This is a genomic window from Paenibacillus plantiphilus, from assembly GCF_927798095.1.
Lineage (GTDB): Bacteria > Bacillota > Bacilli > Paenibacillales > Paenibacillaceae > Paenibacillus_Z > Paenibacillus_Z plantiphilus.
This window is the reverse complement of record NZ_CAKMMF010000027.1, coordinates 1-57671: the sequence shown is the minus strand read 5'-3', so window position 1 is coordinate 57671 and position 57671 is coordinate 1. Positions and strand designations below refer to the sequence as shown.

General features: G+C 49.4%; 51 protein-coding genes (1 of these 51 running past the window's edge). 41 read left to right on the top strand and 10 right to left on the bottom strand.

The genetic code is table 11. From position 1 onward, the window contains the following. Both abc-f and L6H65_RS20540 read left to right on the top strand, forming a co-directional pair. Positions 1–198, top strand: the final stretch of a protein-coding gene (gene abc-f / locus L6H65_RS20545; protein WP_236344563.1) for a ribosomal protection-like ABC-F family protein. The gene continues 1725 nt to the left of window position 1, outside the view; the window shows 198 of its 1923 coding nt (coding positions 1726–1923); its start codon lies off the left edge, out of view; its stop codon occupies positions 196–198. An 82-nt stretch (positions 199–280) separates the two neighbouring features. Next, positions 281–964 carry an HAD family hydrolase gene (locus L6H65_RS20540; protein ID WP_307728380.1) on the top strand — a complete coding sequence of 228 codons (684 nt, stop codon included), beginning with the start codon at positions 281–283 and terminating at the stop codon, positions 962–964. A gap of 45 nt (positions 965–1009) precedes the next feature. Here L6H65_RS20540 and L6H65_RS20535 read toward each other — a convergent pair whose 3' ends face one another. Beyond that, positions 1010–2740: a M28 family peptidase gene (locus L6H65_RS20535; protein WP_236344559.1), complete on the bottom strand. Its 1731-nt coding sequence runs from the start codon at positions 2738–2740 to the stop codon at positions 1010–1012. Between the two features lie 169 nt (positions 2741–2909). After that, positions 2910–3719, bottom strand: a complete 810-nt coding sequence (locus L6H65_RS20530; protein ID WP_236344557.1) for a hypothetical protein — start codon at positions 3717–3719, stop codon at positions 2910–2912. A gap of 289 nt (positions 3720–4008) precedes the next feature. On the opposite strand from L6H65_RS20530, the gene L6H65_RS20525 reads away from it, so the two are divergent. The 7 genes from L6H65_RS20525 (at position 4009) to L6H65_RS20495 (ending at position 11900) form a co-directional block, all read left to right on the top strand. Then, a complete protein-coding gene (locus tag L6H65_RS20525) occupies positions 4009–6102 on the top strand; it encodes a zinc ribbon domain-containing protein YvbJ (RefSeq protein WP_236344555.1) in 2094 nt (697 codons plus the stop codon). 41 nt (positions 6103–6143) lie between these two features. After that, positions 6144–6797 carry a zinc-ribbon domain-containing protein gene (locus L6H65_RS20520; RefSeq protein ID WP_236344554.1) on the top strand — a complete coding sequence of 218 codons (654 nt, stop codon included), beginning with the start codon at positions 6144–6146 and terminating at the stop codon, positions 6795–6797. A gap of 275 nt (positions 6798–7072) precedes the next feature. Next, positions 7073–7483 (top strand): hypothetical protein, encoded by a 411-nt coding sequence (locus L6H65_RS20515; RefSeq protein ID WP_236344553.1) that lies wholly within the window; start codon positions 7073–7075, stop codon positions 7481–7483. 183 nt (positions 7484–7666) lie between these two features. After that, positions 7667–8467 (top strand): HAD family hydrolase, encoded by an 801-nt coding sequence (locus L6H65_RS20510; protein ID WP_236344552.1) that lies wholly within the window; start codon positions 7667–7669, stop codon positions 8465–8467. A 77-nt stretch (positions 8468–8544) separates the two neighbouring features. Next, complete coding sequence (locus L6H65_RS20505) at positions 8545–9192, top strand: SLOG family protein (protein WP_236344551.1); 648 nt, start codon at positions 8545–8547, stop codon at positions 9190–9192. 533 nt (positions 9193–9725) lie between these two features. Beyond that, positions 9726–10907 carry a stalk domain-containing protein gene (locus tag L6H65_RS20500; protein ID WP_236344550.1) on the top strand — a complete coding sequence of 394 codons (1182 nt, stop codon included), beginning with the start codon at positions 9726–9728 and terminating at the stop codon, positions 10905–10907. A gap of 210 nt (positions 10908–11117) precedes the next feature. Beyond that, positions 11118–11900, top strand: a complete 783-nt coding sequence (locus L6H65_RS20495) for a nucleotidyltransferase domain-containing protein (RefSeq protein ID WP_236344549.1) — start codon at positions 11118–11120, stop codon at positions 11898–11900. 12 nt (positions 11901–11912) lie between these two features. On the opposite strand, the gene L6H65_RS20490 is transcribed toward L6H65_RS20495, so the two are convergent. Continuing rightward, a complete protein-coding gene (locus L6H65_RS20490; protein ID WP_236344547.1) occupies positions 11913–13439 on the bottom strand; it encodes an Eco57I restriction-modification methylase domain-containing protein in 1527 nt (508 codons plus the stop codon). A 194-nt stretch (positions 13440–13633) separates the two neighbouring features. On the opposite strand from L6H65_RS20490, the gene L6H65_RS20485 reads away from it, so the two are divergent. The 4 genes from L6H65_RS20485 to L6H65_RS20470 all read left to right on the top strand — a co-directional run bounded on the left by L6H65_RS20485 (position 13634) and on the right by L6H65_RS20470 (position 19514). Beyond that, positions 13634–15070, top strand: coding sequence for an ABC transporter substrate-binding protein (locus L6H65_RS20485; protein ID WP_236344546.1), 1437 nt, complete (start codon positions 13634–13636; stop codon positions 15068–15070). Continuing rightward, positions 15067–16413, top strand: coding sequence for an ABC transporter substrate-binding protein (locus L6H65_RS20480; RefSeq protein ID WP_236344544.1), 1347 nt, complete (start codon positions 15067–15069; stop codon positions 16411–16413). Before L6H65_RS20485 ends, L6H65_RS20480 begins: the two co-directional genes overlap by 4 nt. A gap of 321 nt (positions 16414–16734) precedes the next feature. Then, the gene (locus tag L6H65_RS20475) at positions 16735–18171 is read left to right on the top strand and encodes an ABC transporter substrate-binding protein (protein ID WP_236344542.1); all 1437 of its coding nucleotides are present in this window, start codon (positions 16735–16737) and stop codon (positions 18169–18171) included. Continuing rightward, complete coding sequence (locus L6H65_RS20470; protein WP_236344539.1) at positions 18168–19514, top strand: ABC transporter substrate-binding protein; 1347 nt, start codon at positions 18168–18170, stop codon at positions 19512–19514. The genes L6H65_RS20475 and L6H65_RS20470 overlap by 4 nt, the downstream gene beginning before the upstream one ends. A gap of 141 nt (positions 19515–19655) precedes the next feature. Here L6H65_RS20470 and L6H65_RS20465 read toward each other — a convergent pair whose 3' ends face one another. Continuing rightward, positions 19656–20825 carry an ROK family transcriptional regulator gene (locus L6H65_RS20465; protein ID WP_236344537.1) on the bottom strand — a complete coding sequence of 390 codons (1170 nt, stop codon included), beginning with the start codon at positions 20823–20825 and terminating at the stop codon, positions 19656–19658. 256 nt (positions 20826–21081) lie between these two features. Here L6H65_RS20465 and xylA point away from each other — a divergent pair, with 256 nt between their 5' ends. From xylA to L6H65_RS20435, 6 genes are all read left to right on the top strand, one after another. After that, on the top strand, positions 21082–22395 hold the full coding sequence (gene xylA, locus L6H65_RS20460; protein WP_236344535.1) for a xylose isomerase: 1314 nt from the start codon (positions 21082–21084) through the stop codon (positions 22393–22395). Between the two features lie 13 nt (positions 22396–22408). Further along, positions 22409–23905 (top strand): xylulokinase, encoded by a 1497-nt coding sequence (xylB, locus tag L6H65_RS20455; protein ID WP_236344533.1) that lies wholly within the window; start codon positions 22409–22411, stop codon positions 23903–23905. A gap of 501 nt (positions 23906–24406) precedes the next feature. Further along, the gene (locus L6H65_RS20450; protein WP_236344530.1) at positions 24407–25108 is read left to right on the top strand and encodes an ABC transporter ATP-binding protein; all 702 of its coding nucleotides are present in this window, start codon (positions 24407–24409) and stop codon (positions 25106–25108) included. A gap of 14 nt (positions 25109–25122) precedes the next feature. Beyond that, positions 25123–26403 carry an ABC transporter permease gene (locus L6H65_RS20445; RefSeq protein WP_236344529.1) on the top strand — a complete coding sequence of 427 codons (1281 nt, stop codon included), beginning with the start codon at positions 25123–25125 and terminating at the stop codon, positions 26401–26403. A gap of 80 nt (positions 26404–26483) precedes the next feature. Further along, entirely contained in the window at positions 26484–26888 is a 405-nt protein-coding gene (locus L6H65_RS20440; protein ID WP_236344528.1) for a hypothetical protein, read from the top strand. 307 nt (positions 26889–27195) lie between these two features. Then, positions 27196–27819, top strand: a complete 624-nt coding sequence (locus L6H65_RS20435; RefSeq protein ID WP_236344527.1) for a hypothetical protein — start codon at positions 27196–27198, stop codon at positions 27817–27819. Between the two features lie 76 nt (positions 27820–27895). Here L6H65_RS20435 and L6H65_RS20430 read toward each other — a convergent pair whose 3' ends face one another. Then, positions 27896–29167 carry a BaiN/RdsA family NAD(P)/FAD-dependent oxidoreductase gene (locus L6H65_RS20430; protein ID WP_236344526.1) on the bottom strand — a complete coding sequence of 424 codons (1272 nt, stop codon included), beginning with the start codon at positions 29165–29167 and terminating at the stop codon, positions 27896–27898. Positions 29168–29449: 282 nt separating this feature from the next. Here L6H65_RS20430 and L6H65_RS20425 point away from each other — a divergent pair, with 282 nt between their 5' ends. From L6H65_RS20425 to L6H65_RS20380, 10 genes are all read left to right on the top strand, one after another. Continuing rightward, positions 29450–31099 carry a two-component system sensor histidine kinase NtrB gene (locus L6H65_RS20425; protein WP_236344525.1) on the top strand — a complete coding sequence of 550 codons (1650 nt, stop codon included), beginning with the start codon at positions 29450–29452 and terminating at the stop codon, positions 31097–31099. Positions 31100–31117: 18 nt separating this feature from the next. Beyond that, entirely contained in the window at positions 31118–31783 is a 666-nt protein-coding gene (locus tag L6H65_RS20420) for a hypothetical protein (RefSeq protein WP_236344524.1), read from the top strand. Positions 31784–31917: 134 nt separating this feature from the next. Next, positions 31918–32067: a hypothetical protein gene (locus tag L6H65_RS20415; protein ID WP_236344523.1), complete on the top strand. Its 150-nt coding sequence runs from the start codon at positions 31918–31920 to the stop codon at positions 32065–32067. A gap of 15 nt (positions 32068–32082) precedes the next feature. Further along, a complete protein-coding gene (locus L6H65_RS20410; RefSeq protein WP_236344522.1) occupies positions 32083–32502 on the top strand; it encodes a DUF3905 domain-containing protein in 420 nt (139 codons plus the stop codon). Positions 32503–32602: 100 nt separating this feature from the next. After that, on the top strand, positions 32603–33037 hold the full coding sequence (locus L6H65_RS20405; protein ID WP_236344520.1) for a BrxA/BrxB family bacilliredoxin: 435 nt from the start codon (positions 32603–32605) through the stop codon (positions 33035–33037). Between the two features lie 11 nt (positions 33038–33048). Then, positions 33049–33858, top strand: coding sequence for an NAD(+) synthase (gene nadE, locus L6H65_RS20400; RefSeq protein WP_236344518.1), 810 nt, complete (start codon positions 33049–33051; stop codon positions 33856–33858). A 48-nt stretch (positions 33859–33906) separates the two neighbouring features. Further along, a complete protein-coding gene (locus tag L6H65_RS20395; protein ID WP_236344516.1) occupies positions 33907–34425 on the top strand; it encodes a GNAT family N-acetyltransferase in 519 nt (172 codons plus the stop codon). A 26-nt stretch (positions 34426–34451) separates the two neighbouring features. Further along, on the top strand, positions 34452–35114 hold the full coding sequence (gene modB, locus L6H65_RS20390) for a molybdate ABC transporter permease subunit (protein ID WP_236344617.1): 663 nt from the start codon (positions 34452–34454) through the stop codon (positions 35112–35114). A gap of 28 nt (positions 35115–35142) precedes the next feature. Continuing rightward, positions 35143–35541 carry a holo-ACP synthase gene (acpS, locus tag L6H65_RS20385; protein ID WP_236344514.1) on the top strand — a complete coding sequence of 133 codons (399 nt, stop codon included), beginning with the start codon at positions 35143–35145 and terminating at the stop codon, positions 35539–35541. Between the two features lie 65 nt (positions 35542–35606). After that, entirely contained in the window at positions 35607–35882 is a 276-nt protein-coding gene (locus tag L6H65_RS20380; RefSeq protein ID WP_236344513.1) for a hypothetical protein, read from the top strand. Positions 35883–35929: 47 nt separating this feature from the next. Here the strand turns inward: L6H65_RS20380 and L6H65_RS20375 are convergent, their stop codons facing one another. Further along, on the bottom strand, positions 35930–36307 hold the full coding sequence (locus tag L6H65_RS20375; RefSeq protein WP_236344512.1) for a c-type cytochrome: 378 nt from the start codon (positions 36305–36307) through the stop codon (positions 35930–35932). A gap of 197 nt (positions 36308–36504) precedes the next feature. Here L6H65_RS20375 and L6H65_RS20370 point away from each other — a divergent pair, with 197 nt between their 5' ends. The 8 genes from L6H65_RS20370 to L6H65_RS20335 all read left to right on the top strand — a co-directional run bounded on the left by L6H65_RS20370 (position 36505) and on the right by L6H65_RS20335 (position 45920). Continuing rightward, entirely contained in the window at positions 36505–37377 is an 873-nt protein-coding gene (locus L6H65_RS20370; protein ID WP_236344511.1) for an AraC family transcriptional regulator, read from the top strand. Next, a complete protein-coding gene (mutY, locus tag L6H65_RS20365; protein WP_236344510.1) occupies positions 37374–38639 on the top strand; it encodes an A/G-specific adenine glycosylase in 1266 nt (421 codons plus the stop codon). Before L6H65_RS20370 ends, mutY begins: the two co-directional genes overlap by 4 nt. Positions 38640–38663: 24 nt before the next feature. After that, entirely contained in the window at positions 38664–39296 is a 633-nt protein-coding gene (locus tag L6H65_RS20360; RefSeq protein WP_236344509.1) for a bifunctional 4-hydroxy-2-oxoglutarate aldolase/2-dehydro-3-deoxy-phosphogluconate aldolase, read from the top strand. 17 nt (positions 39297–39313) lie between these two features. Next, positions 39314–40312 (top strand): alpha/beta hydrolase, encoded by a 999-nt coding sequence (locus tag L6H65_RS20355; RefSeq protein ID WP_236344508.1) that lies wholly within the window; start codon positions 39314–39316, stop codon positions 40310–40312. A 259-nt stretch (positions 40313–40571) separates the two neighbouring features. Next, positions 40572–40964, top strand: a complete 393-nt coding sequence (locus tag L6H65_RS20350) for a RidA family protein (RefSeq protein WP_236344507.1) — start codon at positions 40572–40574, stop codon at positions 40962–40964. A 56-nt stretch (positions 40965–41020) separates the two neighbouring features. Then, positions 41021–41320: a dihydrofolate reductase family protein gene (locus tag L6H65_RS20345; protein WP_236344505.1), complete on the top strand. Its 300-nt coding sequence runs from the start codon at positions 41021–41023 to the stop codon at positions 41318–41320. Positions 41321–41902: 582 nt separating this feature from the next. Beyond that, positions 41903–44320, top strand: coding sequence for an RNA polymerase recycling motor HelD (gene helD, locus L6H65_RS20340; RefSeq protein WP_236344504.1), 2418 nt, complete (start codon positions 41903–41905; stop codon positions 44318–44320). A gap of 103 nt (positions 44321–44423) precedes the next feature. Then, the gene (locus L6H65_RS20335; protein WP_236344616.1) at positions 44424–45920 is read left to right on the top strand and encodes an MDR family MFS transporter; all 1497 of its coding nucleotides are present in this window, start codon (positions 44424–44426) and stop codon (positions 45918–45920) included. Positions 45921–46132: 212 nt separating this feature from the next. Here L6H65_RS20335 and L6H65_RS20330 read toward each other — a convergent pair whose 3' ends face one another. Both L6H65_RS20330 and L6H65_RS20325 read right to left on the bottom strand, forming a co-directional pair. Beyond that, entirely contained in the window at positions 46133–47704 is a 1572-nt protein-coding gene (locus L6H65_RS20330) for a sensor histidine kinase (protein WP_236344502.1), read from the bottom strand. Further along, positions 47698–48387, bottom strand: coding sequence for a response regulator transcription factor (locus L6H65_RS20325; protein ID WP_236344614.1), 690 nt, complete (start codon positions 48385–48387; stop codon positions 47698–47700). Before L6H65_RS20325 ends, L6H65_RS20330 begins: the two co-directional genes overlap by 7 nt. 187 nt (positions 48388–48574) lie before the next feature. On the opposite strand from L6H65_RS20325, the gene L6H65_RS20320 reads away from it, so the two are divergent. Beyond that, on the top strand, positions 48575–49354 hold the full coding sequence (locus L6H65_RS20320) for a transglutaminase domain-containing protein (RefSeq protein ID WP_236344500.1): 780 nt from the start codon (positions 48575–48577) through the stop codon (positions 49352–49354). A gap of 21 nt (positions 49355–49375) precedes the next feature. Here the strand turns inward: L6H65_RS20320 and L6H65_RS20315 are convergent, their stop codons facing one another. Continuing rightward, positions 49376–50530 carry a virulence factor gene (locus L6H65_RS20315; RefSeq protein WP_236344498.1) on the bottom strand — a complete coding sequence of 385 codons (1155 nt, stop codon included), beginning with the start codon at positions 50528–50530 and terminating at the stop codon, positions 49376–49378. Between the two features lie 321 nt (positions 50531–50851). Here L6H65_RS20315 and L6H65_RS20310 point away from each other — a divergent pair, with 321 nt between their 5' ends. From L6H65_RS20310 to L6H65_RS20300, 3 genes are all read left to right on the top strand, one after another. Beyond that, positions 50852–51874 carry an MBL fold metallo-hydrolase gene (locus tag L6H65_RS20310; protein ID WP_236344497.1) on the top strand — a complete coding sequence of 341 codons (1023 nt, stop codon included), beginning with the start codon at positions 50852–50854 and terminating at the stop codon, positions 51872–51874. Positions 51875–52043: 169 nt separating this feature from the next. Then, positions 52044–53108, top strand: coding sequence for a Gfo/Idh/MocA family protein (locus tag L6H65_RS20305; protein WP_236344496.1), 1065 nt, complete (start codon positions 52044–52046; stop codon positions 53106–53108). A gap of 66 nt (positions 53109–53174) precedes the next feature. Further along, a complete protein-coding gene (locus L6H65_RS20300; protein ID WP_236344495.1) occupies positions 53175–54797 on the top strand; it encodes an ABC-F family ATP-binding cassette domain-containing protein in 1623 nt (540 codons plus the stop codon). Between the two features lie 949 nt (positions 54798–55746). Here the strand turns inward: L6H65_RS20300 and L6H65_RS20295 are convergent. Then, positions 55747–57453: a glycosyl hydrolase family 28-related protein gene (locus tag L6H65_RS20295; protein ID WP_290370461.1), complete on the bottom strand. Its 1707-nt coding sequence runs from the start codon at positions 57451–57453 to the stop codon at positions 55747–55749. Positions 57454–57671 lie beyond the last annotated feature (218 nt).

Sequence of the window (57671 nt, the reverse complement as noted above, 5' to 3'; positions counted from 1 at the left end):
TCAAGCCTGGACCAGCGCAAGGCAGGTATAGAACGGGAAATATCCATTGCAGAGCAAGCGATTGCGGAATGCGATGTTGAGCTGGCTCAGATTCAGTTAAGTACGGATGCAGAGAGGCTCGTACAGATTTATGAGCGAAGAGAGCAATTGCAGGCTGCTTTGGATGAATCCTATAAGGAATGGTTAGCGCTTGATTGATAATCGAATGGATTGGAATGGCCCGGGTTCGAAAAAGTGAATCCGGGCTTAAACGTAAACGCCGCAGCAGCAAGAAAGGGTGATGATAGTGATCAGAGCTGTTTTATTTGATCTGGATTTAACACTGTTAAATAGAGATGCATCGATAGAGCAATTCGCCAAACGGCAGTATGAGCGTTTCTCCACCGGCACTTGCATGTCACACTTCTCCCAGGAACACTATGTTTCCCGGTTTATCGCGCTGGACAATCGGGGTTATGTGTGGAAAGACAAAGTATACCAACAATTAATCAATGAGCTGGGCATAGACGGCATAACATGGGAGGAGCTGCTGGATGATTATGTGGCAGAGTTTCACCATAGCTGCATGCCATACCCTAATCTGGTGGAGATGCTGGAGCAATTGAAGAATGAAGGGCTGCTGCTTGGTTTGATTACGAATGCGCATGGAGATTTCCAGTACCGCAACATTCAAGCGCTGGGAATCGAACCGTATTTTTCAGCTCTGCTCATCTCAGGCTGGGAGGGGATCAAGAAGCCAGACCCGGAAATTTTCCGAAGGGCATTGGATAAGCTGGGGGTGAAGGCGGAGGATAGTGTCTATATTGGCGACCATCCCGTTAATGATGTGCAGGCAGCGCGAAGTGCGGGAATGAAGGGCGTGTGGAAGAGATACCCTCATTGGGCTACCCCGACAGAGCATGATGGCATTATTGATGATTTATTGGAGGTTCCTGCATTCATCAAGAAGCTGGACGGGCGCTGATTTCAATCAGGGGCATAGCAGGGGCAGCAGGGGCATAGCCGCCCCTTACAGTATTCTGAGCAGACTGGTCGCGATGAGCAGGATGCCAGCTGTGAATGATATAACAGGAATGGCCTTTTTGTGAATCGTCCCCCACAAGGAGAAGTACGGCAGCAGCAAGCTGAGTGGGAACAAACAGGCCAGAAAGAAAACGAACCATAGTGAAAAGGGCAGCAGCATGAACAAGATTGCAACGAACGGTATGGAGACAAGCAGCCCAGGAATCGCGAATACGATTAGAATCGACTGCATGATAGATGGCCTGATGCTGTTGAGCCGGAATACGAGGGACAATCCCGCCAGCATGCCAATGGTCGACCATAGGAACATATACATTCCGCCTGGAAAAATGAAATACGAGATGATGACAAAGGTAAGCTGCAGAACCGCTACGCCAAAGTATAAATTGTATAGTGAGGTCCGTTTCTCGAAGGAAGGATACCTTCTGGCCAAGAGCGCAATTGCAAGAAGCAGCATTCCAGCACCAAGGTATATGCTGACGTCAGGATCGTTGAAGAGCTGCCGGTTATGGGCAAAAGCAAGCTGAAGCAGCCAGCCCAAAACAGCGATTGCGAGCATAATGATGAAGGAAATGAACAAGAAGGTGTAGCTCGCTTTAAGCGTTGCTGGCAGGGAGAGCTTTCCCTTCCTCAAGCCGGTATGCATAGTCCAATAGAACAAAATGAGCGTGACAATCATCAGATACAGGTTCCACTTTTGCGGATAGACAACCACGTTATGGCCTGCGAGATTGAAATAGGTTGCCTTCTCCTCGTCTGTCGCTTCATGCAGATTCTGATTGCCCATATATTGAACCATGGATGCTGCATGAGAGCCATGATGCTGAAGGCTTCCTTCATGGATGTTGTCGATATTGTCAGCTTCCGTATGATAGGCATCCAGCCCATAGGTGTATGCGAAATTCAACCCTTGAATGCCCATTTTCTTGAAAATGGTCATATCTGTACTGTTGGGCATATAGGTATACAGATTGAATACAAAGGAATAGGCGATTGGATACGGGGCTGCCTGGACGAAATCGCGCATCAAGCTGTAATTATGCGTCTGCCCTGTCTCGAACAAGACGGAGGGGCCGCCTTTGCCGCGGGCTTCGAAGTTGAGCACAATTCCGATATCGGACGGATTCGAATAGTGGCTTGCAAATGCTTTGGCCCCCAGCAGATCAAGCTCCTCGCCATCGGTGAACAGCAGGATGACATCATTCTTCAAGGCTGGTCCTGACGTTATAAGCCTCGCTGTTTCCAGTAAGGTAACTACACCTGAACCATCGTCGCTTGCGCCATTGCTTTCCGGCACGGAGTCATAATGAGCGCTGAGCATGACGGCTTTGGTGCTGTCCGTACCCTTAATAGTGGCGATCACATTGAAGACATCAACAGATTGTCCGTTGATGGGATACGTTGACTTCTGAATGCCGGGTTCAAGGCCAAGCTCCTCCAATTGGCTGAGTAAATAATTCCTTACTCGTTCGAGCTCGGCAGAGCCTGTTGGATGCGGCTTTTGCGCGATTTGCTCCAGATGCTTCATAGCCCGCTCGGATGAAAAGACATTGTGTGGAGCTGAACTGGGCACTGCTTTCGGCGGGAGAAAAGGAGTCAGGGACAGATACAGCGCGAGAGCAATGAGCAACGATTGGACAATGATGTGCATCATTCTCGTCCATATCGTGCCATTATTAGAAGCTGCTGAATCGTTCATGATTGGACTCGGACGCATAGGCAGGAACCTCTTTTCGCTTAGAAGAAATGGGTTGTTATGAGAGAGTTACACCACCGTATGCGGCGCTGAAACAGGAATTTATGGATAATAATACTATTTCCAATTAGAAGTATATGATTCGACAGATTTCGCTGTCAATCTTTTGCAACAAATAATTTTTAGGGTGTTATTGCGGATTCATCGTTTTTTGCGGCAGGAGATGCAGCGTGCTGGCTGTCATCTTCCACTGCGTGAACGTCTCGCCTGCACCTTCGGCATAAGCCTGGAACAGGTTGACACTGGAATCATAAACAACAATCTGCGCGCCTAGAGCTTCATTCACATTAGCGGCTTCGATGCGATCACCGGTCTGCTGATAGATTGTCGTGTCTGCGGCAGTGCCGACAGTCGAAATAATTTCAAGGCTGCCATCGTTATTGGCATCTGCCTCCAGTGTATGTCCGTCAATTCGGACAAGCAGGAAGGGGGCGGATTCGTCTAATCCGATGTAATAAGCAATTGGCGCATTCGCACCGATCGCACCGGTCACCTTCATATCATCCTCAGAGAATGCTGCTGTGTCAGAGGCTTCATACAAATCCACGGCAGATACAGCATTTCCAATTTCCCCGATTTCGTATACCTTGGAACCGATGTGAAGCGCAGCATAGACCTGCTCCTCATCGCTTGCTTTTCTAAATATTTCGATTTCCCCATTCTTGAGCTTCATCCTCATCATTGCCGTGTACCTGTCTGCCTTGCTGTCCCGCAAGGACAACGGCTTCCTTGGCGCCTCAATGTCCTTAAAGCTTAATGCGATTGATTGCTTATGATTATTCGTATCCGAATCGCTCGCATCATTCGTCATTTCCTGTTGGCTTGGGGACTCATTCTTCACGGGAGAATTGTCGGGCAAGGCGTGCTCCTTCGTATTGCCGTTGCAGCCTGCTAATATCGCCATAGCTCCACCAATTATAATCAGTCGAAACAGCTTCATCTCATCTTCAACTTCCTTTCCTCGTCAGTAGCTTGTACGAATAATAGACGTTGGTCAGCGTGTATTTGTTTGAGAAACGAGGAGCTATTTTCAATCTTTGATCATACAAAATAACCGCTTTCCTATTCGGTTTTTACAATGATACTTTTATCCTAAAAGAAGACTCGCAAACCGAAACTAATTGACTATTAAGTGGCATTAAATTACTTTTAAAAGTAGTATTATTTTACTATAATGACTTGAAGGTTAATAGGGTGCAGAAGTGCAACAGCTAACAGGGGGAATAGAAATGGCAACATGTCAAAGCTGTGGAGCAGCAATAGAAAGCGATTATCGATTTTGCAGAGGCTGTGGAGCTTCATTAGCACCAGCACCGCAAGGGCAATTGCCCCCAAACCCGCAAGGCATTCAATTGGACAAAAGCTCGCAAGCACCGCAGTCAGCGGAAAAAGCGCAGCCAGAAATATCGCAGCCAGAAATACCGCGGGACGCTGCTTCCCAGCACGCAGAGCCGCCAACGTCATCGCAGCCACCAAAAGTACAGGCGAATACGCCAGCGGCGTCGCAGCCTGCGACGGTACAGGCGAATGCGCCAGCGCAGCCTGCGACGATACAACCTGCTCCTCCTGCTAGTAACGGCAGGCCGCCTGCCGGGACTCGCGGAATATCCAGAAGAAATGTGCTGCTGCTTGCTGCAGTCGTGCTTCTGGCTGGAATCTTGTACGGCGCCTACGAGTTTGGAGCTTACTGGACGTCTAAGGAGCGGCTGATTGATAATTTTGAAACGGCGCTTCAAGATCAGGATGGCAAGGCTCTTGCGGGATTGCTGGCCTCTGATGATGAGAAGCTTGTCATTAATGAGGAAACGATTAGCGGTTATATGAAATTCATGAAGGAAAATTCAACATATGTGAATAAAACAATCCGGGCACTGACCAAGGAATCCTTCCTGCTGGAGGATGATTGGGCGGCTGAAGGGGATGAGAATGAAGTCATCCATCTGAGGAAGTCGGGCAAGTTCTTATTCTACGACCAGTATGAGCTGGTAGTTTCGCCTGTTTTTATAACAATTTCTACGAATTATAAGGATGCCGCATTAACGATTAACGGCAAGGAGGTAGCCAAGTCGGACAAACCGGATTACTCGCAGCGCTTCGGCCCGTATTTCCCGGGGATTTACAAGCTGGAGGCTAAGCTGAAGACGGATTTCGTCGCATTGGAGAAGCAAGAGGAGGCTATCGTCATGACTGCGGGGGAGGAGTTCTCCGCTTCGCTATATTTGGACGGACAAGAGGTTTCCTTCGATACGAATACGAATGGGGTTAGCGATCTGAAGGGAAAGCTACTCATTAATGGCAAGGATACCGGCATCAATCCGTTCGAGACTCAGACCTTCGGACCCGTTACGACCGATGGCGCTATGAAGCTGGCCATTGAAGCCGAATACCCGTGGGGCACGATGAAGACCGCTGAAATTCCGATCAATGGAAGCCATGTTGAAATCAATTTGGCCGAAAACAGCCCCATACAGGATGAAATTGTGGATGCTGTCGTGAAGTACAACAAGGAAGAGCTGGAGGCTTTCACCTCAGGCGAGGTCCAGAAGATTACACAAGGTACAGATAATATTAAGTCATCCCTCCAGGAAAGAATCGACTACGAGAAGCAGCAGCAGAGTTCCTATACCGGCAAATATACGGGAGCGAGCATCGATATGGAATCCTTTGCGCTTACTTATGATGAAGGGAAATGGAAGGTCAGCGTTCTCACCATTGCCAAGTATATGAGTGCGTATTATTACACTGCGGATGTAGTGCCGGACCTCGGCGAGGATGGGCAAGGGCGTTATTTTGTGCTGATATATGATGAGGCGAGCAAAAAATGGCAGGTTGATGTTATTCAAACCTTCTATGACGGTTATGACATGAGCGACAATATGAAGGAGATCGAGGAGAAGGACCCGGCATTGTTCACCTCTGCTTGGAAGCCAACTGTTAGCGCAGCCAGCTCTGAGATCAGTCAATTGACAATTGAGAATTTTATGGTTGACTATCTTTCAACCTCGGTGCGAGCTATCAATGAACGCAATTTTGATATTGTCGCTCCTTTAATGGACCCTGCTGGACCCGTCTACAACGAATCCTATGAATATATTAATTATTTGGAGACGAAGGGCATTACAGAGGAGCTTGTCCATGCTTCGGTTGATGATGTGCAGGCGATGGAGGACTCGCAGAGCTATAAAGTGACAACGAGCGAAACGTACAATATTTCCTACAGCGATGGCTCCGTCAAGACCAAAAGCTATAAGTCTGTGTTTCAATTAGTCGTCATCGATAGCGAATTGCGGACCTATAAGCTGATTAGCACCAAGGAGCAATAATCGAATGTACGCGTTCCTATTATGAAAGGCAGGGAATAGACATGTATTGCGGAAAATGTGGCAACAAACTAGAAGAGCATGTGGCATATTGCAGCAATTGCGGCTCAGCAGTTATTCAGCAATCAACACCAATGCAAGCTCCAGCCTCGATACCGAGTCCCGTATCAGCTCCCGTACCGGGTCCCATATCAGTTCCCGTACCGACTCCCGTACCGGGTCCCATATCAGCTCCCGTACCGACTCCCGTACCGGGTCCCGGTCCCGTTCCGATTCGAAGCGGTTCTGATAATAAGAAGCTTATCATTATTGCGGTTATAGCCATTGTTGTCATATTTGGCGCATACAAGCTGTTCAGCGGCGGCGGAAGCCAGTCGGATCCGGGCTCTGCTGTGGAAGGATTTATTGAAGCGGCAAATGATCAAGATATCGACGAGATGATGAAATATTTTCTGCCGAATCCCGATCTGACAGGAAGGGAGCTTCAGCGGGCGAAGATAGAGCTGGAGCGGAACGTTTACGATTTTGAAGCCAAGAAGTATAAGATTCTTCATGTAGAAGAGTACGGCAATCAAGCAGTGGTTGAGTATATGATCGGAATTGAACGAGATGGTGAGCTGGTCACAAGGGATGATGAATTTGAGCTTGTCAGAATAGATGGCAAATGGTACATCGATGGGGATATTTTTGACCTGTAATTGAATAACGGGCGCACCGCGCACAGCTTTAAGCTCGGTGTGGCGTTATATGACGGTGCTGGACTACATGGATGGATAGTATCTAGTAATAAAGTCTCATTCTGTGGAAATTGTATAAGCTGATTTATTTGTTTTAATATAGTTTAGAGCGAAAAATAAGTAAAATGATGTAGGAAAAAGGAATTTGATAGGGGCATGTTGAATACAACATTTGGATAAGTATGGATCATGCTTATACCAATAATGACACTCATCAAGAGTAGGAGGAATTTAAAGTGGAAGGCAACAAAATTGTACTGCCCTTGCTGGGAGCTCTAGTGGCATCAATAATCGGGGGAGCGATATGGGCGTTAATTGGAGTTTGGACTGAATCAGAGCTTGGTGTGATCGCTTGGGCAATCGGGGGATTGACAGGTTTTACGGTGGCATTGTTAGCTAACAAGCAGGTTGCTGTCGCGCATCAGGTTGTGGCAGTCATTGCCAGCCTGCTCGGTATCTTATTGGGCAAATATTTCATGTTCGGATACTTGCTTGGTGAGTTTGAAGGCATATTCAACAGTGAAATCTTCACCTTGTTCACCGAGAACATTCGAGAGTTTTTCCAAGGCATGGATATCCTGTTTATCGCTCTTGCAGTTATTACAGCTTGGCAATTGCCGAAACAACTATCCCGTAACAACGGGTAGTAATAGTAATATGGAGAATGCCCCGAACTCGGGGCATTCTTTTGTATACATTTGTTTTGCGAGCCTCGAAGTTCGAAGCGAAGTGAAGTCGTGAAAGTTGAAGTATTGAAATGAACGAGGGGCTGCTGCGCAGGGGAATATTTTTGCGACCGCTGACACCTACATAACTAGGAGGAGATGCCAATGAAATTCGCTGCTGTCGTTCTGGATTTGGATGGAACCTATTTGAATGCGAAGAAAGAAGTGACCCCGAGGAATCTGGCTGCTGTTCTGGAGTGCCATCGAAGAGGGATGAGAATCATTTTTGCAACAGCGCGTCCTCCGCGAGCGGTACAAGAGTTTCTGCCTGAGGAGCTTCTAGCGATGGGCAGCTTTGTTTACTACAATGGGGCTCAAGTCATTTGCAGGCAATCTCGAACGGAATACAATGAATCCATCCCGAGCTCATTGACAGCAGAGATTATAGCGTATTGTACAGGGCTTCATCCTGACAGTGAATTGACGATGGAGGTAAGGGATCAATGGTATAGTCTGAGGCCGCTTAATTATATGGACATGATGGCGACCAAGAGCAATCCAATTGTAAAGGCACTAGATGAATTGCAGCAGTATGATGCAACCAAGATATTGCTCACTAACTTCGAGCACGCGGAGCTTGTTATCCAAAGGTTCGGACAACGGGCCAACGTCCTGATCACAGATAACGGTACAGTTATGCAGATTATGCCCCTGGAAGCTTCCAAGGAAGGCGCTGTTAAGAGGCTGTGCATGGATTTTAATCTAGCATTGGATTCCGTTGTTGTGTTCGGCGATGACCATAACGATATCGGTTTGTTCAAGTCGTGCGGATACCCGGTTGCGATGGGGAATGCGATAAAAGAGTTAAAAGAACTGGCCCGCGAAACGACAGCCAGCAATGATGACGATGGTGTGGCGATAGTGTTAGAGAGGCTGGTTGGCGAAGGAAGCATTATGTTAGAATAAGCAAAGAATGATGGAAAACTTCCCCTTGAATCGGAAGTCTTCTAATTCGAATATCAAGACTGAGAACGGGGAAATAGATGAAGAATCTCCTCATTACCGGTTATCGGGCACATGAGCTGTCTATTTATGACGAGAAAAATAAGGGTATTCCGTACATTCGGAAGGCGATTTCCAACAAGCTGATTCCTTTAATAGAGGAAGGGCTGGAATGGGTCATAACACCTGGGCAATACGGTGTCGATCTGTGGGCCTGCGAAGTGGTTATTGCATTAAAGCGGGATTACCCTCGCTTGAAGCTGTCGATCCTTACGGCTTATTTGAATCCGGAGGAGCGATGGAAGGAAGAAAAGAAAACCTTTTACAAGGAAGTGCTGAAGGGCGTAGATTATTACGGAGCGGTCAGCAAGCAGCCATATATTGATGTGTGGCAGCTGCGCAACAGAGACGATTTGCTTTTTGCGAAGACAGACGGCATCTTGCTTGTGTATGACGAGGATGCCGGGGCAGGAAGCCCAAGGTTCTATAAAGAACGGGCGCTGAAAAAGCAGGATGAAGAAGGCTATCGTTACATTTGCATCGGCTCAGAGGAAATACAAAGCGTAGCAGACGAAGAGCGGATGAACAGTGTCGAAGAAGGAATTAGTGTAGATGAACGAATGGGTGCTGACGAAGAGGGAATGGGCAGTGAACCAGAATGGATGGACACTGACGTAGAGGGATTGTAGCGGTGAAGATGAACCATAACAGCAAAAGTCAGGTTGTACAGTATCAGCCCACTCAAACCTGCAAAAATACACTTCCTGGATCTAATATAGCTGCCCGCAGCCAAAGTAACTGCGAAAATACATCAACTATCACCGGAACCTAACGTATATCGCGTTTATCCGTTTTTTTGAAGTATTTATGCAGGTAAATCGATTGAAATGATCTTTTCTCGGCCGACTACCTGTATTTTTGCAGTAGCGAAAGTGCAAACAAGCAATGGCTATTCCAGTGTACTGAAGGAGAAGCACCGCACCAAGCTCCAAACGCCGTCCATTACTGGGGGCTTGCCATAGAGATTGGAGCAGACAGCCTCAACGAGTTGTCCGCTAAGGAAGAGAGGGTCTCGGCAAATGCCGAGACCCTCTCTTTCTCATGTGCTTTCTAAAATATTGATAAAACTAACGATATTAATCTTTTATTTTCCAGATGGATCGACTATAATAGCTTCTTAGACTTACAAATACATACAAATTAATAAGGGGAATTGAAGAAAATGATTAAATATGCAATCAAAACAATTGTTATGCTTGTGGTGTTGGCTTTATTCGTTCCTGCGTTCGTACCGGCAATTGCTGATGCGAAATCGGATACCAGTGTGTTCGTGAATGGCAAAAAAATTGTTTACTCTCAAGCGCCTATAACGGAAAACAATACAACGCTTGTGTCGGCGAGAGAGACGATGGAGGGCCTGGGTCTGAGCTTCAGCTGGGACAAGGCGAACAAGAGAGTGATTGGAACAAATGGCGAAATGACGCTGACGCTTACGCTGGGCAGTCCTGTCGGTACAGTTAATGGCGTATCCGTATTTCTAGGTTCCCCAGCAGTTGAACGAAACGGCCGGATCATGATTCCATTGCGATTCTTGCTGGACGGTCTGGGAGCAACGATGCAGAAGAAGGGAAGCCAGCTTAACATTGCGACTGCGCCAATAGAGAAAAGCAACCATTATACGGGGCTGCCATTGGAAATTACGAATACAGCAGTTAAAAATTTGAGCAATGAGTCCATCAGCGTAACCTATGCAACATTCATGTACTTGTATGAGGATAATACGATCTACAGAAAGGTATTCACAATGCAGCTGGCTCCAGGCCAGAAGAGCGCCTTCGAGCATGCTTCTGCCTCCATAAGTGATAGGCTGAATGTGGAAGGCAAGCGATATGAATTTTATGGAAGAGCAGTGCAGAGTATCACCATCGGCGAGGAAGAAATCCCGAGCTTGGGGTATGATTTTGCGAACCGGATGTACATGGGAAAAGAGTTCGACAAGAACCTGAGAACGCTGTACGAGAAGTTCAGCACGGATATGAAGAAGAAATTGAAGGAAGAGCTTAAGAAGAACAAAAATATCCCGTTAAAAATTGATAGCTCTGCTGTTGTAAAGAACGCATACAATTATTCGGATGCCGAAATCACAGTTACGAACCTGACGGAGAAGCGGATTGTTTCCTTCGAGCTGTCCTTCAGCTGTTATGATGCCTACAATGATCCGGTTAACCGCTCGTTCACGACGAGCAATCGTTTCTATGGAAAGGCCAACGATATTAGTGTCAAGATGGCTGAAACCTATACGTTCACATGGGATTTGTTCTCCTTCAGCGGTACAAGTAAAATCAGCAATGTTAAAATCGATAAAGTCGCTTTCTCTGACGGTACAGTCTGGAAAAGAAAGTAATACAACAACCTGCGCATAATAGCGCAGCATATACCACTTCATTAACAAACAGGTCCATTATGCGCAAAGACATAATGGACCTGTTTGTTTGCAGCTGGGCTGCTCACAGGAGGCGCTGCCTCTCCTCGTAATACTTATACCATGTTCACAATTTGCTCCTGCTGGTAATAATGAAACAATTAGAAACAACAAAGGCAGGAGGGAAGCGACATGACGGATTATTATAAGAAGATCATTGAAGGGCTGGCAGCCATTGAGCAGGAAGAGGGCGTGCGTATTCTGTATGCATGCGAATCAGGCAGCCGGGCATGGGGATTCCCATCCAAGGACAGCGATTATGATGTGAGATTCATCTATATTCGACCGGTGGAGTGGTACTTGTCGATCTTTGATCGAAGGGATGTTATCGAGCGTCCCATCAGCAATATGCTCGATATGAATGGATGGGACTTGAAGAAAACGCTTAATCTATTCAAAAAGTCGAACCCGACATTATTAGAATGGCTGCAGTCTCCCATCTCTTATATGGAGCCCTTCAGCACAGCCGGGAAAATTCGCGGTCTATGCGCTTTGACATTTTCGCCAAGGTCTTGCCTGTATCATTATCTTCATATGGCACGGGTCAATTACAGGGTGTATCTTCAAAGTGCGGAAGTCCGGATCAAGAAATATTTTTACGTTCTTAGGCCGATATTGGCATGCGACTGGATCGAGCGTTATCAATCGATGCCGCCTATCCAATTCGATCTCCTCGTAGAACGTCTAGTTCCGTCAGATAGCGAATTGAAGGCGGTAATTGAACAGCTGCTTGAGAGGAAGAAGGCTGGCGATGAGCTTGATTATGAGCCGAGAATTAATCCCATCAATGAATATTTGGAGCAGCGTATCGCTTACTTCGAGAATGCGACTTCTGCCGTACCGGCTTCACAGAGCTGGAGAGATGAAGAGCTAGACGAGCTGTTTCGGTCTGCTTTACAGGAAGTGTATCCGTAACAGCTGCTCCTGTTATCTGTTATACAAATCATTGCAAATACGGTTCAGCTCCTCATCGATGCTTAGGTCGGGGGAGCCGGTTGTCTGCCAATGCAGCAGTTGATTTCTTGTTAGTCCGTCAATCCGTTCAAGCATGGAATCAGGGGGAATAATGAAAGGAATCTTCTTAATATAGTTAGCTGAATTATTAGCGGTATGATTAATGGCATGAATGATCGTATTAACAATCGAAGAGTTGAGCATAGCCAGCAGCACGTACAGAAGTCCCTTTTCGCGAGGGAAGATGCCGACGATGGATTGGTCAAAAATTTGCTGCTGAATCAGGCTGGCGCTTACCTTGGAGGACTTCACCAATGGCAGGGCGATTCCCTCCTGAAAGTAGAACCTGGCGTTCTGGAATCGGGCCTTCGCATCTGTTCGATAATGGCGCACAGCTTCCTGACTCCAATTCAGGAACCAGTCATTGTCCCGCAGATAGCCTTTGGCATTGCCTTTCACAATCGGAATATAGCATCTGTCTCCGGCAAGTCCGTTCAGCAGATCGGGATGAGTCAAATAATCGATGCTGATCTCCTCTGGCTTGATCCCCTCACAGCGGCTTAAATTGCGTACAGAAGAGCTGGCGACTCTAAGAAAACGGCTGTTGTCGCCAGAATAGAATCCAGTGACACAATCCGAGATATCGCCTATTGTTGTGGCGGAATTGTTAATGAGCAGGCGGATACGTTGTCCAGATTGGAATAGAAATGCCCGCCCTACAGAATTGTATATTTCCTGCTGACTCATGGTCGCTACTTGCAGCGTATTCGCATGGCTTCCTCTAGTAACGGCTGCAATATCGGCTGGCTTCTTCAAGCCGTGAATAATTGTAACCATATTGCCAAGCGCTGCTTCTTGCTCGGCTCTCTCCACGGTGATGATAGCCAAATTGGAATATCCGAATTTAACGCCAGGGAAGAAGCTGGAGGGGATTAGCAGAATTTCCTTCATTATTGTTTGCTGGAGCAGATATTCTCTTAGTCCTTGGTGCATATGCAAATTGAGAAAAGTGTCCGGAATTATGAAGGTAAGCCGCCCACTCTTCTTGAGGAGCGAGACACATCGCTGCAGGAACAGGGAGTAGGTTTCTTTGACATAACTGCCGCTGTAACGGCTCTTCAGCTCGCCTCTCTTCTCATAGTTCTGCCAGGCGCCATAGGGTGGGTTGCCGATTATTCGGTCGTAATATCCATTCTCCGCTGCCTTGTGATCGAGGTCTGTATCCAGCAGCGTATCCGTGTGTACGATATTCACATTGCTGATGCAGTCGTACTTGCATTTTAATGCAGCGACTGCTTCCGGATTCAATTCGAGCGCCGTTATATCAAGGTTGGGATCGGTCTTAAGCAGTGCTTCGATAAATTCACCGTCACCCGCAGAGGGCTCAAGTATCTTATGACCGTAAGCGGGTTCAAGCCGATTAATCATATACTCTCTAATATATTCGGATTTCGTATAGTAAGAGCGATACAGATCTTCTGCCGGAATTAATGTTGTCATAGTGCCTCCTATGATGCTGGCGGATAAATGTGGGTTACAACTTATGATGATCATAAGGGAAAGTATAGCTGATAGCAATGAACAGAAGATTTTAGATCCCCGAAAATCGCAAATTATTATAACTTTTTCCATTTATAGATCGTCTCTATAGAGATTGGAAGAAAAGATAATTAGCAAAGGCGGGATTCGAAGCGGTGAATGTGAAGAAAAGAGGGGCGTCATTCCGCATAGGGATGGTCATTCTAATCATTGTTGTGCTTGCAGGCGGAGGCTGGTTGTTCCGGGGTGAGCTGAAACAGCTGCTGGGCAAGGAATCAAATTCCGATATACCGGCAGCTCTTGGGGATAGCCCCATTGGGGGCGAGGATATCGAACTGGTCGTTCATACATCAAACTACAGTAATTTTGAACATCAGCTGGAGAAGCCCTTTATTATTCGCCATCCATCGGTACGAATTCGTATGGCAACGGCATCTGACGGGCTGGAGAATGACCCGGAGAAATTTATGGAATGGATGGACAAGGAGAAGCCAGATGTGCTGCAGCTGCCATTTAAGCTGTATATGAGGCTTGCTATGGAAGGAAGGCTGAAGCCGCTGGAGCCTTATATGCAAGAGAGCGGATTCGATATGGAGGCGATTCATCCTCCAGTCGCTGAGCTGCTCCGCGAAGCAGGTGGTGGAGCGCTTTATGGCTTGACGCGCGGGTTCTCATCCGCTGCTCTCTATGTGAATGAGGAACTGTTTCAAGCGCATGGTATTCCGGTTCCGGAGGCAGGCATCAAGCTTGATGAGATACTGCAGCTCGCAGCGAGATTTAAAGGAACGGGTACATATGGCCTAGCCGCAGAATACAGCGATCCGTATTACCTCGTGAATTCGATTGGCGAGGCTTCAGGCTTGCGGGCTTTATCTGCGAGCGAGGGTCAATTAAAGGCAACAGTCCAGTCCTCGGCATGGGGAGGGATATGGCAGCAAGTAAGCGATGGTATTCGGGAGAAATGGATTGCAACGCCGAGGCCGCGTGGTGAAGGCAACATTATGATGAAGGACCTGGCGAAGCTTGACATCTTTGCACAGGGAGAGGCGGCTATGAAGATTGATTACAGCGGCTTTTATTATGGAAATTTGCTGTCGTTTGAGAAGGAAGCGAATATCAAGCTGAAGTGGTCTACGATCCCCTTCAACATCACTTCTGCAGTTAATCAGTGGAAGTATCTCACCACAGGTATGATCTATGCTATAAATGCTGATTCTCCGAATGGAATGGCAGCATGGGAGCTCATTCGGTTTGTGAATGGCGAGGAAATGGTGAAGGGCTCAGATGGGGGCCAGGAATGGGGCTCGTCCGTATTGGCGAGACGTTCAAGTATGGAATTACAGCAAGAGGAGAAATGGGGAGCATTCTATAAGATGACAATAGATGCTCCTAAGGCAATTGGGGACCTCAAGCGGAAGACCACGGAACAGGAAGCTGCGATAGAGCAACAATTGAATGAGCTTGCCAATGAAAGGATGAAATCTGTTATCGAAGGCGAGATCACGGTGGAGGAAGCACTGGCTGAGCTGCAGGAAGCTGTGCAGACTGCCATAGACGAAGCGAAGCTTAAGGAAAGAGGGGAGCAGCCTTGAAGCGATTCAGCTTGAAACCGATGTTCACTTTTCTATTAATGGGATTATGCATCATTATTGCAGGCGGCTGTTCTTCGGCTGTTGTAGAAAAGACCGAGCTTACAGGATCAATAAAGGTAGTTGTGGATTTTAAAGATGTCTATGATTACAATTATGGAAACTATTTGGAGGAAGCGTTTCCTGATCTGGAGATTGAAGTGATTGAGTTCGATCCGGAACGAAAAGGTATGTCGGACGAACAGCGGAGGGCATTCATAGAGAAAGAGCAGCCAGACTTGATTCTATCATGGAATTATTATGGTTATAAGTCGCTTGCGAGCAGCGGATTGCTGGAAGAGCTGTCCGTACGAATGTTGGATAGTGATATGAAGGAAGAGGAGTTTCATCCAGGGGTAATGGAGCTCCTCAAGATGACGAATGATGGACAGTTGTATGGAATGGCGCCGACTTTTACAACATCGGTTCTTTCTTACAATGCGGATCTGTTCGATAAATATACCATTGATCCGCCGCATGATGGCATGACACTGCCAGAGGTATTGGAATTGGCAAGCCGTTTCACGAAATCAGGCAGTCAAGGGGATGGCATTGTTGGATACCATCTGCCGTACAGCAGCAAGCCTTCAGACCATCTGAAGAGCTTGTCCGCCAGCGAAGGCATTCAGAGCTATAGTTTGGGGAGAGGGCAGGTTACCGTGAACACTCCGGCATGGAAACGAGTGTATGAAACAGTCGTCGAATTGTACGAGAACGGGACCTTTCTGCTGCAGGATGTGAAGGGGGAAGTGAGGGATGGAACGACATATTTCGGTCCCGAAGCCGCAGCTGAAGCGGATTTATTCAAGAAAGGAAAAGCTGCTATGACTTTATCCCAGTATGGTCAGTATGATGAGGCCGAATTTAAGACAGGAGCGGTAACTCCGCCAGTAAGTTCTGCAGACCGAAGCAAAACCAGTCATATGTATGTAACCAATTTGATGAGTATTAGAAAAGGCTCTTCGAATGCAGATACGGCTTGGGAGCTCATTAAATTCATGCACAGCGACTATATGTCGAAGGTCAAATCGAAACTTGGAGGCATCGGTTTCTCCAGCCGCCGAGGGGATAATCAAGATGATCTGGTTGCCAAGCTCTATGAGCTTCAACCTGTGGTGCTGCGGATCGAAGAATGGGGTGGGGGTTTTAACTATGGGAATGACAATGTATTTAAGGACCATTTCAAGGAGTTGGAAGATCGTGAGCTAATCGCGGTGCTGCAGAAGGAGAAATCGTTGGACGAAGCGATAGAAACCATACAGACTGAAGGCCAGGCATTAATGGATGCCGCACGAGCAGCTAAATAGGGAGCCTCCATTCAAGAAAGCTAGGTTGCCAGTGATGATTAGCAATATTAACTTTCGTTCAATTCATATAGACTATAAAAATAAGAGCAAATAGATCGCATCCGATTCCACGAATGCGGTCTGTTTGGCTGTGGTTCTACACTGGTGGTGGCAATAGCTTGTACAATTACGAGCGCGCTGCTGTTGGATAAATATGGATTTTGAGAAACCAACAGAATTTTGGACCCGAACATCACAAGTTATTGTAACTTTTTCCATATATAAATCGTCTTGATAGAGGTTGATAGAAAAAATAATTAGCAAGGGGCGGGATTCGAAGCTATGAATGTGAAGAAAAAAGGGGTGTCATTCCGCACAGGGATGGTCGTTCTAATCATTATAGTGCTTGCAGGCGGAGGCTGGTTGTTTCGGGGTGAGCTGAAGCAGCTGCTGGGTAAGGAACCCGATTCCGATATTCCGGCAGCTCTTAGGGATAATCCCATTGCGGGCGAGGATATCGAATTGGTCGTCCATGCATCATCATACAGTAATTTTGAATTGCAGTTGAAGAAGCCTTTTATTATCCGTCATCCATCGGTACGAATTCGTATGGCTAAGGAATCTGGCGGGCTGGAGAATGACCCTGAGAAATTCATGGAATGGATGGACAAGGAGAAGCCGGATGTGCTGCAGCTGCCCATTAAGCTGTATATGAAGCTTGCTTCGGAAGGAAGGCTGAAGCCGCTGGCGCCTTATATGCAAGGGAGCGAATTCGATGTGGAGGCGATTCATGCACCTCTTGTTCAGTTGCTTCGCGAAGCCGGAGGCGGAGAGCTCTATGGCTTGACGCCGGAGTTCAGATCCGCTGCTCTCTATGTGAATGAGGAACTGTTTCAAGAGCATGGCATTCCGGTTCCGGAGGCAGGCATCGAGCTGGATGAGGTGCTGCAGCTAGCGGCGAGATTCAAAGGAACGGGTGCATTTGGCCTTTTCGCAGATCACAGCAATCCGTATTCACTCGTGAAAACGATTGGTGAGGCTTCAGGTTTGCAGGCTTTATCTGCAAGCGAGGGTCAATTAAAGGCAACAGTCCAGTCCTCGGCATGGGAAGGGATATGGCAGCAAGTAAGCGATGGTTTTCGGGAGGAATGGATTGCAATGCCGAAGCCGCGTGGTGAAGGCAGCATTCTGATGAAGGATCTGGCGAAGTTTGACATCTTTGCACAGGGAGAAGCGGCCATGATGATTGACGATGACGGTTATTATTACAGCAATTTGCTGATCTTTGAGAAGGAAGCGAAGGTTAAGCTGAAGTGGTCTACGATCCCCTTCCACATTACTTCTGCAGCTAATCAGGGGAAGTATCTCACCACAGGCACGATCTATGCTATAAATGCTGCATCTTCGAATGGAAGGGCTGCTTGGGAGCTCATTCGGTTTGTGAATGGCGAGGAAATAGCAAAGCGGACAGATCTGGACCCTAATCGGGGCTTGTCCGTATTGGCGAGACGTTCAAATATGAAATCACAGCCCGAGGAGTATTGGAAGGCATTCTATGAGATGGCAATCGATGCTCCTCAGGCAATCGGAGACCTCAAGCGGAAGAGCATGGGACAGGAAGCTGCGATAGAGCAGCAATTGAGTGAGCTTGCCAGTGAAAGGTTGAAATCTGTCATCGAAGGCGCGATGTCTGTGGAGGAAGCGCTGGCTGAGCTGCAGGAAGCTGTCCAGACTGCCATAGACGAAGCGAAGCTTAAGGGAAGTGGGGAGCAGCCATGAAACAATTCAGCGCAAAACCGAAGTTCTCTTTTCTTATAATAGCGTTATTCATGATTATTGCAGGCGGCTGTTCTTCGGCTGGTGTGGATAAAACCGAGCTTACAGGATCGATAAAGGTAGCGGTTGTTTCTAAAGGGACCTTTGATTACCATTATGGTGACTATTTGGAGGCGGCTTACCCTGATTTGGAGATTGAAGTGATTGAGTTCGATCTGGAACGTAAGGGAATGTCGGTGGAGCAGTACATAGCAATCATAGAGAGAGAGCAGCCGGATTTGATTCTGACACCGACTTATTATCTATATAAGTCGCTTGCCAGCAGCGGATTGTTGGAAGAGCTGTCCGTACGAATGCTGGATAGCGATTTGAAGGAAGAGGAGTTTCATCCAGGAGTAATGGAGCTCCTGAAGAGGACAAATGATGGACAGCTGTACGGAATGGCGCCGATTTTTACAACATCGGTTCTTTCTTACAATGCGGATCTGTTCGAGAAATATGCCATTGATCCGCCGCATGATGGCATGACGCTGCCAGAGGTATTGGATTTGGCAAGCCGTTTCACGAAATCAGGCAGTCATGAGGATGGCATCGTTGGATACCATCAGCCGTTCAGCAGCAAGCCATCTGACCATCTGAACAGCTTGTCAGCCAGCGAAGGTATTCAGAGCTATCATTTAGGAAGAGGACAAGTTACCGTGAACACACCGGCATGGAAGCAGGTGTATCAAACCGTCGTCGATCTGTACGATAGCGGGACCTTTCTGCTGCAGGATGTGAAGGGAAAAGTGGTAGATGGTACGACATTTTTCGGTCCCGAAGCCGCCGCTGAAGCGGATTTGTTTAAGAAAGGAAAAGCTGCTATGACCGTATCCTCGTATGGTCAGTTTGATGAGGCCAAATTTAAGACAGGAGCGGTAACGCCGCCAGTAAGTTCTGCAGATCGAAGCAAAACCAGCCATATGTACATTAACAATTTAATGAGTATTAGAAAAGGTTCTCCGAATGCGGATACGGCTTGGGAGCTCATTGAATTCATGCACAGCGACTATATGTCGAAGGTCAGATCGAATCTTGGAGATGTCGGTTTCTCCAGCCGCCGGGGGGATAATCAAGATTCTCTGGTTGGCAAGCTCTATGAGCTTCATCCTGTGGTGCTGCAGATTGAACTATTGGATGAGTTCATTATGTCTGATAGGGCGGGTACATTTATGAATCAGTTCAAGGAGCTGGAAGATCGTGAATTGATTGCGGTACTGCAGAAGGAGAAATCGTTGGATGAAGCGATAGAGACCATTCAGACTGAAGGCCAGGCATTAATGGATGCCGCACGAGCAGCTAAATAGAAAGAACTATTTCAATCGACTTACCTGCAAAAGTAAATCAAAAAAGCAGAAGCTACCGAGACCGCATCCTATTCCAGGAATGCGGTCTATTTTTGACTGAGGTACTGTACTAGTGACAATAGCTTGGCGCAGAATTGCGAGCTATTCACCGTTCTTCATCTTGCCTAAGAAGCGGTTAATCGCATAATAGGCTGCTCCACGGACAGCGGACTGGTCGCTGAGCGCAGCAAACAGAATCTGCATGCCGTTAAAATGTTGGGAGAGCGTGCGGCGGGCGACTGTCTCTTGTATCGCTTCACTGATCCATGCTGCGGCCCGGCTCATACGGTTCCCGATGATGACGATCTCGGGGTTGAAAACATTAACGATGTTAGCGATTCCCACGCCCAGGCTTGCGCCGATTTGGCGAAATAATGCCAGCGCCTTTTCTTCACCTTCTGCTGCGCCTGCCAGCAGATACTCCAGATTGCTGTAACCTATTGCGGCGGCCTGTTCGAGCAGTGCGTTCTCAGAGGCGTACAGCTCCCAGCAGCCTTGGTTGCCGCAGCGGCAAGGCTTCCCGTTATAATCAATGGAGAGATGGCCGAGCTCGCCGGAGAATCCGGCGGCGCCTTTATACAGCTCCCGATTCAGAATAATTCCTGTCCCGATGCCTATGCCGACACTGACATAGATTTGATGGTTGTAAGGACGGCCTGCACCGTACTTCTGCTCGCCCTGTGCGCCCGCATTAGCCTCATTATCAATGGTGACAGGCACGCCGAAAGTGTCCTCAAGCATGCTCTGCAGTGGGACTCTCTTCCAACCCAGATTAGGCGCAAACAGGATTTCCCCCTGATCATCGTTAACAATTCCAGGCACGCCGATTCCAATGCCGACAAGGCCATAAGGGCTGTCCGGCATAGCTGCGATTAAGCTGTTTATGCATGCTGTCAGCTCTGGGAGCACATCTTGGAGCAATTGATTTGCAAGTGGTATTTCATATTCCTCAAGGACCTTCCCCTCCAGATCAGTGAGAACCCCGCGAATATAATTCACGCCCAAATCGACGCCGATGGCATATCCAGCGCTGCTATTGAACAGCAGCATAACAGGCTTGCGGCCGCCACTGGATTGGCCTGGCCCATTCTCTACAACCAGATGCCGGTCGATGAGATCCTGAACCAGGCTGGATACAGTCGCTTTATTCAAACCGGTATGCTCCGAGATTCGAGCTCGCGACAATGGAGCATACTCAATAATGGATTCAAGCACGATTGCTGTATTCATCATTTTGATCATGGCCAGATCGCCAGTAGTTTTGGATTTCATAAGGCTGCATGCTCCTTCTAGTCATGAATTAAATGGTTGAACAGCTGCAAGGCTGCACAGCTATATGGCTGCGCTCAAATGCCCATCCGAACACACACTTAATGCACAACGGATACTCCATAAAGTATATCATAAAACTTACTTTGTTTAATAGACAAACTAAGTTGATGTATGCTATGCTACGGACATGAACAGATAAGACAACGTTTACAAACTTCGGTTCCACCTTCAAACAACTAGAGGAGGCTGCTGTCAAATGAGCTATTTCCAATCAATCGGCAACATTCAATATGAAGGCAAAGGGTCAGACAATCCACTCGCATTCAAGCATTACAATCCATCAGAGATTATTATGGGCAAAACAATGGAGGAGCATATGCGCTTCGCTGTTGCCTATTGGCATACATTCACGGGTTCGGGATCTGACCCTTTCGGGGAAGGCACTTCATCCCGGACTTGGGATCATTCCGATGCTATGGATACGGCAAAGGCGCGGGTTGAAGCGAATTTCGAATTCCTCGACAAGCTCGGCCTGCCATACTACTGCTTTCATGATCGCGATATAGCTCCAGAAGGCGCTACATTGCAGGAAACAAACCGGAATCTTGATGTTATCGTTGAATTGTTGGAGCAGCATATGCGGACATCTGGCAAAAAACTGCTGTGGAATACGGCGAATATGTTTACGAACCCCAGATTCGTGCATGGCGCAGGCACGACCTGCAATGCGGATGTCTACGCGTATGCTGGCGCACAGCTGAAGAAAAGCTTGGAGATCGGCAAACGGCTCGGAGCCGAGAACTATGTATTCTGGGGCGGGCGCGAAGGCTATGAGACGCTGCTCAACACAGATATGGCTTTTGAATTGGACAATCTGGCCCGTCTGTTCCATATGGCAATTGCTTACTCCAAGGAAATCGGATTTGATGCCCAGTTCCTGATTGAGCCTAAGCCTAAGGAGCCATCGAAGCATCAATATGATTTTGACGCTGCAACAACGATAGCTTTCTTGCAGAAATACGGCTTGCATAATCACTTCAAGCTTAACCTTGAAGCGAATCATGCAACGCTGGCGGGCCATACGTTCGAGCATGAAATTCGTGTAGCTGCAATTAACGGCATGCTGGGCTCCCTGGATGCGAATCAGGGTGATCTGCTGCTCGGCTGGGATACGGACGAATTCCCGACAGACCTGTATGCAACTACGCTTACGATGTATGAGGTGCTCAAAGCTGGAGGACTGGGCAAGGGTGGTGTGAACTTTGATGCCAAAGTTCGCCGGGGCTCATTCGAAGATGAGGATCTGTTCCTCGCTCACATCGCGGGTATCGACAGCTATGCATGGGGCTTGAAGGCAGCAGCGAAGCTGATCGAGGATAGAGTGCTCGATGGAGTTGTGGAGCGCCGTTACCGCAGCTTCAATGAAGGTATTGGAGCTGATATCGCTGCTGGCAAAGCGACGCTGCATACGCTGGAGCAATATGCGCTGCAGAATCTTCCCATCAGGAATGAATCCGGGCGTCAAGAGCGCATCAAGCTCATCCTTAATGAAGTCATTTTCAGCGTGTAGAGGAGGGTCTGACTTGTCCTGCGTAATTGGAATTGACTTAGGCACGAGCGCGGTCAAGGCGCTGCTTGCTGACTGGAGCGGGGATGTATTAGCTGAAGTGTCGCGCAGCTATCCGATCTTTCACGAGCATTCCGGCTGGAGCGAGCAGCAGCCTGACGATTGGGTTGCAGGAACGCTTGAGGCGCTGCGCGAGCTTGTGGAGACAGCGAATATATCAGCTGATTCTATCGAAGGAATCAGCTTCTCCGGGCAGATGCATGGACTGGTGCTGCTGGATGAAGCAGGCAATCCGGTGCGGAACGCAATCTTGTGGAATGATACAAGGACGACAGCGGAATGCCGCGAGATAGAGCAGAGGCTTGGAGATAAGCTGCTGGCGATTACTCGGAATCCAGCTCTGGAGGGTTTCACCCTCCCTAAGCTTCTATGGGTGCGCAAGCATGAACCTTCCGTATTCGCGCAAGCATCGCTGTTCCTGCTGCCGAAGGATTATGTCCGCTACCGATTAACGGGAGCGCTGCATATGGATTTTTCAGATGCGGCAGGCACGCTGCTGCTTGACGTGGCGAGCAAGACTTGGAGCGCGGACATACTGGCTGCAATGGAGCTGTCTGCCGCTATTTGTCCGCCGCTTGTTGCTTCGCATGATTACGTCGGCACGCTGCTGCCTGAGCAGGCTGAACGTACGGGCTTGTCACCAGCAACAAGGGTGTTCGCGGGAGGCGCTGACAATGCTTGCGGCGCAATCGGCGCCGGCATTCTGCAAGAGGGACTTACGATGTGCAGCATTGGCACATCTGGCGTAATATTAACCTGCGAGCAGGACAGCGACAGCGACTATGCGGGCAAAGTGCATTTCTTCAACCACGGCAAGGAGGAAGCATATTATGCCATGGGCGTAACACTCGCCGCTGGCTACAGTCTTAGCTGGTTCAAGGAAACCTTCGCTAAGGAGGCATCTTTCCAGGAGTTGCTTGCCGGAGTTGAATCAGTTGCACCGGGCTCCAACGGCCTTCTCTTCACACCTTATCTGGTAGGTGAGCGGACACCGCATGCGGATGCTGTCATTCGTGGCAGCTTTGTCGGCATTGATGGATCGCATGAGCGGGTTCATTTTGCCAGAGCGGTTATGGAAGGCATCACCTTCTCATTGAATGAATCCCTGGATATTTTCCGCAGGTCCGGCAAGCGGATCGGCACGATTGTCTCTATTGGCGGTGGTGCGCAGAACCCGGTCTGGCTGCAAATGCAGGCCGATGTTTTCAATGCGGAAATCGTAGCGCTTGAGCATGAACAAGGACCTGGGCTTGGTGCGGCAATGCTTGCTGCGCTAGGCTGCGGCTGGTTCGAGAGCTTGGAGGATTGCGCCAATGCCTTCGTCAAACGCGCTTCACTTTACAAGCCTCAGCCAGAGGCGGTGGCTGCTTATGCTGGGCTGTTCCGCATTTACCAGCAGGTATATGAGCAGACCCGCGAGCTGAATGAATCGCTTCAAGCTTATAGAGGTTAAGCAAGAGGAAACACTGCATGACCAAGAAAAAACATCATCCAGGAAAAATGACCACGAGGCTGTCCCAGATAATGCAGTTTTATTATGCATTATCTAGGACAGCCTTGTATTTTGTACAGGATTCTAAGGCGCTTAGGCCATCTGTAAGCTTGGTTTTCCGTCTTACGGCGAAGATGAATCTAGTTTGAAGAGCTGTAAGGGGGTTTTTGCGCTTTAAAGCGGAGTTGAGTGGTTCTTGCCAGGCTAATCACGAGCTTTAACGAGGTAAATCCGTCTTACAGCGAAGATGAATTTAGTTGGAAGAGCTGTAAGCGGATTTTTCCGTTTTACAGCAGCAGCTGTGCGTATTTTTGAAGTTTCGCGCCGTTAATTGTGCAGGGGCAGAACTGATTTTTGAAGAAGCGCTTTCCGGAAGCAATGGAACTTTCAACCAATAAGAGTCGTATACATCGTAGACATCAGACAATATACAGTTCAATTGACGGGAGTTGTGCGATAACGATGAATGTGTTGACTGTTGATATAAAGAAGGCGGGATATGCGGAGCATAGCCCAGTTATCAGGGATGTTTCGTTCACCATTGGAGCCGGTGAGCTTGTCGGTTTGATCGGGCCCAATGGGGCAGGCAAAAGTACAACGGTTAAATCTGTTCTTGGCCTGCTCAAATATGTTGACGGCTCAATAACATTGGGCGGCGAGAATGGCAGGTATGCTTATGTGCCGGAGCAGCCGGTACTGTATGAATATTTGACATTGTGGGAGCATCTGCAGCTGGCGGCCGCTGCCTATGGTCTGGATGAGCGAACATTCGCGGAGCGGGCGGAGAAGCTGCTGTTGCAGTTCCGATTATCGGATGACAGGCATCGTCTACCGGCTGGCTTCTCCAAGGGCATGCAGCAGAAAATGATGCTCATTATCGGATTTATACTGCAGCCGGATATTTATGTTGTGGACGAGCCTTTTGTCGGACTTGATCCACGGGCAACACGCGATTTCCTTCAATTGCTGGAATTGGAGAGGGAGCGCGGGGCAGGTATCCTTATGTCTACTCATGTGCTGGATACTGCCGAACGCATCAGTAGCCGATTGATTCTCATTGATGCCGGATCCATTGTCGCGCAAGGAACGCTTGATGAGGTCAGAGGTCAGGCAGGCTGTGCTGCTGATGCGCCTTTATTCGATTGTTTCTATGCGTTGACATAAAGGGGGATGCGACGATGGCTGCGCGCAATTCAGAGGGAGTCGGAATGGAAGCGGCATGGACAGTGGAGAAGCTGTATCGCCGCCGGGTGTTGAGATATTGGAGAGAGCAATGGCGGGTATGGCGGGTGGCGCTCGACTGGACGGTATGGATCTATATCATTTTGCCGCCCTTGATTATTGGAGGCGGGTTGTATTTGGAGCTGTGGACAAAGCAGCCGGAGTGGCTGGTTAAGCTGCCTCAATGGATTTTCGAGCTGCTGCCATTCATTGCGGTTGTAGCTGGGCGGATGAGAACCTTCGTCGAAGAAGCGGATGTGCTCTTCCTGCAGCAGCAGCAATCGTGGAGCAGAAGGATCATCATTTACAGTGTGTTCTATACAGCAGGGGGGCTGGTTCCTCTATGTGCTGCTCTGTACGCGCTGGGCGCTCCATCATTAATAGGGATTCATGGTCTTGGCATCGGAGAAGCAAGCATACTTTGCTTATTCACAATCATATGGGCGCTGATCGGTGCAATATGGCGCAATCTCATTGATGGAAGATATCGTGGCTGGCGCAACGGGATGTGGAAGCTAGGCTCAACATTCGTGCTGGCTGTTACATACTTTAGTTCGACATATCTCATTGGAGAAAAATATGGCTGGCTACTGCTCCCGATCTGTCTGGGCACGGCTGCAGCAGTCGTTTTGACACGGATGAAGCTCCGCGTTAAGGGAGGATTTGAAGTCGATGTGCAGCAGGAGCATGCAGCAAGGCTTGCAGTTACTCAGTTCCTGCTCATGAATGTGATCGAACGCAAGCCCAGCATGAAATTGAATCGACCTATTGTACTGCGGGCCTCGAAGCGGCTGTTCAAACGATTCGATGGCGGGACGCTTCTTGCCGAGATGAGTTTGAAGGTAATGATGAGACGGCTGGGATTGCTGAGACTGTACCTCGGCTTTGCAGGGGTTTGCCTCATGAGTATCGTAATATCGCCAGCAATATTGAAGCTTATTCTGCTGTGCCTGCTCCCTATTCCATTGTTCGTTTGGGTGCAAATGCATTGGCGCAGTGTTGTTGAGGAGGATTTCGTATCCCAATTTCAGTGGAAGGATTCAGAGCTGCCTCGCTCAGCAGAAATAACTCGTTTATGGCTCGTTGCGCCGATTGTCTGCTTGTTGGGACTAACAGCAGGCTTTCAGCTATGGGGTGCGCCAGGCTTGCTGCTCGCACTGCCTGCGGCTGTTGCCTGGTGGGGGCTTAACAGATTGTTGTATCCCATCATTCTGTTCAACAAGAAGAAGAGCCAATAGTGCATGTGTTTGATTCTGGAAGGGCAATCTATCTGTAATACTCGGTGGAAAATGAAAAACCGAAAGGATGGTCCTCTCCCATGTCAAAGGATACTGCGCTGCTCTTTCAATTTGCCGATACCGCTTCCGCTTCGAGCGCAGCGGAAACGCTGCAAGAACTAGGCTATGAGGCGATAAACAATGAAGTCCAGAAGGTGCATGTGCATCTGCAGAACGGCGATCTGACCTCTGCTCTCGAAATTGTGCAGGCATATGGCGGCTCGCTTATCGGTCAATCCGCAATTCACGAGGCGGGTGATGCTATGATGGTGGATGAAGCCTATGGTTTGGATGCCATTCCAATTCCGGCCCATATTGTGAACGAGGACTGGATTGCGCAGGAAGAGAACACTCTGCACAACCATAATGACGATGCTCCGGGGCAGGAGGATTTCTTGCCGGATAATGGAACGTATAGTTACTTCTCCGGCGATGTACATACTTGAGTAGAACGTGGCAATCTGGCAGTCAGGGACGGATATTGCAACCCTGTTCAAAGGCGATTCCCTTAGCACCAAATTAAGGGAATCGCCTTTGAATCGTCTGCGCCGCGCCGCTCCCAGCGCGCGATGGGGCGATGCGTGTCGGCTGTCAACCACACTCGTATCAGGCCATGCGAGGCAGTGCCATCAAGTGCCATCATTCCTCTCTTCGTTCAATAATGATATAATAAGTATTCCTTAAAATGGTTTATATTTACACTGTATTGTGATAATATTTATCCTATTACACAATGGGAGTAGGGGATGCGGTTTGAGAAAAGTTTATTTGGGTATGTTTCTTTTTCTATCCATGCAATTATTAATAGCATGTAGTGGTGTAGATGAGTCGGGATTGGATAACTACTCAAAAGCCCTTAAAGGCTCTAAGGTGGCACGTTACTTCGAGGATGGGGTGAAATTTGAACAGATTAAAATTAAAACGACACCTACTGGCTATAAGTTCTATAAATATGAAATTCAAGCGAATGTCAAGGAGTCGTATGAAGAACTTATCGATGAGAAAAAGTATGATACGTTGATCAGTGCATTCAGAACCGTTTTGGAGGTTGGCAGACAATTTGATTGTGGTAAGGAAGACATATGTACGATTGATAGAATAAGCTTTATTAGGAATGAGAACTCCTATGTACTTTCTGGAGAAGAGACGTTTTTCCTAGAGCATATGAAGATGACGATAAACGGTAGGCCGTATGAAGTCCCAAACATGGTGGGAATGACTGAAAGTGAGGTTCGGACAGCACTTGGCGAACCAGATGCTATTTTGGAAACGGAATCGGATATCGAAGGCGACAAGCGGTATAGATGGTGGTATAAGAATAAGGGCTATTTGTATTTTGCCTATGACGAGGTGCAGCGAGTAGCATTCAAGGATTAAGTGAGTAATCGAATACACATTCATATGCCCGCTTGCAGGCTGGATGCAGGAAAGCTAAACGATGACCCCAAGCTTGTTAGCCTGGGGTCATCGTTTGTTCTGCGGCGCTTCTACCCGCAGAGTACCCTGTTGTAAAAGCAGCAGTAATGTTGTACCCGCCCGTATATCCATGAATATCAAGGATTTCTCCACAAAAGTACAATCCGTTCATGAGCTTTGACTGCATTGTTTTTGGGTCGATTTCTTTAAGATTCACGCCGCCGCCAGTAACGAACGCTTCTTCAATGGAGAGAGTCCCATTCACTTCAATCGGGAATGCTTTTACAGTCTTTGCCATCTCCATCCACGCTTGTCTCGGAATGTTGTCAAAAGTAGTTTCTTCTTTTAACTCTGCGATCTTGAAAATTAGAGGGAGCATTCGCTCAGGCAAGTAGCCCTTCAGGACATTTTTTATTGCCTTCTTGGATTCGTTATTTGCTAGTTGATACGTTTCGTTGAAAACGTCATCTACGCTTTTCTTCGGAAGCAAGTCCACCGTAACCATCACGGATTCAACTTGGTTTTGCTTAATGATCTTCACTACGAACTGACTGCAACGGAGAGCAATCGGACCGGAAATGCCAAAGTGAGTGAAGATCATATCACCTTCATGTTCGACTACCCGCTTCCCTTTAGCATTCCAGACAGAGAGAGTTACACCCCGAAGGGATAGCCCTTGCAGCTCCTTACTTCGAATAAAAGATTGTTGCGATGTAAGCGGTACTTCAGTTGGGAAGAGATCAACAATTGAATGCCCTGCTCTCTCAGCCCAAGCATATCCATCACCAGTTGAGCCAGTGTGAGGGACAGACTTTCCGCCAACGGCGACAATGACAGTGCTGCTCTTAATGACTTCACCGGTTTTAAGTTTTACGCCTACAGTTTGACTATTGTCGTAAAGCACTTCTTTCACGGGGCAGTTAACTCGAATTTGGACGCCTTGGGAACGAACTTTGTTGATAAGTACATCTACCACAGTTTTAGCTTTATCGGAGACAGGGAACATGCGTCCGTTGTCTTCTTCTTTTAGCCGAATTCCCATACTTTCGAAGAATTGTACAATGTCATTGTTGCTAAAAGCAGCCAGGGCGCTGTACAGGAAACGCCCGTTACCAGGAATGAACTTTATCAGCTCATCAAGCTCCTTGGCATTGGTTACATTACAACGTCCACCACCAGAGATGCCAAGTTTACGCCCTAGCTTATCACCTTTGTCCAAAAGAAGCACTCTAGCTCCTTGCTCACTTGCCGAAATGCTCGCCATCAAGCCTGATGAGCCAGCGCCTATTACAATAACATCATACTGCAACTTTCATCTTCCTTTACCTTAAGGTTATACAAATCATAGCATTCTGTTCAGCAAAATAACATCACGCTCATGCCAACGCGGCAATAATGCAATGAATTCCCATTTGCAAGCGGACGGTTCATGATTAGAATGCAGTGAGCACGGGGGATATGAGGAAGAGGCTTATCCGGTTGAGATTCTTTTATTGTAAAATTTTTACGGCTATGTTTTAATCGGATTAATAATAGGAAATCACCTTTACGAATGGGGGGAGATGAAATCTTAGCGTGGAAGCAAGCGTTATTGCAATTTTTAATCACTTTATTGCCGGTATTCACCTTCCAAATATGGTTTGAACGAAGCACTGGAAGGCATCGCAACATCCCGTTCATGCTTTCAGTAACAGCATGCATCACATTGCTAATCAGCATCTGGACAGCTATGGACATCGATGGAATTCGTCTTGATTATCAACTGGCCATTGTGATTGTGGGTTCGTTGTATGGCGGAACCATGGTCATGGGCTCGTTAGCGAGCATTTATTTACTGTTCCGGCTTATCGGCGTAGACGGGTGGTGGGACTGGCTGGAGCTTATCAGCTTCGCGGCCATCTTCCTTCCATTGTTGTATTTGTCTCTCCTCCCCTTTTTTCTTGGGAGCAGGAAACGCAAGCAGCAAATCGCCTTCTTATTAATGACAGTCGCCAATTTGATTACGATGGGTTCATATGTCAGTCACAGCTGGTATGCATGGGAGTCGGCTTCGACACCCCAATCAAACTTCTGGTTGCTGCTGCAGGGCATCAGTTATTATGCAGTGGTCTGGCTTCTCGTTTTCCTAACCGAGAATTATATCGAGAGGCAGACATTGGGACATGAGCTTAAGGTAGTTTCAGCCAACTATCGCAATGAAGTGCAGAAGCTGCAACAATTTATTGAAGAAACGCCGCTAAGCGTCATTATCGTCGATCATCATGGCGACATTACTCATATTAATGAAATGGCGATTCACAGCCTGGCGCCAAGCCTGTCTTCAAAGGATAGAGCGGGGCTGCTCGGTCAATCGTATACGGTTCTATGCGAGGGAAGTGTACAGGATGCTCAGAGCAAATTGTTGTCTCAAGCGCTGAGAGGACACCCAACCTCCACGGAATTTGTGCAGGATAGAGAAAAGATGTACTTGAAGACAGGGATAAGCCTTCGTGATGAGCAGAGTGATACGGTGATCGGAGCTGCTATTATTTGTCATGACATCACAGAGCTAAATCGATTGCGAGACGAGATTGGCCGAATGGAGCGTCTTAGTCTCGTCGGTCAAATGGCAGCGAGCATTACGCACGAAATTCGTAATCCGATGGCTGTTATTAGAGGTTTCGTCCAACTGATGAAGGAGAGAAGTCCTGATCATCAACAGGAATATTTCCGAATTGTTATGGATGAGCTTGATCGTGCGAACGCTATTATTAATGACTTTCTGTCGTTGGCACAGAATCGGGTTATTGATAAGCACAGCGGCTCCCTGCACGATATTGTCAATGAGATGCTGCCGCTGCTATGGGCCGATGCGAATATGCGCGGACAGTCCATCGAGCTGGAGCTGGCTCCTGAGATCAAGTCCTTTATGATGAACGGCAAAGAAATGAAGCAGCTCATATTAAATTTGGCTCGCAACGGCATGGAGGCAATGGATGGGACAGGCGTGCTGCGCCTATGTACGTTCGACTATGAGGATCGTATAGAGCTGCATGTTATGGATAATGGATGCGGCATACCAAAGGAGAAGCAGGAGAGGCTGTTCGAGCCTTTCTATACGACGAAGACGCGGGGGACCGGCCTGGGGCTGCCGCTCTGTCTCAGCATTGTAGAGAGACATGGCGGCGAGATTCATGTAGAATCAACTGAAGGAGTAGGTACAAACTTTATCGTATCGTTCCAATACAAGACAGAGAATTAGAGACGAGGGGGTATTGGGATGCCCGAACTTATTTCCGTTGGTTCCTTGCGATTGGATGGCGGGTTGCTCGCTGCTTTTTTATCCGTTTTTGCCGGTTTGACAGCGCTTGGCATATGGATAAAGAGTTCCAAGAGCACACGCGGAGGACCGTGGCTTGATCTCATGATCAACGCTTCGGTTATAACCGTTGTCGGCTGGAAGCTGGCATTTCTGCTGCATGATCCGACTATGCTGTGGGAGCGGCCCAGTTCAATACTCATTGTGCGTGGAAGCTTCTCGGATTTGCTGATAGGGATTATCGCTGCTTCGCTCTATCTGGTCTGGGCGCTGAGAAGAAAGCGGCTTTCGTGGCTGAAATTTTTTGATGCACTGCCATTCGCAATACTTCCTGGTTTTATAGTATGGAATGCGATTACGGCTTTTCCATATCGGATGGTGTACATGGTCTTATTCGTTGTGCTGTATATTGTGCTTCTGAGGTCTCAGGAAGCTGGCGCTCCTGGAACTGGAGATGCGATGCGCATGTTTCTGATTGGCATCGGATTCGGAGGACTTACAGTCAGCTTGTTTGCCGTATACCCTCAAGGAACATGGCCAGAGCTTATACTGGGACTGACGATGCTGCAATGGTGTCTCATCGGATTAGCCGTTCTCGGCGCATTATGGCGCAAGCAGGGCGGATAGCGAGATGAGCTGCGGTGCAATAGGAGTGGAAGCAGGGCGGATAGCGAGATAAGCTGCGGTGCAATAGGAGTGAAAGCAGAGCGGATAGCGAGTCTAGCCTCGGCGCATACTAGCATTGGAAGGAGGTGCTAGTTGTGGGCGTGAATCTGACGAAGCAAGCTATCGGCTCCCCTTCGGCTTCGAATCCGGAGGCGGCGCGAAGCAATAAGGATCGAGACGGCAAGGCGCCGGAATCGGCAGGGTTTGACAAGAAGCTGGACGGTCCGAACCGACCTTCGATATAAGGGGCGAATGCTTATATGGACGAACAATGGCAGCATTCATCGGACAACGAACAATCGCTCCGCTCCCATCATCGAGGCCCCAGAATCGGTGGGGATGATCCGGAGCTGGACCCCTATGAGATTCAATTTCTTCCGAACTTCCGCTCCGGGCGCGGTCCTAGAGGGCCTTTCATCAACAGCAGCGGTGTTGTGATCGGCGACCATATGTATGAATCGCCTCAATCACCGCTCAGCCGCTGGAGTGAAGAGACTGATCCGGCTGTCATGTCCGGCGACCAATGGGTGCACCCGTTCAAGGATATCGGATTCTTGAGCAGCGAGAATCGGGATTATTTCGAGAAGGGCATTCCGCCTCAAGGGGGAGTGTTCATGCATCCTGATAAGGATGTTTCCTATGGAGCAGGAGATGATTTGTCCGAAGGGAAGCAACAATGAGAGCAGCTGATGCGTATCGTGTCGGCTGCTTTTTCTTTTGCTTTCATTTTACGCGAGGGGTATAATGGGGTTAAAATATAGCCAATTGGAGTGATTATACATGTCAATGTCATTTGAACGATATATGCTGGATATGGTACAGCCGATGCGCGATGATCTGACCCGTCTCGGTATTCAAGAATTGCGCACGCCGGAAGAAGTCGAGGCCAAGCTGCCGGGAGCGAAGGGAACTGCGCTTGTCGTTGTCAACTCCGTCTGCGGCTGTGCTGCTGGACAATGCCGGCCTGGTGTTGCTCAAGCGCTGCAGCATGATCTGACGCCAGACCATCTGTACACCGTATTCGCTGGTCAGGATAAAGAAGCTACCGCGAAGGCGCGTGAATATTTTGCGCCGTACCCGCCTTCCTCCCCTTCCATTGCTGTTATGAAGGATGGCGAGCTGGTTCATTTCATCGAGCGCCATCAAATTGAGAACCGTTCGGCTGCTGATATTGCTGCTGACTTGACAGCTGCATTCGATCGCTTCTGCCGCTAAGAGGTGATGATATGAGCTTGCAGAATGAAATTATTGCACGTCTTGGCGTTAAGCCGGAGATTGAACCGGAAGCGGAGATACGCAGGCGTGTCGATTTTCTTAAAGACTATGTGCGCAAATCCGGTACGACAGGCTTGCTGATCGCGATTAGCGGCGGCATCGACAGCGCTGTGGCTGCTGGACTTTGCAAGACAGCTACGGATGAGCTGTCTGCTGAAACCGGTCAAGAGTATATAACATTGGGTGTGTTCCAGCCTTATGAGGAGCAAGCGGACATCTCGGACAGCTATGCGGTTGCGGAGGCTTTCAAGCTTCAATATCGCGTCGAGACCAATATTGGCGAAGCCGTGAATGAGATCGCGCTTGAGGTCGAGCATGGGTTCAAAGCAATCGGCAAATCCCGCCATCTGAGTCGTGGCGGCAAAGGCAATGTGAAGGCGCGCACTCGTATGGTGATGCAGTATGCCTTGGCGTTTGACCTGAATTTGCTTGTTGTCGGAACAGATCACGCATCTGAGGCGATTACCGGCTTTTATACCAAATGGGGCGATGGCGCAGTTGATGTTACGCCGCTCAGCTCTCTGAACAAGCGGCAGGTTCGTCAGCTGGCTTACGCTCTTGGCGTACCGCAGACAGTTCTGGATAAAGCGCCGTCTGCCGGGCTATGGGAAGGCCAAACCGACGAGAACGAGCTTGGCATCAAGTATGACGATAATAGCGCTTATTTGGAAGGCAAAGAGATTAATGCTGAAGTCCGGGAGAAGCTGGAGAAGCAATATCTCAAAACAGCTCATAAACGCGATCCCATTCCTGGGATTTAGCCACCTGAAGTCGCCCTTCACCTCATGCAAGGTGAGGGGCGATTTTGCATGAATACGAATAAAATTAAGAAGGCGGGTTGGAGATTGGATCTTCGAATAGCTCGAATACCCCAAGAAGACAAAGAAACTCTTCATCATTTAATGCAATTTTATATGTATGATTTCTCCGAATTCATGGATGCCCACGTTGAAGATGACGGATTGTACAGGAAGTATCCTAATCTGGACGATTACTGGGTCGAAGTGAACAATCGATTTCCTTATATGATCAAGCTGGAGGGCAAGTTAGCGGGGTTTGTGCTGGTCAGGTACATAGAATCAGAGGATAGAGCGGCTTATTTCTCGATTGCGGAGTTTTTCGTTATGAAGAAATATCGACGATTAGGGCTAGGCAAAGCCGCAGCCATTCAAGTATTCGAGGCACATAGAGGAAAGTGGGAAGTTTTTCAACTGGAGAGCAATGTTCCCGCACAGTTGTTTTGGACGGATGTGATTAAACAATATACGTCGGGGAGCTTCACAGATCGAATGGAGCAAGCTAAGCGGATTCAGGAGTTCATCAGCTAACAGACGGGGGAAGGGACTGATTAACGATAGACTGGCAAGCATTCCTATCACCTATTGTATTATCGCTCCAAATAGCGCTTGCAGCCAGTGTTATTGTCTTCCTGCTCTCCGTGGCTGCTGCGAGATGGATGGCGAGTGTGCGCTATCCTGGAAAAAGCGTCGTTGAGACGCTGCTGCTGCTCCCGCTCGTTCTGCCGCCCACAGTGGTCGGATTTCTACTGCTGGTGCTGTTAGGTCGTCGAAGCTGGATTGGACAAGCCTACGAATGGTTGTTTAATGCTCCAATTGTTTTCACATGGGGGGCGGGAGTTGTGGCTGCGGTCGTGGTCTCTTTTCCGCTTGCATACAGGACAATGCGACTTGGCTTCGAATCGGTCGATAAGGAGCTGCAGGACTCTGCCCGTTCCATAGGCGCTTCGGAATGGCAGGTGTTTCGATTCGTAACGATGCCGCTTGCCTCACGCTCGCTTATAGCAGGCTATATTCTCGGATTCGCCAGGGCGCTTGGTGAATTCGGCGCAACATTGATGATAGCGGGCAATATTCCTGGTCAGACACAGACGATGCCGACAGCCATTTATATTGCTGTTGAATCAGGAAACAGGATGCTTGCCTGGTACTGGGCAGCGGCCATGATTGCTATCTCATTCCTGATGCTCATGCTTGCCAACCGCTATTCCAAACCATAGAAGTACATAAATGAGAGGGGGGAGAAGCATGATTATCGGCATAGGCCATGATATAACATCGCTCCCCAGGATGGAGAAGCTGCTGGAAAGCAGTATTAGCGAGCGTTTCATGGAGCGCATACTTACGGATGGTGAGCTATTGCTCGCAAGAGGGGCGATGGGAAAGCGGCTTATTGAATTTACAGCCGGGAGGTTTGCGGCTAAGGAAGCGGTGTCCAAAGCTTTTGGCTGTGGGATCGGACGGATCCTTTCATTTCGAGATATTGAGGTAGGAAGGAATGAGCAAGGGAAACCGATCTGCCAGCTGTCGGACGGGGCGTGGGAGAGGCTCGGCTTGAAGGCGGGAGCAGCCGTTATCCACGTTACGATTACACATGACGAATCCATTGCTTCGGCATTTGTCGTTGTCGAACAGACATTGCTATAATCCCATCACCATTTGACCATACTCAGAATAGAACAATAGGTGATACTGAGGATGGGGTGATGTTCTTGAGAAGGATGACAGCGGGCGGAGCGGTGAGAAGGCAGTATCCGAGCGGTCAAAGCGTGCCATTCGACGGGATGTATGTAGATTCATGGGGCGTCCGACTGCCGCTGCTGCAAGGCGAGCGGCTTCCGTCGCACCGGATAATGGGCGCATCCAAATGGCTGTATGATGGACATTTGTCCTCGGGATTGCCGGCAGCAAGAGTTAATCGGCCGCCATCGCCAGGCAGACACCAACAAGCGCGCCGTGTTCTGCATGACGGCGGTCGGTCGACATAGGCAAGGGCTGGATTCAGGGTTCATTGCCACTGAATTCAGCCCTCTTGTTATTTTTTATCAGCGAGCCAGGTTGCGAGCCCCTTGACTTCCTCTTCCGTCAATCTGGAATGGTAGCTCGGCATGCCGCCTCCGCCTTCATTGATCTGTTCTGTGATCTGATCGACAGTCCGGCGCGCTCCAACCTTCGTCAAGTCGGTAGTGGGTCCCATTTTGCCTTGAAGATCAGTGCCGTGGCAGGATAAACAGTTGGATTTGTACACTTCCATAACCGCTTCGGGTCCATCCAGCTCCGGGGATGAAACAGAATTCGGCGACTCGCCGCAGCCTGCCAGCAGAAGAACACCGGCCAATGCCGCCATTGCAAACAGATACAGATGAGGCTGCCTTCGCTTACGACGCTGAGCTGTTGAAATTAGTTGGTTCATCGAATGACCTTCTCTCTTCATGGTTATTGTCGCACCGCATCAGACCAAAGCTTTTTGTTTATAGCTATATTATAAAATGTTCCAATTCGACATTGCAACCGAACTTAACTCCCATATCCTTTTTGCAGGAATGTCCGTATAATAGAAAACAGGTATATCAATTGGCAAGATACATACTACGATGATTGGGAGCTGCAATGAAACCTACATACAAGACGATCATCCAAAATTACTTTCACCGATTTCAAGCAGAGGTTTCGATGGCGGCTTTCTCAGCTAAAAAACCTGGATTTATAGAGGAAGAGTCTCCGGATTATTACCGGCTGTGGTTTATACGAGAAGGTGAAGGCTGGCTGGAATACAATGGCCGGCGATACGTGGGCAAGCCAGGGCATCTATTTCTGCTGCCTCCAGGAGCGAAACAAATTTATGGCAGCGAGGAAGGCAAGAGCGTAAGTTTATACTGGTGCCATTTTCGCTCCTCTATCGGAGATAACCAGATGTTTGAGCTGCTGCAGCTGCCTGTTCTGGTTGAACCACAGGAGAGCGAGTACTTAGAATCCATGTTTCTCAAAATGATTGAGGCCTTCCGTTCCACTGCGTTCACCCGCAAATTAAGAATAAGGGCTGCTCTGCTGGACATTATGGCTAGTTATTTGGAGCTGTGCGATCTTAGCGATCAGGTGTTTCAAGGCATTGAATCATTGGATAAGATTGACCGCGTGCTGGAATACATCGAACTTCATCTATCCGAGAACATTGGGGTGAATGAGCTCGCGAGGCTGGCTTATTTGCATCCGAACTATTTTATTAGCGTGTTCAAAAATGTTGTCGGCAGCGCGCCGATCCAGTACGTCAATTTGCGGCGTCTGGAAATGGCCAAACAAATGCTGGAAGGGACCGATGACAGCGTCTCAACCGTTGCCAAAAGTGTGGGGTTGCAGAACCATTATCTGTCGCGGCTGTTTAAGCAGCATATGGGGCTGTCGCCGAGCCGATATCGTCAAATTTACCGTGCTGCCCCAATAAAGGCACAGCCAGCAATCAAAGGAAGTGAAGTGCAGCCATGACAACGGAAGCTGCCAGCTATTTCAGCAGCGAGCTGCTCGGCTGGTATAGAGGCAACAAGAGGGATTTGCCGTGGCGATTGAATCGCGATCCTTACCGGATATGGGTGTCTGAGGTCATGCTGCAGCAGACGAGGGTGGATACGGTCATTCCTTATTATGAACGGTTCATGGAGAAATTTCCGACTGCTGCTGCGCTTGCGGCTGCGCCGGAGCCAGAGGTGCTCAAATGCTGGGAGGGACTCGGCTATTACTCCAGAGCACGCAATTTGCAGACCGGAGCGCGCGAGGTGGTTGAGCGGCATGGCGGCGCCGTGCCTGATGACAAGGAAGCCGTTTCTTCGCTAAGAGGTGTAGGGCCTTATACGGCAGGAGCGATTATGAGCATAGCCTTCAACAAGCCGGAGCCTGCGGTGGACGGCAATGTGATGCGTGTTCTGTCACGGTTCTTCTGCCTGGAGGATGATATAGCGAAGCCTGCGACAAGGGTGAAGATAGAAAAGCTTGCAGCAGCGCTCATTCCTGAGGGCGCAGCCGGAGATTTCAACCAGGCATTAATGGAGCTGGGCGCCTTGGTATGCACACCCAAATCGCCCGGCTGCCTGACTTGTCCGGTCATGCTGCACTGCGAAGGCCGCATGGCTGGCAAGGAGCATGTGCTGCCGATCAAGACGAAGGCCAAGCCGCCTCGTCCGGAGACGCGCCTTGCTGCACTTGTCGTCGGCAGCGGCGAGCATGCCGGCAAGGTGCTCGTGCGGCAGCGGCCAGCAAGCGGCCTGCTTGCGCAAATGTGGGAGCTGCCGCATGTTCTTGCGCCGCAGGCTGGCGAGGCTGCCGCGCAGAAGGCGGCTGCTGGCTGCGGCCGCAAGCGGGCCCGGGGAGCGCAGCTATCGGTGAGCGGCAGCCAGCGGTCTGGCGGCGATCCGGCGCAGATGGACCAGTTGTGCCGATTGTTGGCACAAGAGGAAGGGTTGCTGATACGCCCAGTGAGCTGGTGGGGCGAGACGGAGCATATTTTTAGTCATATTATATGGGATGTACAAGTGTATCAGGCGGAATTCGGTTTTAGACTGAAGGATGGGGAGCCGCAGACGGCTTTGGATCAGACTCAGGCTGCGGAATCGCTTGTTCCTTATGAGATCGATACAGGAAGCAGTGAGCTTCCAACCAATTACAGATACATCGGCGTGGAGGAAATGAGCGAGCTTGCGTTTCCAAATGTTTTCTTGCGCATATTAAGAGATTATTGGGAACTGACAGAATAGAATGATAGAGGTGGAGACTGTATCATGAGCGTTATGCTGGATCGATTGCTGAAGGAAAAAATTGTAGCGATATTCCGTGGTATTGAGGATAAGGATGCGGACCAGGCAGCAAAAGCGCTTATAGACGGCGGCATTGCGATGATGGAGATCACGTTGAATACGGAAGGCGCAACGGTTATGATCAACCGCTGGCGCGAGAAGTTCGGCGAGCAGGCAGCAATCGGGGCAGGAACCGTACTTGATCTCGATATGGCGAAGGAAGCAGCAGCTGCCGGCGCCCAGTTTATAATCTCTCCTAATCTCGACGAAGCGGTTGTGGCCTATGGCAGAGAGCGAGGAATTTCGGTGTGGCCGGGCGTCACGACACCTACAGAGATTGTTCGTGCATGGAAGGCTGGTGCAGATGCAGTTAAGCTGTTTCCGCTCGGAACGTTGGGGTGGAAGTATTTGGCGGAGATCCGTGCGCCGCTGAATCATATTCCTATGATAGCTACTGGTGGCGTGAATATCGATAATATTGCTGATTATTTTCGTGCTGGAGCAAGTGCGGTCGGAATGGGAGGCAAGCTTGTGAATCTGGACTGGGTGCGCAGCGGACAATTCAACCTGCTTACGGAGCAGGCGCGCAAGTTCACTGAAGCGGTCAAATTGCTATAGAACAGGGAGTGGTTCCTATGTTTATAGGCGTCATAGCTGGCGCGACGGCAGTCGCGCTGCCAGCCTGGCTGGTTTGGAGCATTGGCGTGCGCAGTCAGAGACCTAAGAAACGGCCCAATACGATTTTGCCAACGGTACCTTACAATGAAATAACGTTTCAGAGCTGCGGCTCGACAATGAAAGGGTGGCTCCTGCGACCGACGAATGCAAATGCTGACGTGGATGGAAATCCGGATGCGCATGTGAAAGTGAACGTGGGTGGAAAAGCGGATACGAATGTGAAAGCAATCGCGGATGCAAATACGGATATGAATGTGACAACGAAAGCGGGTGCTGATGGTCGGCTGCCGCTTATTATTGTTGCGCATGGCTGGAGCTCCAATCGTTCGCGCGTGCTGCGATATGTAGAGCCGCTGCTGAACGAGGGGTATGCTGTCTTCATGTTTGATGCGCGCAGTCATGGTGACAGTGATTCCATCAAGGCAGCATCTGCGCTGATTTTCCGCGAGGATATTGAAGCAGCCGTTGCAGCGATTGCAGCTGAGCCATGTATTGACTCGGATAGAATTGCTGTTCTGGGGCATTCGTTGGGCGGATTCGGTGCATTACTGGCGCTGCCGCGCGGATTGCCGGTCAAGGCCGTCATTACTGATTCCACCCCGAGTCAGTTCATCACCATGCTAAAGGCGGAGTTCAAACGGCGCAAGCTGCCCTATTTCCCATTGGCCCTGCTAATCCCTCCGATCTGGTTATGGCGGGCGGGGATTACATGGAGCGAATATAAGGCTGCGCGTATGTCGATTGCATTGGAAGCGAATGAAGCGGGCAGAAGAGTGCCTGTTCTGATGATTCATTGCAATGGCGATGATTTTATTCCGGCAGATGATCTGCGAGAGCTGACGCGAAGCTGTAAGGTCGATACTCTTTTTGTGGAGGGGAATGGTCATAGCGAGTCGGAGCAGGACCCGGAATTTTGGCGAAGGGTCATTCCTTTTTTTAGAGAGGCGCTTCAGTAAGCATACTGGAGGCCACTTCATTGCGGCTGGTAGCGATTATTAGCCGCTTCAATGCCTCTTTACGCAGATAGCAAAGCCGAATTTTATAATTCGGTTTTTTTGGCGTGCCAAAAAATTCGCAGAATTGCTGTAGATCAGCATAGCTCAGGCGAAGGCGCGGGAGCGTTCTTTTTATTAAACTAATTGGCAGAATTGCGAAATAAATTTACACATGGATATGGTAATATTAGTCTATCCATTATGGAGAGGAGTTTCTGAAATGACAGAAAGAACAAGAGTTTTTACTGGTTCGCCTTGGGAGCCGGTTGTTGGCTATTGTAGAGCTATTCGTGTAGGGAATCGTGTTGAAGTAGCAGGCACAACTGCAATGAAAGATGGTGAAGTTGTTGGAGTAGGGAGTGCCTACGAACAAACGAAAAGCATTATAAAAACCATAGAAGAAGCACTTCATAAAGTTGGAGCGAATTTAACAGATGTTGTTAGAACAAGAATGTTTGTAACTGATATATCAAAGTGGGAAGAGATCGGGAAAGCCCATGGAGAGTTTTTCAAAGATATTCAACCTGTTGCCACAATGGTTGAAGTTAAAGCACTTATTGACTCAAGACTTTTAGTGGAGATAGAAGCAGAAGCTATTGTAAGCGGTGAATAACTATGTGAGTTTTTTATTGTCTAGCTGGAAACTGATAATTGGAGGGTGTTATTGAAATGGCTAAACTGATCTACGCTGCTAACATATCTTTGGACGGGTACATTGAGGACGAGCGTGGAAATATCGAGTGGACGATCTCCGATGACGAGACGTATGCGTTCTGGACTGACTTCCAGCGGTCGATTGGGACCTACCTCTACGGGCGTCGAATGTACGAGTCGATGGTGTACTGGGAGACGGTTAGCACTACTTGGGTGGAGGCAAGCGAGCATTGCCGGACAACCTCTGCATGCGGCTCGAACTGCTCGGTGAGCGCCGCTTCCGAAGCGGCGTTGTTCATCTTCACTACCGCGTGATCGTCTGACCACGACGCAAGAGTGAAACTTTGAACTATAAAAAAAAGGGGCCTGCGGCATCATTCCGCAGGCCAAGAGAGAATATATTTATAAAGGGGGGTCATGTGTTTATTATATAAGTGTAATCTGAAAGGAACATGAAGGAAACATTACAGTTTCATTACAAAAATGACGAAATCGGTCGTATAGGATCCATTTAATGGTAATAAGAGGCGAGATCCTTTCATTTAATATACGTTGTTCATTGAAAAATAGACTGTTTTGCTGGGGACATCGGAAGACACTAGTGATATAAAGAAGATGACCCTTGATGAATGATTCAAGGGTCATCTTCTTTCAGCTTCATTCCACGGCGGGTAGTTGAAGCTATCCACAATCCGAGTCAGTGTTCAGCTCTGCCAGAGGGCGGAAAAAAATAAATTGAACGCAAAATAACACTATGATATAATCGATAGCGTTATTGACAAATTAGAGTGAATATGTATTCATTTTTATTCCCACTCTAATTGTACATCTGGAGCTTTAATTTGTCAATGCTCTTTTTTTATTCCAAAAAGATGGAAAAAGGAGTGTGTTCAGGAGATGGAAGCGAGGGATTGGCGACAGGAACAGGAGCGGCTGGAACGGGTCAGGAACGAGCTGCATGCGAGAATCGCCGAGCTGGAGCCGGAGGTTGCCGGGCTGCACGATCAGGCTTCTGAAATCCGCAAGCGGTTTTGGGAGGATTTATCGATCAACACGAGCACGACCGAGGATTTCGAAGATACCTTTTACTCGGTTCAGCAGCAATCCATGATGTTGGCCGAACGAGAGCGCGGCCACAGACGGCTGGTGCAGCAATGGAACGGCATGAAACGGCTGCTCCCGTCTCCTTATTTTGCGCGCGTTGACTTTCAGGAGGACGGCTTGAACGAAAGCGAGCAGGTTTATATCGGGGTATCCTCCTTCGTCGACAATGAAGGACTGAATTTTCTGATCTATGACTGGCGTTCCCCCATCGCGAGCCTGTATTACGACTTTCCTCCGGGTAGAGCCTCTTATGTCACGCCTGCAGGTCGGATCGATGGGAAGATGATGCTTAAACGGCAGTTTCAGATTCAGAACGGACACATCCGCACCATGTTCGACGCGAGCGAAACGATTGGAGACGAATTGCTGCAGCAAGTGCTGAGCAAGGACGCGGACTCGCAAATGAAAAGTATTGTGGCAACCATCCAGAAGGAGCAGAACGCGATCATCCGAAACGACAAAAGCCGGATGCTTATTGTTCAGGGAGCGGCTGGCAGCGGGAAAACTTCAGCAGCCTTGCAGCGTGTGGCGTACTTGCTTTACAGGCATCGCCAGACGATCAGAGCTGATCAGATCGTGCTTTTCTCGCCCAATCCGATGTTTGGCAGTTATATTTCCACGGTCCTTCCTGAGCTCGGTGAAGAGAATATGCAGCAGACGACGTTTCAGGAATATGTTGAGAATGGGCTCGGCTCCTCATTGCGGTCGGAAGACCCCTTCGATCAGATTGAATACACACTGACAGCACAGGGGGAGCCGGGATATGAGGCTCGTCTTCAGGGGATTGCGTACAAAACGTCCGAAGCTTTTCTGAAGGCTCTGCAGAACTACGGGAGGTGGCTGGGGCGGGAAGGGATGCGGTTCATAGACATATGGTTCCGCAATCGCGTTTTGATTACTGCGGAGCGTATGAGCGCGAAGCTGTACGGTTTCGACAGCTCCCTGCCGTTGTACAGCCGTGTCGTTCTTTTGCAGGAATGGCTGCTGGATGAGCTTGCTTCGCTCGAACGCAAGGAACGGGGAGCGTTCTGGGTGCAGGAGGAGTTAAATTATCTCGATAATGAACAGTACGCTGAAGTTTTCGACATGCTGCACAAAGAGAGGGAGCTGTTCGACCTTTCGGAGCAATACACTGTGGTTCGCGAGCTCATGAACAACAAGCGGCGGGGAGATGAAGGAGACGTTGACTTCGCCCAGCAGGAGGAGGAGCTGATCCTTCGATCAATTGTGAAAAGGAGCTTTAAGCCGCTAAGGAAAAGCGTGAGGACATTTTCTTTTGTCGATATCAAAGGTATATATGGCCAATTATTCGGCGATGAAACCACGTATCGGGAGAAAACAAATGAGAGCATCATTCCCGCACAATGGTCTGAAATTTGCAGACAAACGAAGGATATGCTAAGCCGGAATGAATTGCTCCACGAGGATGCGACTCCTTATTTGTTTGTCAAAGAGCTCGTTGAAGGCGTTCGGACGAACACGGAGATCCGGCATGTCTTCATCGACGAAGGCCAGGATTATTCGGCGTTTCAATATGAATATTTTAAAAAGCTGTTTCCTCGTGCCCGGATGACGGTGCTCGGCGATTTTGGGCAAGCGATCTTCATGCAGTCCACAAATCTGGAAGCATCCGATTCACCGCTGATCCGGCTTTTTGGCGAAGCCGATACAAGCCTCGTCCGCCTTGTGCGCAGCTATCGTTCGACCAGAGAGATTGTGGAATTTACGAAATCGCTGCTCCCCGGCGGGGACGAGATTGTACCGTTTGAAAGAAGAGGCCCCAAGCCCCTTCTGATCAGGTTGAACGGCGTGCAGAAGCGCGATGCGCAAATTCTGGAAGACATCGCCTTGCTCAATGCCCAGGGCTTCGCATCCATCGCTGTCATCACTAAGACTGCAGCCGAAAGTCGGGAGGCCTATGAATCGTTGCGCATTCAAGGAGGCGAAGGGCTGCAGCATATTACGAGGGAGACGCTCGCTTTTGAAAAGGGAGTGATGGTCATTCCCGTGTATCTCGCCAAAGGCATTGAGTTTGATGCGGTCCTCATCTATAACGCTTCGCCCGAAGCTTACGGTTGGGACCACGAACGCAAGCTTCTGTATACGGCGTGTACCCGGGCTATGCACCGGCTTCAGCTGTATACGACTGGCGATTGGTCGCCGTTCGTGCAGGCATTGCCTGCGAATTTGTACGAGAAAGAGCCATGTTGACGGCTCGGGAGTGACGGCGGTGCGATAAGCTGCGCCAATGCTGCAGCCCGTCATACGATTATTTTCAACCATATACAGCTCTATGAGCAGAAAGCAGGGACCTATGTCAGCTCCTACGCAAACAAAACCGATTACAGCCGGCGGGGACGACTTCTCGCTGAAAGCCATTCTGCCGCCGCTTTTGGCGATTATTGTCGGCATGATCATGGTTATTTTGGACAGTACTGTTGTCAATAATGCCATTCCGCATCTCGTCGAATACTTCGACACCGATCTGAAGACGATTCAATGGACAGTCACCGGCTACACGCTTGCCTTATCCGCCGTTATCCCGCTTGCTGGCTGGATGACCGATAGATTCGGCTCCAAGCGAATTTTCATGATTACGATCGCTCTGTTCACTTTCGGCTCGGTTCTGTGCGGTATCGCGCAAACACCGGAACAGCTCATCATTTATCGCATCATTCAAGGCTTGGGCGGCGGCATGGTGGCCCCGATCGGAATGGCCATGGTGTTCAAGCTCGCGCCTCCAGAGCGCCGTGGCTCTATCATGGGCTTACTCGGCATCCCCATGCTGATGGCGCCGGCGTTCGGTCCGGTACTATCCGGCTGGCTGGTCGAATCTGTTAGCTGGCACTGGATTTTCATTATCAATCTGCCAATCGGCATTATCGCCTTCATTCTCGGGTATAAATATTTGCCGAAATCGGGCGGCACTAAGGCGCCGCATCTGGACGTCATCGGCATGTGCCTCGCGCCAATCGCTTTCTCCATGCTGGCGTTCGGCGTAAGCGAAGGCGGTACCAGTTGGTCCTCGGCTTCGGCAATCACGGGCTTGACTGTCGGCGGCATTGCGCTCATTCTCTTCATCTTCGTGGAACTGGGGCAGAAGCAACCGCTGCTGGAGCTGAAAGTGTTCAAGTCGTCCGACTTTACACGCAGCATTATCTTGACGTGGATTGTACAGCTCGCGCTGTTTGGCGCAATGCTGATCGTGCCGCTGTACCTGCAAGGTGTCATGAACTACACCGCGCTTGAAACGGGCTGGATCCTGATGCCGCAGGCGCTATGCGCGGGAATCGCGATGCCGATCAGCGGCCGGCTGTTCGACAAGATCGGCGCGCGTCCGCTCGCCTTTGCCGGTCTTTCCATCATATCCGTCTCCCTGTTCATCTTGTCCGGCATATCGGTGGATACTTCGCTGTGGGTGATCATTCTGTGCATCTGTACCATTGGTCTGGGCATGGGCTTCTCCATGATGCCGCTCAACACGCATGTGCTGAACGCTGCACCTCGTCAACTGGTGAGCCGCGTCACACCGCTGACAACAGCTGCTCAGCAAGTCGTCGTCTCGTTTGCGGTCGCGGGTCTGACGGGTTATCTGACATCGCAAATCACTTCTCACGCCACGAGCGGAGGAGCGAATGCGAATCCGCTGAGCGCCGTCGTCGCGGGATACGGCGACACGTTCTTCCTGTCCGCGTGCATCGTGACCGCAGGTGTCGCACTGTCGCTCATTCTGCGTAAACCGAAGCAGCAAGAAGAAGACGGAACAGCCGGCGGGGACATCCCGGATCCGGCGATGATGGCGGGTCACTAATCGTGAATGGGCTCTGATTCGCTCGTATGGGGCTGTCCCAATAGGGTATGCCCGAGTGGGTGGATACCATAAAAATGTAAAACATGGGGTTGTCCGAAAAGCCCGCCCAATATCCAATGAGTCAGTCCAAATGATGTGAAAAGATGCCTTCAAAACCACTGGAAAGAAAGTGGGGCTGGAGGCATCTTTTTTATCCTATATGGGGGCTTAGATTATTTGTCCCCATCAGCGGATCGAATCGACAGCGTAATCGTGAAGGTTGCTCCCTCGCCCTCCCGACTCGCCACTTTGATCGTCCCGCCATGAGCCTCAACGATAGACTTCGTAATCGAGAGCCCGAGGCCGGCTCCGCCGTATTTGCGGGTTCGCGACGCATCTCCGCGATAGAATCGCTCGAATACATGAGGAAGCTGCTCCTCGCTTATTCCAGAACCATTATCTCGGATAGACAGCTCGGTTCCCGTGTCAGTGCTGCGTAACGAGAGCGCAATGCTTCCTGTTGCCCCATCGGTATGCTGAACAGCATTATGGAACAGGTTCAGAATTGCTTGCCTGATTTTGTCCGCGTCATATTCTCCTTCTCTGTTCTCTCCAATTTGCAGCTGCAAACTTCTTTCTCCCGCCATCATTTGCAGCTGATGCTCCATATCGTAAATTAAAGCGTCCAGTTTTATGGCAGTCACTTGCAGCTGTGGAGAACGGTCGAATTTCGCCAGCAGGAGCAAATCCTCCACAAGCTTGTTAATACGTCTGGATTCGCCATGCATGCTGTTCAGCGCGTTGTATAGCTGCTCAGGATTGGAGGCTGCCCCGCGCAGAAGCACTTCTAGAAACCCGTGGATAGATGTCAGCGGCGTTCGCAGCTCGTGAGAGGCATCGGCAATAAATTGCCTCATCCTCTCTTTAGCCTCTCTCTCGGTGTGGAAAGATATTTCAAACCGCTCCAGCATGCCGTTAAAGGATGCTGAGAGCCGATCAATTTCCTCCTGGCCCTGATTCTCCGGCATCCGCTCACCCAGATTGCCTGCATCTGTTTGTTTGACGATATGAACGATGCGCGATAGCGGAATGAGCGTCCGGCGCAGCGCTGGCAGATAGAGCCCTAACCCGCCTGTGAGCGCAAGCGCGGACAGGGAGGCGAATATGATGAGCTGCTGCATGATGACATCCTGCAGAGGAGCTGTAGCCGTGCCCATCTGAAGGAGTGCTGGTCCTCCGCTGCGGCTGCGAGGTCCAATGGTGTGGAATACGACCAGTTGCTCCTCTCCGGCGGCATTGCTGAGGATCTCATATTCGGTGTTCTTGGCTCTGGGTCCTGTTGCAAAATCTTTGGCTGCAAGCCGCTCATATTCCGCTGCTGTCAGCTGCGGTGAAGGCGATGGTGAAGGATTGCCGCTGTTCTCCGCTCCCGATATATCTGTGAATACGCCGTCTGCCGATATATAGGCAAGCGACATATCAGGCAAGAACAGGAAGGGGCGATCAGGTCGAACCGCACCGTTGCCGGCTCCGCTTCCAGCAGCCGGTCCATTCTTGGGACGCTCCCATTCCTTCTGGTCTGTGCTTGATTGCACAAGCAAGTCTCGCGGAAGGGACATCAGCTGTGTTTGCATAGCGTCTGCTTTGCTTTGGTAGAGGAAGCTTTTCATAAGCCAGTATTGCGACATTCCGATAAGCAGCAAGAGGGCAGCAAGTATGAATAGCGATCTTGCAAGAAGCTGGTAGCGCAAGGAACGGGGGACAACAATTGTGCGCAGCGCATGCATCATTCGCTGTTTCAGCATGGAAGATCCACCCGGTAGCCAGCACCGCGCAAGGTGCGAATAAGCCGATGCTCCTTATCCCCGAGCTTGTCCCGCAAGGAACGAATGTACACCTCGACAATGTTCTCCTCGCCGCCGAAATCGTACCCCCATACCCGGTCGAGAATAACCGCCTTGCTAAGCACGATGCCATTGTTGATGATCAGAAATTTGAGCAGCTCGTATTCTGTTGGAGAGAGGGTCATTACCGTTTGCTGGTAAAGAATTTCCTTGCGGCGGTCATCGATGACGAAGGGGCCATGAACGACTTCCCCAAGCAAATCCGGGAATTGGTTGCGCAGGCGCGCGCCAATGCGGGCCAGCAGTTCTTCGAAGCTGAATGGCTTCACCACATAATCGTCTGCGCCGAGTGTCAGGCCCTTCACTCTGTCTGTTACCTCATCCTTGGCTGTCAGCATGATGACGGCAATATTGTCACCCTGATCCTTCAGCAATCGGCATACCTCGAAGCCGTTTGCTCCTGGCATCATCACATCGAGAATGACGACATGCGGGCGGAATGAGCCCGCCAGATGAACGGCATCTATGCCATTCTCTACGCATTTCACTTCGAAGCCTTCATTCGTCAGGCCCATCTCCAGAAACTGTATGATATGAGGCTCATCGTCAGCAAGCAAAACTCGAATTCCTTTATTAGGTTTCATCATGTTCACCTTCCAGGCAGATAAGTACATCTATTATCTACTATAAAGCTGAATGTAGACTGAATGCAGCACGATTTTATGCAATAGGGGTTCTTATTTCCTAATTGTGGTTACAATATGAAAGAAACTTTATAACAAAGGAAACATTAGGTATAATGAAGATATCATTGTGGACAGGAGACGGACTATGAGCAGACTATTGGCTAGAGTGGGACTGATACTTGCAATACTGGTCAGTGGATTAGGCGCAGACTTCCGTTATTCACCTGCAAAGCCGAATGCGCATGCAACTTTGGAAGCGCTTAAATTAGATCTGATTGAACAGCTTCTTGCCCAAAAGCCCGTCATACAAGCCGTTTACACGGGGGGTGATGATGAGCTGAAGAGCAGCCTTGACGACCTGCTGCGCGATGTTCTCGCAGCGGATGATTATATGGCGTACATCGTGGATTCTTATCTCTATACGATCCGAACGTGGGGTCCGAACGCGAGAATCAAGCTGTCTGTCCGCTATCGGGAATCCTTGCAGCAAACGAAGCAAGTGGATGCCCGGATCATCGAGACGCTTCGAACCATTATTAAACCAACGATGTCAGAGCGGAGCAAGGTGAAAGCAATTCATGACTGGATCGTTGGCAATGTCGCCTATGACAGCAGTCTGCAGCGATACACGGCTTATGAGGCTCTGACGACCGGACTGGCGGTTTGTCAAGGCTACTCGCTGCTTGCTCACCGCATGCTTAAAGCTGCAGGCATCAACACGCTTATTATTGAGGGCAAAGTAGATACAGGCAATCATGTATGGAACATGGTGAAGCTCGGTTCCAAGTGGAAGCACCTGGATATAACATGGGACGATCCGCTGCCGGATCGCCCTGGTACTGTGAGCTATGATTACTTTCTGAAGTCAGATAAAGAAATGAAGGAGGATCACGCTTGGGTCAAGCCTTATCCAGTCGCAGACTAGAGAAGGCTGAACCGCAACCGCTTATTCCTCCTTGCGTCTGAGAGCGGTCATCTGCTGCCATACGGAGCCGGCCGCTTCTTCGCCGCGCTGTATTCGCTCCAGCGCCATTCTCGCCTGCAGGCTGACTTCGAATTCGGAATCGTCAGCCGCAGTCTGCAGTGCCTCGACCGCGGTCTCATCGCCGGCCTCGTAGAGAAAGCGGGCGGCGCGCCAGCGAACGAGCTTGTTGCGGTCGCTTAGCGCTTCTATCATCGGTCCGACTGCGGCGGGGTCGCCAAGGTCGGACAAGGTGTCGCCTGCAGTGCGGCGGACCGACGCGGAGGCGTCACGCAGAGCTGTGAACAGATGCGGCAGCGCTTCGGGTATGCGAAGCTCGCCAAGGTAGACGACGGCTAGTCTCCGGATGGAGACGTTGTCGTCGGCCAGCGCGCCGGCGAGCAGCGGAAGCATGTCCGGCTGCGGCTGCGTGCGCGACAGGGCCTCGTAGCGTACGCTCCAGTCCGGCGAGCTCAAGCGCTGTGCGAGCTCGCCAGCCGTTAGCGGCGCAGGGCGAATGGCAAGGGCAGCTGCGCCATTCTCGCCGGTGGCGCTGCCTTGCGCGAGCGACGCGGCGACCAGCTCTTGAAGCCGCATCGCTGGATAAGCGGCTTCAAGCTCCTTCACTAGCTCGGCGGCGATCTCATCCGGATCACCGTAGCGGACGCCGAGCTCCTCCAGCTTGCGCTCGCGGATCATAGAAGCGGCTGCTGCTGCTGTTACCGCATCTGCGAAGGCCGCAGGCATGGCTGCGCGAACTTCGCGGTCAGACGTGCGAACCCGTACTTGCATGGGAATGCCTCGATACAGCTGTACGAAAGCATGTGCTTCCCCGAAGCTTTCGTGCGAAGCGTTAACGGAGCCTCCGTCTTCTTGCTTCTCCCCGCTTTGCAGCAAGCCTCTCGCTTCCGCCAATATGGTTTCCCAGTCTGCGCCCGGCTTTCGATCCAGCGCAATGAAATCCGCAGTGCGGAATAGTCCGCGCACCCCTTTAATAGCAAGCAAGCTCCGCAGCGGCTCCGGCGCATTTTCCGCCGTATCAGGTGTATAGCTCACACGCTGTCCGTGAGGAAGCTTGTCATCCACATTCAATTTCATCGTGTTAGGGCTTGGTGTCGGTTCTATAAGCAATAAACGCATCTTAATCCCACCTCACTTCTTCCTTCATTCCTACATTTACTACTAGTGTACAAAAAAGTTGCCGCTGATGCGAATTATGTCGCAATAAATGCTTCCTGTGCTGACTGCTCCACTGTCATTAGACTGGTGAAATGGCAATAGCTGACGAATACAAGCGTTAGACTAAGAACGTATTGCGATGTCCGCTGGATTTTCGCTCTATGGCTGCTGAAATTCGCCCCCATGGCGTTTGCTAATTGCCAGCGTATTTTGTATCGTAAAGATAAAGATGACATAGACAAAGAATGTCGTCAGGAGTTAAGAGGAGGACGATTTGCTGCTATGCGATATGAAAATTTGAATACGGCCGCTAAAGTGAGCTCATTCAAGGATTTGAGAAAATGGCGCCAGGAGCGCTCCCGCAAGATGAAAACGAAGGATTTCTCTTATTCTGTGCCCAATTCAACACCGGATATTTCTTACCTGCACCAAAACGCGAGCCAGCCATCGTTGACCTGGATCGGGCATTCGACATTTCTTATCCAGCTCGCAGGTCTGAACATTGTCACTGATCCGGTCTGGACCAACCAGCTTGCGATGCAGAAGCGGTTAACTCCTCCGGGCATTCCGATCGCGGATATGCCTCCTACTGATATTGTGCTGATCTCGCATTCGCATTATGATCATTTGCATATCGGTTCATTAAAGCAATTGACAAGCAGCAAGACATTGATCGTTCCAGTCGGGCTGGCCTCCAAAATGCAGCGCAAAGGCTTCTCCTCCGTCATTGAACTGAACTGGTGGGAGTCTGCGACAATCGGTGGGGTCAAGTTTACCTTTGTTCCATCACAGCACTGGACTAGAAGGACACTGACAGATACGAACTCCTCGCACTGGGGAGGATATATAATCGAGCGTGTAGACGAGAAGAAAGGCCAATCGGATGCTGGAGGGCAAGCGATGGAGGGTCAGCTGCATGCGAATGAAAGCTTTCATTCGCGTCCGGTTGTTCACGCTTCGCCTACGATTTATTTTGCCGGGGACAGCGGTTATTTCGACGGGTTCAAAACGATTGGCGAACGCTTTGATATTGATGTCGCCCTGATGCCTATCGGCGCGTATGAGCCGGAATGGTTCATGGGCACACAGCATGTGACCCCGGAGGAGGCGCTTCAAGCCTACATGGATATAGGCGCACAATGGTTCGTGCCGATGCACTATGGCTCATTCCGGCTTGCAGATGACACGCCGCGCGAGGCGCTTGACCGTCTGTATGCGCAGCAGAAGAAGCTTGGCCTGGGTGAGTCGCAGCTCGTTGTGCTGCCGCATGGCGAGACATGGCGTTTGAATGGCGATCCGCGCTGAGGCGCTGAAGTTGTCTAATCTATATAGAAGCCAAAATCGGAATGATAATGAACTATTATCCCCCTGTTTTGGCCGATTCAATTTGTATATACTGCACAATGACAGAGAAATTCATTCGTGATCTTGAATGGAATGAAAGGATTTTATACAGGGAGGACTTTAATTCAACATGAGTAGTCCAATTAGACTTGGCATTATAGGCGCCGGAGCTATCGGCAATTTGCATCTGGAAGTATTCAAGGCCATTGAGGGCGTTAATGTGGCCGCAATAACCGACTCGTTCCTTCCGCTTGCGGAGCAGCGGGCAGGGGAGCATGGCATAGCGCTTGTACATCCGAATCCAGAGACATTGCTGGCGGATGAATCAATCGATGCGGTCGTTATTGCCGTACCGAATAAATTTCATGCTTCGCTGGCGATCGAAGCGCTTCGTTCCGGCAAGCATGTGCTGCTGGAGAAGCCAATGTCAATCGATTCCGCATCAGCGCGCGAAATTGTGGCAGCCAAGGAGCAGTCAGGCAAAATTCTAATGATGGCGCATCAGATGCGCTGGACAGGACTGGCTCGCGCGCTTAAGCAGGAGATTGACAGCGGCAAGCTGGGACGCATTTATAACGCCAAGACCGGATGGATGCGCCGCAAGGGCATTCCTGGGTGGGGCTCATGGTTTACCCGAATGGATGAGTCCGGGGGCGGGCCGCTAATCGATATCGGTGTTCATATGCTGGATTTGACCCTCTATATGATGGGCAATCCGAAGCCGATCTCCGTCTATGGCTCCACCTATGCGGAATTCGGACCGAATCGTCAAGGCATTGGCGATTGGGGGACGCCAAACTGGGATGGCTACTACGACGTTGAGGATCTGGCAACAGCGCTCATTAAATTCGATAACGGCGCGACGCTGTCACTGGATGTCAGCTGGGCTGCGCATACGGCAGCGATCAGTGAAGAGCCGTTCCTCCACCTGATGGGAACAGAGGCGGGAGCATCGCTGATCGGCAGCAGCGGCAGGATGGTCAGCCATGCGAATAACATCATCGTCGAATCGTCAATTACACCGCTGGACGGCGAGGATTCGCGCTTATTGCTGAACAAACATTTCATCAATTGCATACAGGAAGGCCTGGAACCCATTACGACAGCAATGTCAGGTTATACGAACAATCGGATTCTTGATGCGATCTATGAATCATCCCGAACAGGCAGTGAAGTGAAGCTTGTGTGGGAATAATCCGCTCTTCTGTGCTATAATGGTGTGATGAACAAGATTTCTGAGTGAAGGACGGGATCACGCACAATGATTAGTACAAGCGGCATTACGCTCCGTTACGGGAAGCGAGCGCTTTTTGAAGATGTGAATATTAAGTTTACCCCGGGCAACTGTTACGGTCTGATAGGCGCGAACGGAGCGGGTAAATCGACGTTTCTGAAGATTCTTTCGGGTGAAGTAGAGCAATCGCAAGGAGAAGTGCATATTACACCAGGCGAACGGCTTGCCGTTCTCAAACAGAACCATTATGAGTACGATGAGTTCAAGGTGCTCGAAACGGTTATCATGGGCCATAAGAAGCTTTATGATGTCATGAGAGAGAAGGATGCGATCTACGCGAAGGCGGAGTTTACCGATGAAGACGGTATGCGCGCCGGCGAGCTGGAAGCAGAATTCGCGGATATGAACGGCTGGGAAGCGGAGTCTGAAGCGGCAGGCATGCTGAACGGTCTTGGCATCTTGCCAGACCTGCATGACAAGCTGATGTCAGAGCTGAGCGGCAACGAGAAGGTGCGCGTCCTGCTTGCGCAAGCCTTGTTCGGCGAGCCGAACATTCTGCTGCTCGATGAGCCTACCAACCATCTGGACATGGAATCCATTCATTGGCTGGAGAACTTCCTTGGCAACTATGAGGGCACTGTTATCGTCGTATCCCATGACCGGCATTTCTTGAACCAGGTGTGTACGCATATTGCGGACATTGATTTCGGCAAGATCCAGATGTATGTGGGCAACTACGATTTCTGGTACGAGTCGAGCCAGCTAGCATTAACGCTAATGCGTGACGCGAACAAGAAGAAGGAAGATAAGGTTAAGGAGCTGCAAGCGTTCATTCAACGCTTCAGCGCGAACAAATCGAAGTCCAAGCAAGCGACTTCCCGTAAGAAGCTGCTTGATAAAATTTCACTCGACGACATTCGTCCGTCGAACCGTAAATATCCGTTCATCAACTTCAAGCCAGAGCGTGAAGCAGGCAAGCAGCTGCTGCTTGTTGACGGCTTAACCAAATCGGTGGACGGCGTGAAGCAGATTGACAACATGACGCTCGCGATCAATAAAGGCGATAAGATCGCATTGGTGGGACCGAATACGCTGCCTAAGACAGTGCTGTTCCAGCTGCTTATGGGCGAGCTCGAAGCAGATGCAGGCACTTTCCAGTGGGGGATTACGACGACACAAGCTTATTTCCCCAAAGACAATGCGGCATATTTCGACGGCATCGATATGAATCTGGTTGACTGGCTTCGTCAATATTCCAAGGATCAGGATGAGAGCTTTATCCGTGGCTTCCTGGGACGTATGCTGTTCTCCGGCGATGAGGCGCTCAAGAAAGCGAGCGTTCTGTCCGGGGGAGAGAAGGTGCGCTGCATGTTGTCCAAGATGATGCTCGCCAGCGCTAACGTTCTGCTGATGGACGAACCGACGAACCACTTGGATCTCGAATCGATCACTGCGCTCAACAATGGACTTATCGATTTCGACGGCACGTTGATCTTCACCTCGCATGACCATCAGTTCGTGCAAACAATCGCAAACCGGATCATCGAGATTACGCCAAACGGCATTATCGACCGCATCATGACCTATGATGAGTATCTGGAGAGCGATGAGGTCAAAGCGCTCCGCGAGAAGATGTATCCGGCTGAGTAAGTTAGATCTGGACTGCTCCATGAATGGGAATGTCTGACGGAATAATCAACGATTGAATCGTATCAGGAGGCTGTCCATCAAGTAGTTTATAACTACTGAGGGACAGCCTCCTGCAATGTTCGGAATGTTTTGGAAGTACAAGGGACGTCCCCCCAGAAGGAGAATGGGAGTGGAGAGTTGATTTCTCCCCTCACGTTACTATTCCTATTCCGCACAGTTATACTAAATTTCCGACTTAGGGCAATGGTAACCTCTGCGCCCTGTCATCCGTAAGACGGCTTTTCAGGCTTACAGCGCGCCTCGCTCCACTTTTCCGTGCTGTAACACTGTTTTTCAAGCTTACAGCGACGGATGAAGGTAATTCTACTATGCCTCGTCATCTGTAAGCCGGTTTTTCAAGCTTACAGCGCGCCTCGCTCCACTTTTTTGTGCTGTAACATTGTTTTTCAAGCTTACAGCGACAGATGAAGGGGATCCCACTACGCTCTGTCATCTGTAAGAGATTTTTTTCAAGTGAACAAGCACCACCTTAAAAGCAATCATGGATTTTCGCTGCTGCAACTCTGGCATGAAAGTGAGGTTTAGCGCGGCGCTTTCACTTCCATACTGAGTGATGCTGCGATTGGACAGAAATAATGCAACCCCATGCTGACTTCGACACCATTTGCCGAGCCGAATGTCCGTGGATAGAAAAATGGAGACTTCAAACGAATGCGCCAATCATCAGTATCATTCGATGGGAGGAGGTTTCAAAGCCGCATTGTGGGAAACTTTCTCGCATGCCGGAAATACCGTGGAATATTCTAACATCCAAGAAGAAAACAGAGGCTGCTCCACAAGTAGATTTCTACTAATGGAGCAGCCTCAATTCATAGTTTGAGCCTTATAATAGTTTGTTAATCTTGCATGCTTATATCAAGCTTGTATCCAACTCCAGACAGCCGAATTTCTAATCAGTCGAAGTCATATATTGAATCCAGTATCTGAACGCTACCTTTGTTTGTGTCGTATCGAGTGTAACCGTAATTTTCCCTGCAGCATCTGGTTTGGATATGACAAGATTCGAATTTCCCGAAGCCGTTTCAGCATTTCCAAGGTAGGTTGGGCCGCCGATTGGCGAAGAGACACCAAAAGCACCTTTATACATCGCTACGAACACCTGATTGATAAGGTTAATATCCGTTTTATCGGAGGAAGCGTGAAGGATACACATGTATACGCCGCTCTCAGGCAGAGAGAATTGGTATTCAACCTTACCATTTGCTGCAATCTTATCTACATATGGAGCGGATATTCCCAGATCGATTTTATTTGGAAGCAGTTTCTTATTGATCGTACCTTGGGTCGTGCTTATGTCCAGACCTATTCTTTGCGGTGGAGAACCGACAGCGCTCTCGCAGTAAGCTTGCTGGAATTGGATCTGGCTAAGCGAGCAGGAATCATCCGCTCCGAAGATAAAGGCGGGTATTCTAGCATCCACGGCCAAGTAAGGATCTTTATTTGTCGGGGATGAGCCAATTCCGGTGGTCATAGAATTATCTTTGGGCTTGCAAAATCCGACTCTCTCGAAATTGATAGCGTGAAAACGACTAGACTTGAGATGTTTTCCGTAAAAACCGTATCTTGGCGTATATCCTATGAACATATCCTCAAAGGTATTGGAGTTGCTTGGTCTTCCATGTCTAGGCAATATGACGATGCAGCTCCCTGTAATTCCTCTGTAATCCAAGCCGACGTTAGGGGCGACATTCCATCTTTGAAAAAAATAAGTGTCAAAAAACTCGTCGATAGGTGCTCCATTAGAAAGCTCCCAGTAATAAGTAAACGAGATTTTTCTGAAAACCGATTTATCGGCATATCCGCCATCTTCATCAATTCCAGCGGATGAGGTTCTCCATTGACCGCCAACTAGAACCCCAACTCCAGTACCTTTGAAATTGATCTCTTCAAAGTGGGATCTCTCCAGAACTTTGGAATATATAGCTATTGCACAGCCGTCAAACACTAAGTTATTGAACCGACAGAGCGCTAAAGTTTGGTCGAGGGCAGCATATGCCATAAAAGCATTTTTTATTTCCATATTTTCGAGTCCGTTGTTAAACGCTGTCTCTTTGTCAGTAGGGTCCTTCCGATATCCTTTTACCTTAAACATAATCTTTTTGGTCAAGTCTGCTGGACCATAGGTATAGTCGCCAAGCAATGTTACAGCAGATTCGGATTCCCCACGCAGAATGACATAAGCTTTCATCTCAATACAGTACGGCAAGCTGCTCGTTCCGCCCAATACAGGTATAGGCACATATCCTGTAGTTTGGGCAATCTTGTAAGTGCCTGGAGGGAAGTAGACGATTCCTCCGCCTCTGGTGCTTACGAAATTGATCGCTTGTTGGATAGCGAGGGTATCGTCAGTTATGCCGTCTCCGACTGCTCCATAATCCTTTACGGTTACGACAGTGCTGTAGTTTACTGGAATCTGCGGATCTTCGCCATCGCCATAGACAGCTTCGGTTACTGTATTGCCTTGTCCAGATGCCAGTGTCGGTCCAAGCAGCGATGATCCTGCTGCGAGGCCAACACCTACTGCACCCATTAACCCCAATAATTCCCTGCGGTTCATCGTTTTTTTGTGCTGCTCCTTGACCTGATCCTCTTCCATGTTCATGCCTCCTAATTAAGCAATGTGTATCTTTAAAATTGGATGTTCACGTAATAACTTCTACAAAAGACATTAATTCCCTTTATCTACAAAAAAACATGACTTATGCAGTTCATGAGATTAATCGGTAATGATGAGAATCTATGCTTGAATAAACCGGCCACCAGGTCATTCCGAGATTCCTTGGCCAGTAGGCTGAAATAAGACTTGAAAAGCGA

Bases quoted from the DNA above. Each gene is read 5' to 3' on its own strand.
- L6H65_RS20525 (WP_236344555.1), top strand. From the start codon at position 4,009: ATGGCAACATGTCAAAGCTGTGGAGCAGCAATAGAAAGCGATTATCGA.
- L6H65_RS20395 (WP_236344516.1), top strand. From the start codon at position 33,907: ATGAATACGAATAAAATTAAGAAGGCGGGTTGGAGATTGGATCTTCGA.
- L6H65_RS20510 (WP_236344552.1), top strand. From the start codon at position 7,667: ATGAAATTCGCTGCTGTCGTTCTGGATTTGGATGGAACCTATTTGAAT.
- nadE (WP_236344518.1), top strand. From the start codon at position 33,049: ATGAGCTTGCAGAATGAAATTATTGCACGTCTTGGCGTTAAGCCGGAG.
- L6H65_RS20330 (WP_236344502.1), bottom strand. From the start codon at position 47,704: ATGCTGAAACAGCGAATGATGCATGCGCTGCGCACAATTGTTGTCCCC.
- L6H65_RS20350 (WP_236344507.1), top strand. From the start codon at position 40,572: ATGACAGAAAGAACAAGAGTTTTTACTGGTTCGCCTTGGGAGCCGGTT.
- L6H65_RS20325 (WP_236344614.1), bottom strand. From the start codon at position 48,387: ATGAAACCTAATAAAGGAATTCGAGTTTTGCTTGCTGACGATGAGCCT.
- L6H65_RS20520 (WP_236344554.1), top strand. From the start codon at position 6,144: ATGTATTGCGGAAAATGTGGCAACAAACTAGAAGAGCATGTGGCATAT.
- L6H65_RS20360 (WP_236344509.1), top strand. From the start codon at position 38,664: ATGAGCGTTATGCTGGATCGATTGCTGAAGGAAAAAATTGTAGCGATA.
- L6H65_RS20305 (WP_236344496.1), top strand. From the start codon at position 52,044: ATGAGTAGTCCAATTAGACTTGGCATTATAGGCGCCGGAGCTATCGGC.
- L6H65_RS20530 (WP_236344557.1), bottom strand. From the start codon at position 3,719: ATGAAGCTGTTTCGACTGATTATAATTGGTGGAGCTATGGCGATATTA.
- L6H65_RS20505 (WP_236344551.1), top strand. From the start codon at position 8,545: ATGAAGAATCTCCTCATTACCGGTTATCGGGCACATGAGCTGTCTATT.
- L6H65_RS20320 (WP_236344500.1), top strand. From the start codon at position 48,575: ATGAGCAGACTATTGGCTAGAGTGGGACTGATACTTGCAATACTGGTC.
- L6H65_RS20335 (WP_236344616.1), top strand. From the start codon at position 44,424: ATGTCAGCTCCTACGCAAACAAAACCGATTACAGCCGGCGGGGACGAC.
- L6H65_RS20475 (WP_236344542.1), top strand. From the start codon at position 16,735: ATGAATGTGAAGAAAAAAGGGGTGTCATTCCGCACAGGGATGGTCGTT.
- mutY (WP_236344510.1), top strand. From the start codon at position 37,374: ATGACAACGGAAGCTGCCAGCTATTTCAGCAGCGAGCTGCTCGGCTGG.
- L6H65_RS20410 (WP_236344522.1), top strand. From the start codon at position 32,083: ATGGACGAACAATGGCAGCATTCATCGGACAACGAACAATCGCTCCGC.
- L6H65_RS20465 (WP_236344537.1), bottom strand. From the start codon at position 20,825: ATGAAATCCAAAACTACTGGCGATCTGGCCATGATCAAAATGATGAAT.
- L6H65_RS20535 (WP_236344559.1), bottom strand. From the start codon at position 2,740: ATGCGTCCGAGTCCAATCATGAACGATTCAGCAGCTTCTAATAATGGC.
- L6H65_RS20470 (WP_236344539.1), top strand. From the start codon at position 18,168: ATGAAACAATTCAGCGCAAAACCGAAGTTCTCTTTTCTTATAATAGCG.
- L6H65_RS20500 (WP_236344550.1), top strand. From the start codon at position 9,726: ATGATTAAATATGCAATCAAAACAATTGTTATGCTTGTGGTGTTGGCT.
- L6H65_RS20375 (WP_236344512.1), bottom strand. From the start codon at position 36,307: ATGAACCAACTAATTTCAACAGCTCAGCGTCGTAAGCGAAGGCAGCCT.
- L6H65_RS20445 (WP_236344529.1), top strand. From the start codon at position 25,123: ATGGCTGCGCGCAATTCAGAGGGAGTCGGAATGGAAGCGGCATGGACA.
- xylA (WP_236344535.1), top strand. From the start codon at position 21,082: ATGAGCTATTTCCAATCAATCGGCAACATTCAATATGAAGGCAAAGGG.
- L6H65_RS20440 (WP_236344528.1), top strand. From the start codon at position 26,484: ATGTCAAAGGATACTGCGCTGCTCTTTCAATTTGCCGATACCGCTTCC.
- L6H65_RS20310 (WP_236344497.1), top strand. From the start codon at position 50,852: ATGCGATATGAAAATTTGAATACGGCCGCTAAAGTGAGCTCATTCAAG.
- L6H65_RS20405 (WP_236344520.1), top strand. From the start codon at position 32,603: ATGTCAATGTCATTTGAACGATATATGCTGGATATGGTACAGCCGATG.
- helD (WP_236344504.1), top strand. From the start codon at position 41,903: ATGGAAGCGAGGGATTGGCGACAGGAACAGGAGCGGCTGGAACGGGTC.
- L6H65_RS20450 (WP_236344530.1), top strand. From the start codon at position 24,407: ATGAATGTGTTGACTGTTGATATAAAGAAGGCGGGATATGCGGAGCAT.
- L6H65_RS20540 (WP_307728380.1), top strand. From the start codon at position 281: ATGATAGTGATCAGAGCTGTTTTATTTGATCTGGATTTAACACTGTTA.
- L6H65_RS20300 (WP_236344495.1), top strand. From the start codon at position 53,175: ATGATTAGTACAAGCGGCATTACGCTCCGTTACGGGAAGCGAGCGCTT.
- L6H65_RS20370 (WP_236344511.1), top strand. From the start codon at position 36,505: ATGAAACCTACATACAAGACGATCATCCAAAATTACTTTCACCGATTT.
- L6H65_RS20490 (WP_236344547.1), bottom strand. From the start codon at position 13,439: ATGACAACATTAATTCCGGCAGAAGATCTGTATCGCTCTTACTATACG.
- L6H65_RS20315 (WP_236344498.1), bottom strand. From the start codon at position 50,530: ATGCGTTTATTGCTTATAGAACCGACACCAAGCCCTAACACGATGAAA.
- L6H65_RS20295 (WP_290370461.1), bottom strand. From the start codon at position 57,453: ATGGAAGAGGATCAGGTCAAGGAGCAGCACAAAAAAACGATGAACCGC.
- acpS (WP_236344514.1), top strand. From the start codon at position 35,143: ATGATTATCGGCATAGGCCATGATATAACATCGCTCCCCAGGATGGAG.
- L6H65_RS20355 (WP_236344508.1), top strand. From the start codon at position 39,314: ATGTTTATAGGCGTCATAGCTGGCGCGACGGCAGTCGCGCTGCCAGCC.
- L6H65_RS20420 (WP_236344524.1), top strand. From the start codon at position 31,118: ATGCCCGAACTTATTTCCGTTGGTTCCTTGCGATTGGATGGCGGGTTG.
- L6H65_RS20495 (WP_236344549.1), top strand. From the start codon at position 11,118: ATGACGGATTATTATAAGAAGATCATTGAAGGGCTGGCAGCCATTGAG.
- L6H65_RS20345 (WP_236344505.1), top strand. From the start codon at position 41,021: ATGGCTAAACTGATCTACGCTGCTAACATATCTTTGGACGGGTACATT.